Source organism: Bradyrhizobium sp. 139, from assembly GCF_023074175.1.
Lineage (GTDB): Bacteria > Pseudomonadota > Alphaproteobacteria > Rhizobiales > Xanthobacteraceae > Bradyrhizobium.
In genome coordinates this window covers 1-57,671 of record NZ_JADPKS010000036.1, presented here as the reverse complement: position 1 = coordinate 57,671, position 57,671 = coordinate 1, and the positions used below count along the sequence as shown (strand labels likewise).

Genomic DNA, 57,671 nt, shown 5'->3' with positions numbered 1-57,671 from the left:
GCTGAGCGACACCTGCAGCCGTAGTCAGATCCAAACACGGCCCTAGATCGATGGCCGCCCCTACGACCGCGGGTTTCCGATGCGACCAGCACCAACATCGCGGAGGCGCTGGCGAGACGAATGCCGACAAAGATGTTCGGAAGCGCCGCCGGAGGGATGACCTTGCGGAATAACTATTGCGGCGTCGCACCCATCGTCCGAGCCGACTTGATCAGGAGCGGGTCGACTTGTTTGACCGCCCTGATGGTGTCGGAGCGGATGCAGGGGTCGGATCGTTGTCTGCTGGGTGGGACAAAAATGGAAAGTGTGGGCAGCCGCAACCCCGATCATAGGTTCTTCGGAACAAATGGTGTGCGCTGGTCACAAGGAGATTCGTACCAACCGGGCAAGCAGTCTCGATCCGTTACGCCCCTGCTCCAGGCACCTGATAAGGCCGCACAACGAGATCAGCAGCGGCTGCCAGGTCCTTTCAGATTTTGTGATGCGGGGATTGGTCCGCACTATCCTGACAACGAATTTCGATTCGTCTCTGTCTGACGCTCTGAAGGCGCGGCAGCCTCACATCGGTGATGGTTCACGAAGTCAACCGCCCCCCGGCAATTACGACCAGTTCAACGTCTTCAATAAATGTCAGCTCGTCTGGTTGCACGGATGCGCTGAGCAATATTCCGGACAAGAACGCCGCCGGCGAAGTCGGCGTTCCCGATACCTCGTATCACTGCTCAGGCCAGTGCTCGACGGCGCGCCGATTATTCTCATCGGCTCCCGCGGAGCCGAGCCATCGATCATGGAAGGCATCTTTGCACAGAACAAAGAAGGGTGGCTCGATTTCCTCACGGCATACATATAGGGGTACATACGTGATGGCGAAACGCTGCGTCCTTATGCCGAGTCGCTCGCACGGAGGCTCGGCACAAATTTCCGCCTGTTGAAGATAGATGGCTTCGACGAACTATTTGCCGACCTCGGCAAAGAACTGGTAGGGCACGACCGCTACACAGCCGTTAGCGATGCGTCTGCGCAAGTTTCGCGGGTGCAGGCGTTTGACGAACGCGTGGTTCGCAGGCGCTTCGCTTGACGATCTCGATCCGGATCTAGCGCCATCCGTCCTGCGGGATTACTGCGAAAAACTCGGGCGCGCGCCGGTTACGCGCGACACCTGCGCGCGCTTATTCCTGAGCAAGGTCTTTTGGTAAGCGGACCCGCGCTCATCCTGTTCGGCAAGCGGCTGAAGGATTTTTCTCGCACGCCGTCATGTCAGTGGCAGAGGCGGGCAAGAAACGCGAAATCTACGAGGCAGTCTGATCAGCTAGTACCGGAAGCTTCTGGAAAAGATCGAAAATCCCGAGGTCAATCCGACCTTGAAGGTGAAAAAGCGCCGCCAACATGACGAGCGGAAGGCTGGACGTGGGATACCGCTCTTTGGATGGAGAAGTGGAGGCGTCAAGCCCCCACGATGTGCCGCCCTTCCGATTTTCTCCATCACCAACTTTCGGCGAGGGCGCCGGTCCGGTGGATCGCGGCCGTCCAAAGAGTGCCTTGGCACGAGGCGTTATCCGTCAGTTGCCCTGCGAACGCTCGTCAGCTGCAAGATCAATCGACAACCCCGGGTCGAATTTTCCTCCGTGTTGGTACGCGCCATCTGCACGTACCACAATTTCCAGCGTGGCTCGCCAACCTCGCCAATCAGGCGCTCAGCAAGGAATCACAAGTGATTCCTTCAACTAGAGCTAAAGATTTCGCCAATCAGCCCGGGTGATCGAGCTTATGGGAAATTGAAAGAGACCGCACAGGCCATCTTCGCGCTGGCAATGCTTGATCACTTTCTTTCCAATACAAGTCCGCGCGACCCAAGCTTTTCCCATAAGGAATCAACGGTGTACTGAGGCAGTCGGAGCCCGAAGACATTGGCCAAGATCTGCTGCAGTTCGATCTTCGTTTCGAGTGTTTGTGTTTCCTTAAATTGGCTGCGAGTCAATCTGAGCTTCTTGTTAAGCAAGGTTGCATGCCCCTCCGATGTCAGCACACTCATCATGAGGACGGATGGAAAGGGCATACGGTCCCAGCGTGCGCAGATGAAGTTGGCGCCCTCGAAATCTGGTGGCAGGGCGACGGCTCGGTCGATACCGAAAAGAGCGAACCATTCATCTTCGTTCTTGCGTTCAAGCACGAGCTCTCCACTGGCCGGGTCGGCCCGCAGACGATACACGTCATGGCCAACTATTTGCTGCTCCTTCGTATCGATTCGTAGCGGTGCAATCGGTGCCGGACCGGGAAAGCCTGCATCGGCAAGCCAGTCGCAGCCCTCTATGGTCACGATCAATGCATGATGTGTGCGTGGGCCACCTTCCGGAGCCCCCATGCGCACCCTGCAAAGAATGGGCCGGACCGTGAAATTGAGTGCTTCGAGAGCCAAGCCAAACAACTTGTTCAATTCGAAGCAATAGCCGCCTCGCCGGGCATCGATCAGTTTGGCCCAGATGGAATTTTCAGTCAGATCGGGAATATCGCCCAGCAGAACTTCAATGTTCTCATAGGGGATCGCACGCATTTGCGCTTGCTGTAGCGCAAGAAGGCCATCAACCGTTGTCGGGACTTGAGCAAGGCCGATCCGATCGAGATAGGTCGCAATTTTAAATGCCATGGCACGTCCTTGATATCTGGATTCGTTTGATTAAGGGGCCCGAAGCGCAATGACTTCGCAGGCCAACGTGTAGCAGCGTAAAAGTGTTCATCTCTCCTATAGAAATGAAACAGCCCGAGCACTCCGGCGACAGCCTCAGTGCCGGTATCGAGCCAACGGGCCATTTGTGCACGGCCGGAACAGCCCGTAGGACTTCCGGTCGGCGGCGGTTTGCAACGGCGATCTTCCAGCCTTGCGAATTATTTCGTCTCGCCTCGCCGCGAACGCTCCGCGTTTCCAGGTTCACCGTCGCCGGCGATCCGCCATCGCTGAGTAGAGAACGGCAACAGCTTCCAGCTGAGGAATCGCTCTCAGCTACACCAGCAGTTTCCGCCGCGTTCAACATGACATCGCCTTGATCAATCGTACTTACGAAATTGCAGCTCTTGCGCTACTAACGAGCGGCTGTCGCTCTTTTGGATTGCTCAGCCGCGCCCGCGATAAGGCGCCACGCCTGTATCGGGCGCAGGTCGTGCAGCCCAAGCTCGCCTCCCGTATTAAACACTTGCCGAGCCTTGAATACCCGTACGGCGAGCAGAAGTTTCTTTGGCGACAGCTTGGCCAAACAGCCGACAGTGTGACGACGCGCGCCACTGGCGAAACGCAGCAGATCGGCCGACTTCATGGCGGTATGTCTTGGTTGATACATAGGTCACGGTTTAGTCCTTGATGAGCGCCAGAAATTTGCTACGCAGCATCTTGCTGTCGCGGAAGCCACCGCGCATGATGCTGGTCACCATAGTGGTTTCCGTCTCGCGAACGCCGCGCCAGATCACCCACTGGTGCCGCACCTTAATGATGAGGGCCAATCCCTTCGGATCAATGCGGCGCTCCAGCTTGTCTGCCAAAATAGCATCAACTTCCTCTTGGAGTGCGGGCGCGCCACGATCCAGTTGGCCACACGCACAACTTTGCTGATACCGATCACCGACTTACCAGGCAGCACGCCGACCCACATGCGCCCAATAACGGGAACAAAGTGGTGCGAGCACGTCGATCTCACGGTGATGGGGCCAACTTGCGTTGAGCTCATCAAATATCCTAACCGGGCGCTTTGCCTCGTTCTTGCGCGAACAAGTTGATCTGCGGGCGCTTCTGCATTTCGGTAGTCCACATGATGCCCCTGGCCGTCGGAACGGCCGCTTGTCGCCACCCCTGCGATTACCTGCCCTTGAGATCCTGGATGATTTCGAGATTTCCACCGTGTCGGCACCATGGCCGGTCGCGCGATGCCATCCATTGTGCTGCGTAGCGCCGCCAACGTTCGAACAATGACGGAGCTGCTTGATAGAATAGATAGCTTTCATCTGAACTCTTGAGTGGTGACGGCGAGAGACCGCTGTTCTTGAAATGCGTCCTTCACCGTCGCTGCAATCAACATGCCGAAAACCGCTATGCTAGTCTTGCTGGAAGACAACAACACCATGTGCTTTGCCAGCGCGCGCGGAAACATTTTACGCCCTGATGTCAGGGGGCCGGACATGAACGTCTTCAAGACGACACGGCTGAAAACAAACATAGGGGCGTCAAAACATGATCCGGTCCCCTTGCCGATCTCGTGCGTCTGCGCCATGTGGCTGAAACCACATTCAGTGAAGTCTAGCCTAATCGCGCGAGCTTCGTTCACAAACGCCTCCTCATTTATGTGACGCTTCAATAGCTTTCACTTTGCGCATCGATGCCGTCACGGAGCGTCTACCCCTTCAAAGCCGCGACAACGGCGGACAGCGCTGTTCGCTCCGTGACATCAAGGAGGTCGGAGCGCGCACGAATTCAATCAGCAAACAGGGCCCGATGGTCCCTCGGTGGGGCATCCAGTTCACTGAACGTCTTCGTTCTTCAGCGCACGGTTGGGATGGCCGCTTGAGGATTGGACAAAGACATTCCAGCCGCGGCAACAGTCGCGTAACGCTCTTTGCTGCGGCTTCTAGGCGGAGCTCCGCGGGATAGCCCCCATCAGGCACCGTGCGCACCAAAGCTGACTTTTGGCGGCCGCGCTCTCGGAAGTCCGGCAGCCGGATCAGGGCGGCTGTTTCGAATCACACACTTCGTTTGCCAATCCCGGCGAAAGGCTCATGCGCGCGAAAGAGGACTTGGTACGAGCCTTGCTTGCTGAGGCGCAAAACCATGTGCTTCGCGCGAGCCGACGGATTACCTCCGCTCGGTGTCGGTTCCAGACATTGGATGTCTGCAACCGGACAGGGTGGAAAACAACAACACGCAACGGGCGACATCCATAATCGTCGGTCAAGGAGACATAGCATGTCCGGTATTGCAGGCGCATTTCTGTTGCCTTCAAGCCGCTCACAAAGGACGGTTTACGATCAGCTCAAGCACATGGTGCCGAAGCTCGAAAACCGTGGACAAGAGGGGTTCGGCGTTGCCGCGTTTATGCATGAAGAACGGTTTCAACATACAAAGTCATGCCGGCCAGCAGGCAAACTAGCAGGTGTTGATTTCACTGAGCAGGACGCGCATTTCAGACCGCATGTAGCTATAGCACACGTTCGCACTCCCTCTCACAGCGAGAAGAGTGATGCCGACTTCCAGCCCTTTGACAATCATAAAGCCTCCTGCCGCCGTTTGACGGTTTGTTTGAACGGGGCTCTGGTCAACGCTGATGAACTTAGGAAAGAACTGCACGCTGAAGGTCATTCCATCAGCGGCAAAACCGATGCGGAGCTCTTGCTCAGGCTGATCGAGAGCGTTTGTGAAAGAGACTATTGGCAGCACGGTCTGCCGGTTAACTACGAGAAAGTCTTCCAAGACATTGACAAGGGTGTTGACGGAGCCGTCAGTGCACTCTTGTTGGATGGCCTAGGAAATCTGACCGCCTTCCGCAATCGCAGGGGTTTGCGGCCTTTGGAATTCATGCAAACCGAAGATGGTTTTCTACTTTTTGCCTCAGAAAACAGTGCTTTCTCTGGGCTACAAGGCCGAGTCGACGAAATCCGGCCAAGTCACATCAAGCATGTGAACGGCAGAACGGGAGACTGCCTTGATCACTTTGTGGGCCAGGCTCGACACAGCCCCAAGCTTTGCGCCTATGAAACGCTCTATCTGGGAAATGCAAGAACGTTGGTGCAAGGGCAATCTCACCTGGCAACTCGTCATGATATAGGCATGACCTTGGGCCGAATTGTCTGGCCGCGATTAGCAGTCGAAACAAGCTCCGCTCCCATAATCGTTTCTTCCATGCCGCGCACCGGGACAACGTATGCCGACGGTCTATTTGCATCGCTGGCCAAGCAGCAAAGTGCGCTCGTCCATCGGCAGGAGGTGATCGCAGTAAACCGCTCTCAGCGCACACTTATCGGGTCTCTTGGCGAGCGCAAATCGCTCATCTGGCAAAAGTACCGCGTCGCAACGAACGACGTCACGGATAGAATCATCGTCGTAGCCGATGAAGCTCTTATTCGTGGCGATACAAGTCGCGCAGTGACGGAGATGCTTCTTGCCGCTGGGGCAAAGGCTGTGCATTGGGCAATCGGTTCGCCGCCTATCGTTGCACCAAATTACTACGGCATCGGTATCGAGACCATAGATGAGCTAGCGTTCTGGAAAATATGGAAAAGCCTGGCACCCGAAACGCGGCACGATAGCCTGCGCTTTCATAGGGTCGCGCCGCAAACGCTCCGGGTGATCGAACGCAAAATTGCTCTATCGATCAACGCTACTAGCATCACGTATTTGCCCTTTGAAGATCTGCTTTCCTTGCTGCCGCGGGGACATGAGGGAATTGATCTTTCTGCGTTTACGTTCGAGATGCCGACCCCTGGCGGGCAAAAACGCGCAGACGAGAATTTGAATAGATTGATCGCCGATCTCACCTCAACGAAAACGTCTGCAGCATGAGGCCATGATGAAACCTGCTCTTGTATTCGACTGGAACGGCACTCTCCTCGACGACGCCGACGCCTTGCTACAAACGACGAACACCATTTTGGGCCGCTTCGGCCGGGCTGCCATCGACATGCAAACTTTTCGGGATCATTTCGATGTTCCACTTTCCGTTTTTTTCCGCAATCTAGGAATATCGGAGAGCGAAATCGAAACGGTCGATAGCCATGACAGCGCTATTTTTCACGACACTTACGAACCGCTGGCGAGCAAAGCCGATCTGCGCGAAGGCGCGCGTTGCATTTTGGAAACGGCACGTCAACAAGAGGTCTCCAGCATTATTGTCAGTAACCATATAGTCGATCCCCTTATTACCCAATTACGAAGACATGGAATCGAAGATTGTGTCGCGGAGGTTCTGGCTTTTGAAAGCCGCGCTACTCAATATAAAGGCATAAGCAAAGGAGAGCGGCTTCGTCTGTATATGCGAGCATACAATCTGAACCCCAGCTCAACGTTCATCGTCGGGGACATGCCGGTCGAAACGGATATTGCACGCGAACTTGGCTTGATCAGCGTAGCCATTACGGGCGGATTTGTTTCCGAGACGCGTCTGCGAGCGGCGCAGCCGGATTATCTCATCGAGGACCATCATAAGCTGCTGCCCATTCTGCAGGAGCGTGGCCTTTTTCAGAACTCATAAAGACGCAGAGCATGACTGAAACTCCGTCAACTGCAACGCCTGGGAAAGTCGGACAACGAATCGGCCTAATCGGCGCAGGGCGCATGGGAACAGGCATAGGAATCAGTCTTTTGCGTCATGGCACTGAATTGCATATCAAAGTCAACAGAACCCGTGTTGGCGCGGAACGCTTGACTGGCATGGGTGCTCATGAGCACACCGCAATTTCTGAATTGGCCCGGCATGTAAGTGCCGTCGTTTTATCACTGCCCTCAAGTTGCGAGGTCGAGGAAGTCTGCCTTGGGCAACATGGGCTATTTGCACATTTGCCCCGACAGAGTTTGATACTTGACTGCACCACGTCCTATCCTGCTTCAACCCTCACTTTAGCCGAACAGGCCAAAAGGCATGCATTGCACTTCATAGATGCCCCCGTAACACGAAGCCCTGAACAAGCTGAGCAAGGGCGCCTCAACGCCATCGTTGGATCGGATCAGAACACGTTTCCTATCGCGGCTCGCGTTCTTACCGCATTTTGCGAGAACATCGTCCATGTGGGTGATATTGGACAGGGCCATAAGCTCAAACTTGTCTATAATAGCATGACGATGGGCATGGCGGCGGTGGTAGCCGAAGCTTGCCAGCTTGCCGATGCCGTTGACGTCGACCTTGCAACCTTACGCTCCTTGGTCAGTCGCGGCGCGACCAACAGCGGGATATTCCAAAACTTTGCAGCCTTTTTGTTGGACGAAAAGCCGGATGCTTTGGCAATATCGATCAGAAACGCCAAAAAGGATATTCACTGCGGCGTGCGATTAGCGAACGAAAACGCGTTGAAGGTGCCAGTTCTGACTGCCGCCGCGCAAAAGTTCCAAACCTGTCTCGCCGAAGGCAAAGGTGAATTGACCTTACCTCATCTTGCGCTTTCCTCAAGGGGATGACGAATCACGACAGAATTAGCGGCGATGCGCCCAAAACAAACCTCTACGGTCCATGTCTTCCTGTTCTCCAGCATCGCCTTCACACTGATGCCCAAAGCATCGGCTAGATGCTTTTGTGCTCAGCGGACTTGAAAGCGATGCTCGAGCCCGGGCTGCTGTTTTGAGCACGCAGGCTCGGCCGTCGTTCCCGCTTTGCTCTTTGAAGAATACCAGGCGATCACGAGAGAGGAGACCGCGATTTGGCGCAACAGCCACGTACGGACGGTGAAAGAGCTCGAGGACGTCACCGGCCACAAAGCGGTTGCATAGCTTCTGACGACGCCGGTCTAGCTATGCGGAATGGCACCGCGAACGTGTCCTGGCTGATGAGGTTGAGGCGGGCATAGCGAACATGTTTAGCCGGATGCTCAAGGAGCTGAGCAACAGACATCTCCTCAACATACCGCAAACCTTTTAGGAGCGAGGTGAATAGTAACGTGTGAAGCCTATTCGACCATGTTCTTCATTCAGAACTAGCTCTGGAGGGATGGGGCCTAAACGAGGGTGCGCGCTTAATCTTCCTAGTATTGGCCGATACGGGACTTCAGCCGTCTGAGTTTGTCAATCTGCAACCTCACGCAGTCCGACTCAACACCCGCCCTACGTCGAGATCCTTCCAGACGGGCCGCGGTCTTGAAGACGTAAGACCCGCGCCGAGAAATTCCTCTTGTCGGAACCGCGCTTGGCGCGGCCCTGCCGTCGAGTTTTCATCCAGGAGCGGTTAGAGCCTCGGAGTTGTGCAGCGACGCGCATGCCTGAAAGCGCCCGCAAAGCTGCCCAGATTACTCGCGGACCAGTGCGGCAAGTTCCGCTTCAAGGTAGGCGTCGTTCCGCTCCCACCTTCTCGCGGCACATGGGATAGGCGAGTTTCACGATCTCTTTGAAGGGATCGGCTTGTGTCTATGCTTGACCATACGCTTAAATCGGACGTGACGGCGCGCCGGCTGGAAGTGATCACGGAGACGGGACGCCGTCGTTGGTTCTCCAAGGACGACAAGGCCCGGATCGTCGAGGAGACGCTGGTCCCGGGCGCCGTCGTTTCCGAGATTGCCCGGCGACACGGGCTGACCCCACAACAAGTGTTCACCTGGCGCCGGCAAGCACGCCGGTTGCCGACGCCGATGGCTGACGATCCGCCGTTTGTACCGGCGGTGGTAGACGCCTTGGTACCGGCCGTGGCTGTTGGCCATGAGCGCAAGACAGCGCGACGCAAGGCCAAGCCGGATATCGGGGGCATCGAGATCGAAGCCGAGGGCGTCACTATCCGGGTCGGCCGAGGCGCGGATGTGGCGATGATTGCGGCCATCGTCCATGCGCTGAAGGCAAGCCGGTGATCGGCCCGTCCGGAACTGTCCGGGTGATGGTGGCAACCAAGCCGGTCGACTTCCGCAAGGGAATGGAGGGGCTTGCCATGTTGGTACGCGAGCACATGCAGGCTGACCCGTTCTCGGGTGCTGTTTATGTGTTCCGTGCCAAGCGCGCAGACCGGATCAAGCTGATCTTCTGGGATGGCACGGGTTTGTGCCTGTTCGCCAAGCGGCTCGAAGACGGCGTCTTCCGCTGGCCGAAGATCGAGGATGGCGTGATGCGTTTGTCGGCGGCGGAATTGTCGGCGCTGCTCGAAGGGCTCGATTGGCGGCGTGTCCACGCGGCACGGGAGACGGTCGTGCCGACGCAAGTCGGATAATTGTGGGCCGTGCTGCGGCGAAGTGAATCAGGGGCATCGAGCACGTCGTCAAGCGGGCGCGAATATGCTCTGATTTACCTGTGAGCGATAACCTTCCTGATGATCCCGAGACGCTCAAGGCGATGCTGCTGGCAGCGCTTCACGAGAGCGAGCGGCTGCGTCAGATTATCAAGGAGCTGCAACGCCACCGCTTTGGCCGGAAGGCAGAGTCGCTTCCCGAGGAGCAGATGCTGCTGGGCCTCGAGGACGTCCAACAGGTCGCAGCCTTTGCCGAGGCCGGTCAGGACGAGACAACCCCGGAAGGCCGAGCGGAGCGCGCACGCAAGCGCCGCGTCAATCGCGGAGCACTGCCGGCCCACCTGCCGCGGATCGAGGTCGTCGTCGACCTCGACGACAAGACCTGCCCCTGCTGCCAGGGCGAACTGCATCGGATCGGTGAAGACAGGAGCGAGCGGCTGGACATGGTGCCGGCGCAGTTCCGCGTTGTCGTCACCCGGCGTCCTAAATACGCCTGCCGAGCCTGCGAAGATGGCGTCACGCAGGCCGAGGCTCCGGCCCGGCTGATCGAGGGCGGCCTGCCGACGGAGGCAACCGTCGCCCAGGTTCTGGTGTTCAAATATGCCGATCATCTGCCGCTCTACCGGCAGACCCAGATCTATGCCCGCCAAGGCATCGCTCTCGATCGATCGACGCTGGCGGACTGGGTTGGGCATGCCGCCTTCCATCTGCGCCCGCTGCATGAGCGCCTTCTCGCTCTGCTTCGCGCGAGATCCAAGCTGTTCGCCGACGAGACGACGGTGCCGGTGCTCGATCCCGGTCGAGGGCGCACCAAGACCGGCCAGCTCTGGGCCTATGCAGCCGACGACAGGCCCTGGGGCGGCCTCGATCCGCCCGGCATTGCCTATGTCTATGCACCCGACCGCAAAGCCGAGCGGCTGTTCAGCCATCTTGCCGGCTTCAAGGGCGTCCTGCAGGTCGATGGCTACAACGCCTATCCAAAGCTTGCCGAACGCGGCGGAGTCGAGCTCGCCTTCTGCTGGGTGCACATGCGGCGCAACTTCTACGAACTCGCGACAGCCGGCCCCGCTCCAATCGCGAGCGAGGCGCTCAAGCACATCGCCGCATTCTATGCGATCGAGAAGGAGATCCGCGGCCGCAGCGCGGAGGAGCGTCGCCTCGTGCGGCAGCAGAAGAGCCGACCACTGGCCGATGCCTTTGAGGTATGGCTGCGCGCCAAGCTGGCTCTCATCAGCCAGAAGATCAAGCTCGCCGAGGCCATCCGCTATGCTCTCTCGCGCTGGCAAGGACTAACGCGCTTCATTGACGATGGCCGGATCGAACTCGATAACAACACCGTCGAGCGATCGATCCGCGGTATCAAACTTTGCCGCAAGAATGCACTATTTGCAGGATCCGACGGCGGCGCCGAGCATTGGGCGGTCATCGCTTCCTTGGTCGAGACCTGCAAGATCAACGACGTCGATCCGCTCGCCTACCTCACCGACGTCCTGACCAGGATCGTCATCGGACATCCAAACCGCGACATCGACCTGCTACTGCCCTGGGCCTACCGCGCTCAAGCCCTCAAAGCCGTGGCCTGAGAACGACGCTTACGAGCTTGCCAAGGAGGCGCTCATGCAACGGAGTAGATGGAAGGCTGCTTGCCCCACCCAGTCCGCCAGCGTCGAACGATCGAGCTCAATGCCCTGGCGGGCGCAAATCTGCGCCTGCCGATACAACGGCAGGTGATCGGCATATTTGGACACCAGAACCTGGGCGACAGTGGCTTCGGTCTTCGCAAGCAGCATCGCTTTCAGCGTCTCAGGATCGTCAGGCAGGCTTCGGACACCCAGTTCAAATATTCGCTGCAATCTGGCGACGCGTCCGACGCTCCTGATTCACTTCGCCGCAGCGCCGCCAGCAGCTATCCCGCTTGTGCGGGCGCCGGCGTCGCCCGTGCTTCATGCACAAGCCGTCAGTCGAGCCCCTCCAGCAGCGCCGACAATTGCGCCGCCAACAGACGCATCACACCGTCCTCGATCTTCGGCCAGCGGAAGATTCCATCCTCTAGCCTCTTGGCGAACAGACACAAACCCGTTCCGTCCCAAAACACCAGCTTGATCCGATCCGCCCGCTTGGCCCTGAACACATAGACAGCTCCCGAGAATGGGTCAGCCCACATGCTCTCGCGCACCAGGGTAGCAAGCCCCTCCATTCCTTTGCGAAAGTCTACCGGTTTGGTCGCCACCATCACCCGGACCGCACCCGACGGACCGTTCACCGGCTCGCCTTCAGCGCCTAGACGATCGACGCAATCGTTATTGGGTCCGCACCACGACCGGCCCGGAACGTGATGCCATCAACTTCGATCTCTTGGTTCCGGAATCCGCCTTAGCCTTGCAGCGCAACGCTTTACGCTCACGGCCGAGAGCGCTCACCGGCACTACGGCATCCACCACCGCTGGCACAAACTGTACTTCTTCTGCTTCGGAATGACCGCCCGATGCTTTGCGCAACTGACGGCGCCAGCCAAAGAACTGCTGCGGCGGCAATCCATCGAGCTACCGAACAGACCGAGTCGCCGCTCGCAACGATCCGCGCCTTATCCTAGTCGCTCCACTTCCGCCGACGGCCGGCTCGGGTGAAGACCTCAAGCCGCCGCACCGTCTCCATGATAGCACTATGCACAGTGTCCATCAAACCGCAGACTCGCAGATCGCCCCGTCTTCCGGTAGGTGGCCGCCGAACAGCGCTTACGCTTCAAGCTAGGCTGGTGCTTGAAGATCGCCTCGATCAAAGCTTGCGCCGGCTGCTCGGAAGGCAGCGCCCGCTTTGTCACCGCGCGCCGAGGGAGCGAAGACCCGCTGGATCACGGTCGGCGAGCCTTTAAGACCACATTTGGAAAGGTCCTCGACGCCCGCGTCCTGTGCGTTCCATTTCACGAATGGCGCGCGGGCGGCTCGTAGCGCATCCGCCATGGCGCCGCGGCAAATCTAGTTGGTGGCCTCGAGAATGGTAATGAGACACAGCAGCCTGGTAGGCAGAACCTGGACACCGCCTTCGGCTCGTCGTTCCGTTTCAATTGTGCGCACGATCGGATCTAGTGCTCTGATCTTGCCGACGTAGGTCAGCCGTAGCATGCCAAGTCGCTTCGCAATGCCGGGTCCCACCTGCGCGGTGTCGCCGTCGATGGTTTGCTTGCCGGTAAAGATGAAGTCGGGCGGTCCATGCTCCTTACCAACTTTTCGGATGGCGGCTGCCAATGCGTAAGTTGTTACCAGAGTATCGGAGCCAGCGAAGCAGCGGTCACTGAGCAGAATGGCTCGATCGGCGCCGAATGTCAGCGCCTTGCGTAAGGAGTCTTCGGACGACATTGGCCCGATTGTAAGCACGGTGATTTCGCCGTCAAACCGATCGCGCAATTCCAGCGCTGCCTCGAGCGCGAAGAGATCGTATGGATTGATGATCGTCGGCACGCCCTGACGCATGATGGTGTTGGTCACGGGGGGCACGCGGATCTGCGCGGAGCCGGGAACCTGCTTGATGCAGACGACGAGCGCCGCCTTCAAAGTCGTATAGGCGCTGCCAGCAAACGGGTGCACCCGCGAGCCTGCGATTGAGGTCACGTTGACAATCGATCCTGCCGCGGCTTTTAGCTCGCCAAAAAAAGCCCTGCGCAAGCAGGATCGCAGCCACCAGAGTGAGATGGAACACACTCATCCACGTTTCGATCAACGTCGTCAACGATGTCTGCGGCGCGCCATTTTGCGCTTTCGGCGAAACGCCGGCATTGTTGATCAATGCGTACAAGGACGCACCTGCGAGCGTTGTTTGACCTCAGAGATTGTGCGCGGCAGCATTCGATGATCACTGAGATCGACTTGGATATCCGTCCGCTGGCCCATCATCGATGCGTCAAGACCATGATTGCGCAGCTCGGGGGTCGTTCCGACAGGCAACCTTCGGAAGCGTCTGATGCCTTCGACGCGATTCCGAGGTTAGTCGAGGATGCCCAAGATCGCAACCCGCTGCTCACGGACCGTGGACGCGCATTTCGTTCTCGGGTGCTTTGCCGAGATCTGCACTAGCCGCTCTCTGATGCGAGCAGCCTTCCAAGTTGGACAGCTAACTCCCACGTGCTTGAACCAATACGCGCATCAACGCTAACATTCTGGATGGCGGGATTTCTAGCTCCAGTACCTAACGCAACGTGAGATTAGAGCGATTTCTTCCTGAGGAATGTTGTGCTGAAGTTACAGCAATTCACGATGATGTTGCCAAGACGCGCAGAGCCGGGGTTCAAGTGAGGAATAACACTCCAATGAAGAATTTGCCGCTTCTGACTGCAAGCATCGTCGCAATCAACGCGGCGGTCCCGCATTTGGCGCGGATCTCGCTCCACAGCCTGTCCAATCCAACGCGCCGCAGCTCTCGGTCGCTCCCGCGATCTGTGACTGGACCGGTTACTATATGGCATTAACGGCGGCTGGGGCTCGAGCCATAACTGCTGGGATTTCGCAGGCGTTACTCCCGAAGGCTGCCATGGTATGACCGCCGGCACTATCGGTGGCCAGATTGGCTATCGCTGGCAGATGTTCAATGTGGTCTACGGCGTTGAAGGCCTGGACGACTGGGCAGAGTTCAGCGGCTCCAATATCAGCACCGCTTTCCCGTCGAACATCAATCGAACCAAGACGGATGCGTTCGGCTTGCTCACCGGCCAGATCGGCTACGCTTTCAAAACCCTGCTGCTTTGGGCCAAGCGCGGTGCTGTGGTGACCAGCAACACAGACCAGACCAACTCGACGGTCACTGGGGCGGAGCTTGCTAAAAGCGATATTGTCCATTGGGGCGCGCCGTAGGCGCTGGCCTGGAAGTTAACTTCGCCCCCAGCTGGTCAGTTGGCGTCGAGTATGATCACCTGTTCATCCCGGAGAGCAACGTGACCTTCCCCGCTGCCGGGTCGGATCGCATTCACCAGGATGTCGATATGGTAACCCTTCGGCTTAACTACAAGCTGTTTCCGGTGGTTAGAAATCGCGATCTCAACGCGTTTGCGGCGGATTGAGGAGCCCCGACCTTCGGTCGGGGCTTTTTCTTCGGAGTGCTCTTCCGCGCAGCGCTGACTGGACGCCTTTGCAGAAGCGCCGCCTTTGCAAGTTACGCAAGGGACATGATCTTCTGCACTGGGCCCTGCGATATGCGCCTCGTCGGCAGCGGCACACTGGGTGCACGCGCCAGATCCCAGCCTTCCGCCTCTGAAATGCGCGTGGTGTGTACGGTCAAGGATAACGACACGATTGTCAGGTTCGAGATATCGTTGTTTCCAATCTGACGCGCCCGCGCAACATGAGGCGACTAGAGAACCTTCAGTTTTCAAGCGGCACGCTGCTTGCTTCATTTCGTACCGCCGTCACCGATGCCGGCTTCACGGCGCTTGGCTAAAAACCGGATGCGCGCAATGGAGTGTTTGATGTGATCTGGAGTTCGTTTCTTCAGGAGCCGCGATGATTGCGCCCATCGCTAGCTGCGAGGTCAATTCGGCAGGCCTTGGCCCAGCAATAAAGCTGACGCCCGTTCTGTGGAGCTGGTCAGAGGATAAGTTGGCGCGCAGGCCGGCGACGGTTGCGGCCGGTCGTCTTTCATTAATCCTTCGCCGATGTATAGCGACGTCGCCCCCTGTTTCTAGCCGGTCGGTCTGCTCGACAAGATGAAGGTCAGGCGCAGTGTGCGAACTGATTCGAAGTAGCAACTGCCACCCGGATCTCTCACCCCGTACAGCCAACGCTCGGATCATAGTCCGGTTTGAGTCGCTGCTGCGCTGGAACGATCCACTGCTTGTCCAAACCGCGCTCTCGAAGCACATGCGAAACTGCTCTTTAAAAGGAAGAGGCTTGATGGCAAGTCGCTACATGCCACATATCGGGATGGTTGCGTTGGCCAGTCAGCAGTATCTGGCGATCGCGTTGATCTATTCGGCCATTCCGGTGATCCTTCGGGGCAACGGCGCCAGCCTGGAACTGGTCGGCTTGTATGGCACGGTCTTCTTTGCCTTCACCGTTAACTTTCTTTGGGCCCCCGTCGTGGATCGATGGAGCCTCAATCGTCTCGGGCTGAGGCGGTCATGGATCCTGTTGACCCAAATCGCCACTACCACTGCGCTGGCAGCGATGGCATTTTTGAACCCAAAGACCGATTTCGTGCCGGTTTTTCTTGTTTCTCTCGCCCTTGCGACCGTCGCCGCCACACAGCGGATCGCAACATTGGGCTACATAGCGGAAGCCCTCGGTTCCGGCGAGCGTCCGCTCGGTGCTGCGCTGCTGGGCTGGGGACGGGTCGTCGGCCACGTGATCGGTGGCGCGGTCTGCCTCCAGCTGATCGAGATTGTCGGTTGGCGTCCGGCCTTGCTGGGCTTAGCGCTGCTGCTAGCCGTTTTCGCTGGATGGGTGTTCGCGATTCCTGAACCGCTCCATTGCATGAACCGAGTGCGCTCACCGCAGCGCCTGTCTATCTTCCCGATCCTTCTCAACAACGGCATGTGGACAACGGCTGCATTGATCGCGCCCGGCGTTATCGGGATCGCGCTGGCGTTTGCAATGGTGCAGTTGCGGCTCGTCGATCTCGGCTTTGCCGCGGCAGATATCGGATGGATCGGAGCGCTCTCGAACGTAGTCACGTATACTATCATCGCGCCAGTGACCAGCGCGATCCTGACCCGAATGGCGCCGAACCGGGGCGTGATCTGGGGCTGTGCAGTCCTGGCCATCGGTTTTGGAGCGCTTGCGATTATCGATCGCTATGTCGGCGTTCGCGTGAGCGCCGTCGCGAGCGTTGGGATCGTGTTCGCGGCCCTCGCAGTCCAGCATGTTACATTCACAAACTGGTTTCTCGCGCTCGCCCGGCCAGGCAAGGCGGGGACAGATGTCACGTTCCTGACTTCGGTGATGTCGGCGTTCGCATTGATAGGCTTCGCGGCGAGCGGGTTTATCGCGGCAAGATTTGGCTACAGGGTCACGCTGATATTGCCGGGTCTCGGCTATGCTCTCTCAGCCTTGCTCGCTGCGGCATTCATCCGCGCCGCCAATCTGACACCGCAGCGCGTGGCGAGAGACTGATGATCGGACTCACGCACTAACCAGTCTTCCTGAGTCAGAGCGTCGCGGTCGACAGCAATCATACATTTGAGGAAACTAGAGGCGGCCCAGCGATTGAGCACCTGGATTGCCCTCGAGATCATCCAACCTGCGCGGATTCGGATCGCTGGCGCTCTGACAGCCTTCCTGATTGCCTTGCAGAAACAAGAACTCGGTCTGTTTGATCGATGATTGCCTCATGGCCAGCATGAGATCCACATCCGAGTCGTCTTGTCTTGATGTTCACATTCATTTCGACCGCAATACTGCTCATGATCCGTTCGGGCGTCCAGATGGCCCTTTAGGAACCGTACAGGCATGCATAGTCGAGGGACAGCGGCAGCTTTTTAACCCATTGCGGCGCGCTTTTGGACCATAGAGATGCACGTGCGTCGTTGATTGCGGAAGGTGTGCGCATAGCTTTGCAGTTCGAACGCCGTCCGCCCACCATGACAAGCGGTGAATAGTGGACGATTGTCTGGAGGGATACCTGTTGCCAGCTTAGGCGCCGCGCGGCCGCCGGAAGACGCTACGCTTGGGCTGTTCGTGCCAGCCTGATTTTACTTAGAACTTTGAAAGCTGGGCAGAGTAGCCGTGGCGCATCGGCCGCGTCGAATCCACCAGCCCCCTCCAGAAGGAGCTTGTCGACCGGGTTTACAAGCTGGTCTTTTGATCGATTCATACCTGTAAGATAGCATATATTCGAACCAGTAGCATTTTTAAACTCACGAGAAAAAATCTACTGAAGCAAACCGATCAGCTTGAATCAAACAACCGATCTTCATTGCCGCCTTCAGCCACGATCGGCGACTGAAAACCTCACGTCCTACGAACACCTGCAAATGCTGGACCTCCCTAGCCGGACCGATTCTAACTTAACGCTCCAAAGCATGCCCGGGACCAAGCACGTAGTTGCCGTATACAACGTGCGCGCTAGGAGCAAGTGGCTTCGTCACATGGCAGGTCGAGCTTGCTCAATGCCTTGACGAACGATTGCCCATAGGATCGATTTTTGTCTTCACAGCAGTTTTCAGACGCAAACTGGCTTCGATACAATCATCGTCCATCAAGATGCTCACGCAGCATGGACATCAAAAATAAGATTGAGGCGGATCGCCACAATGACGGCTTGGATCCGGCTGGTCGCGCCCAGCTTTCGCATCGCGTTCTTAAGATGAAAGTTCACCGTATTCTCGCTGATTTGTAATATCCTCCCGATTTCCCATGACGATTTGCCCTCTGCCACCCACCGTAGACAATCTAGTTCCCGCTGTGATAGCGCAACTCTCATATTGCAGTTATCTTCCGCCGGGCGTGTGATCTCCACACAAGCGATGTGAAAGTGCCAGGCTAGTGCGTTGAGATGGCCTTTGGAATGTTGAGGATCGGCATCGTCGAACTGAGATGCAAACGACACGACCGATAATCGACCCAATGGCCCAAACAATGGTACACTCATGCCGTGCTTGAGACCGGCCTCTCTGGCCTCATCAAGTACGCGCCTTTCGTCGGGCTGTAGTTGATATTGGTCGGCGAGTTGATCCCACAGAAACGGCCGCGAAAGCGTCGGTGTCCGCCGGACCACCGGATCGATTTTGTGGTACTTTCGCTTAAAATATCGTTCACACCATTCGGGCGGCCACTTAACGGCCACGGCGGGCGGCGGATACTCCGGTAAGCGAAGTGGCTCCGCGAAATTGAGCGCTCCGTAAGAGACTTCGCTGAAGCCTTCGTCGCTGGCACAGCTCACAAGAAGCTCGAAAAGCGATCGGAGGGATTGCGTTCGCGTCGCGCATTCGGTGAAGCTGAAAAGATCCATTTTGGGCGCCTCAGCGGGCTGACCCAAAAGGTCAGTATTGCGCCGCTCGATTGAGCTTGTTTTAAGCGGAGGCAAGTTCCAATCCGTCGCCGAGCCGCTCCGTGATCCCGAGCTCAACGAGCCCGGTGTCACCGCAGATGTTCGGCTTGCCGGCGAGCATGAAAGGACGTGGGCCACGGTCATGCACGATCTACGGATCTGCATCGTCAGGCCGCAACTGATCTTCACCGCGCCGGCGCCGACGAGAGCCCGGTCGATGAGCAGCCCAACAGGCTCCTCGCGCAAGTTTGGCTCCTTGCATGAACAATGCGCGGCGTCTGGGTGCCCTAGTCGGATGCCTCCGACGCGAACAATTCTTTAGGGTTGAGCGCGACCGGCCCTCGTGGTGCAGGACGATGTTCGTCGGGGGGATACCCCGATATGCCGGCAGTCGGAAATTCTGCTTGGTGCAGAGGGCACTTTGCATACGCATCTCCGGAAGGGAGAGAACCTGGGGATGAGAACAGCAAGTGTCGTACCAGTTGCACCGCTCCAAAAAATTGGGTTTAACGACAATGACTTGAGAGAATTGGGATACATGCCGCGGGCGCGTGCGTTGAAGAATTCGCGACATCAGGAGGAAAGCCGACAGCGCCATTTGGCTTAATTGTTCGTGAGGATTGCCTGATTGGCTTTTTCTCTTGACGTGTGATCGGTGCCCCCTTGTGCAAGGCACCGCTGAATCGCTCATTATTGCGTGTCGCTTGCCAAGAACCTGAAAACAAGCGGAAAAGTTCCAGGACAGCGCATGCAGGCTATCTGACTCCTCTGTGAGCCGAATCCGCTCTGACCGACCAACACATGCAATTCTGAGGCACCGACAGGAGATGAGGCGCAGACGCTCGTCTGTCCACTTGCGCGCCGACGCTTCAATCCGTCACTGCGGCTGTTAGCGGCTTAGCGACGTTTCTCAGGACAGCAGCGCGGCAATTGACAAACATCTGCTTCGTGTAATTCCCGCCGAAGTAATCCAGTACGAAGGTGCCGGTATAGTCCGGATCATCGCCCACGCTGCGGATTAGGCTGTCGAGAATCTCGCCGATTTCGGGAATGCGCTCGCAGTAACGGGCACGGAGAACATTAACAGCGTTCATCGAGTGAACTGCCTCGTCGGCAACCACCTCTCTCAGGCAACGAAGGAAGCTGCTGCCAAGTCCGGCATAGAACTCTCTATCCGCAGCATAGGCGCGGCAAGTACACATCTCATCAAATGCGATCATAACGATCAGAGTGAATTCGTCCTTCAAGTATTCATTGATTGCAGAAAAGCTATGCGATCGAGCTTCCAATCTGTCTCGAAGATCTTTTTCGGATTCACCAGCGACAAGCTCCATGATCCGGATGAAACTATCGGTGTGACGCTCTTCATCCGCGGCCCAGGCACTAATGAACGCCTCAGCTTCGTTGGTGGCGATCAGATTTCGGTTGAACAATTCTTGTTTTAAGTGCCTCGCGTCGTATTCAGTATACAACTCTGGCCACAACTTGTCCCGACGTGCGCGCACAGTCGATGGTCCGGCCGTGAACATCGCCGGCGTCAACTCATCGAAAAAGTCTTTTGGATTCCAGTTCCGTCGAATCGGCGCAATCATCCGACTGTCCTTCTCTGTGAGCGGCCTGGCAGACGGACGCTCGCAAAGCATACTTGCTCCACACCAAGTATGCTGTCGCCCCCTTGTTTTGGTAGGCAATTTCGAGACGCAGCTCATCAAACGGTTTGAAACTCGCGATCAGCAACAGAAGCTCATGGGGGACCGTCAACGTTTTGGAGTTCGCGTGTAGTGTAGGCTGCGGTATCCCATCGCTTTCTTTGCAAACCGCTCCCTTTGATTGCGCGGCAGGCGAACTGGGGGGTCGCGGCGGCTTGCCGGCGCGCGTCAAAGCAGAGCCGACTGAAGGAATTCTGGCCGATTTGGTCGCGGGCCGCAGGAGCTTCGCTCGGATGTGAAGGAGCATGAGCCAAGCTGATACCGTCAGCTATGACGGGTAAACCGGACTTGACCTCCCAAAGCCTCCGACCGCCCGTTTTGACGCAATCCAGGCGTTCAGCCCAGACGACATCGTTCGCGGCATGGCGCCCCGCGCGGCTGCCAAGGATTCTCGAAGTCCATTTGGAGCGCGCCTACTCCAGATCTCTACCTAACGATTATCGTCGCAAGTGGCGGCGGCGCGCGATGCTCCACATTGAATGATTGCACTTCCCAGGGAGTTGCGAGACGTCGGCCCGCTTCTGGAGTAGCAAGCCGAGTTCGCGTGCCTTCTTTCTTACTGAGGTGACATGGCGATCAAGCTCACGGGCTACGTCGCCGGCGCAGGTTTTCTGACGCGCGAGAGCTATCAATCGCTGCGCCTCCTGCTTTGACCATTCGCGTGGCCTTGAAGACTTAATGCGCGCTCATTCGTCTGAAGCGATAGAAGGTGCAGCGATCTCCCCATCTGAGATGGGTGATATAAAGTCTCTGTGCAGGCAAGTTGGTCTTCGGGCGCCATCGAACAGCACGGTGAGGCCCGTGGTACGAGGGCTCACGTCAATGACGACGCCACTCCGGTTAGCCAGCTCTGGGCATCGAGCGGCTCCGAACTTATTCATCTTAAAGCGGGTACCGACAACAATTCTGTCGACGTTCTGGTAAATCATTACCGCATCCAGTCAGTGGAAAATGGATAGTCGAAAAAGCAAAAACGCGAAATCAAGCGGGAAACTATATCAGATCAATAATCTAAGCAACCATTGGGCGAAATTGCGCCGCAAACGAACCAGGCGCGAATTGGCAGCAGCCAAAACTCCCGCGCATTAGCTGCTAGTCCCTTTGAGACATGCCGGGCTACTCAGGTAAGCCCCCGGTGAAGGCCGCCTTCCCGGATCGTGCTCAAGCGTGAGATGCTTTGCTCATTAATTTGCAAACAAATGAGCAAACGTGACGACGGTAACGGTTCTATCCGGTCCAGAGCGGCGACGGCGATGGACCAGTGCCGAGAAGCTTCGGATCGTGGAGGAGAGCCTCGCGCCTGGGGCCAGTGTTGTCGAGGTTGCTCGGCGGCATGATATTCACCGCAATCTGGTCACGGCCTGGCGGCGGCAGGCACGCACAGGCGTCCTCGTTTTCGAGTCTGGTCCGATGCAGCGGCAAGCTGACGAAGTCGGTTTTGCGGCGGTCTCCATTGCGTCCGACCGGCAGCCGTTGACGGTGCCCTCCGGGACCTGCGGTGCGATCGAGATCGAGTTCGCGGCCGGGGCTCGGATGCGGATCACGGGCGCGGTTGACGCGGCGACGCTGAGCGCAGTCGTGGCGGCGCTGACTGACGGACGGCCACGATGATCCCGTTGCCTGCCGGCGTGCGGGTATGGCTCGCGACCGGCTAGCCGGGCCACAGGTTGACGGCTCACGCGGTCGAGTACGTGGATCACCTCATCTCTGTCCAGAAGGGCATGCAGGCGCTCCACCGTGTGTGCCGCATCGAAATGAGTTGGAAATCACACACTCTCTGATGATATGCCGAGCATCCTGCACAGCTCGGAATAGCACTTCCAAGTCAGGATTGTTCATCGCCTACTCCAGTAAAAGCAATTGCGTACTGGGGACGCATGTTCCTGCGGCAGATCACGACATTAGTAGAACTGCCAATTCGGGAAAAAATGGAAACCTTCGACATGATCGCGAGTTGCAACCGGAATTTCAGGGCACGGGAGCGACAATGGATGATGAGATGCTTCCGACGGTCGCGGCTAGTAGAGCGTGGACGTTGTACCTAGCGGTGCAATGATGTTGATCCACTGGACGCACGTCGCTGCACGCTCGAACGATATCTATGGCAACGATGGCAAGCTGGGGAATGCAACCCAGAAGAGCTGACATGCCTAGACTTGGCGCATCTCTCTCTCGTTCCGGGCGACACTTGGTAAATACGATGGGGGAGCTGAGAAATTTCGTCAGGCGGGTTGTAACTAGGAGTGCGCGACCTGACTTGGTTCTTGCGGCAATTGCCTGCCTTGTCTCTGGGATGGTCGTTCTGGCTCTGCGGTTTGTTTTCGGAGCGTGTCCCTGACGTGGCGTGATCGGACAACTCCTAGTCGCTTCTCAATCTTCGAACGACGCGAGAAGAAAAGCCCGCGCGGGGACCGGCGGGCTTTGAGGGGCTACCACTTCTGACGACCAAACCAATCGTTGAGTTCTTTTTTGGCTTGATCCTTTTGGTAGCCGTAGCGCTGCTGGAGCTTTCCTTCAAGCTGGTCTTGCTTTCCGTCAATGGCGTCTAAGTCATCGTCCGTCAGCTTGCCCCACTGCTCCTTCACTTTGCCCTTTACCTGCTTCCAGTTTCCTTCGATGCGGTTCCAATCCATAGCTTCCTCCTCCGGTTGGGAGGACAATCCAACGCGCCGGCACGAGCCGAGTTCGAACGTGAAGCCGATTGTGTCGCACCGCATAGGACGACCTTCGTGGAAGCCCCCGAAAAGGAAGATGACTAAGCTCCCGGCGGAACGTCAGGAGCGATCTCGGAATGGCTGTCGCCAAGAGCCCGCTCAACCTCGAACGCGAGCACGGTCAAGTGCTCGGCAGGTTTCGCGAACAGCTCCCGCTTTTTCGGGTCCGTCGCCAGATCACGAATGAGGGCACATTCGGCGGCGTCGGTGCGGAGCTTCTCCAGCCGGACTTGCATGTCCTTCATCGGCGACCTCGCTATTCCTTTGCTGGAACATTACAAATACCCTGCTTCCGACCACAAAGTAACACGGCGATCATCTGATCGGGATTAGCGTGCCGGGGCGTGGCGGACGTCCCGATCCGCCGGCCCATCGGACCGCCGGCCCCGCTGTCCTCTCCAACCGCCGCAAGGGGCCGGCTGCCCCAGGCAGACTTTGCGCAACATCAAAAGCGAGATTGGCTACTCCGGATAAGCTGGACGTGTAGCCGAACAACCTCTTGTCAGGCTGCTGAGGTTATGAGGCCCCGGGCTCCAAGGCACACCGGGCCTCGCCCTAACTGCCGATCCGTCTCGTGCCATGGCGCACTGCGTGCGAGGTCTCCCTCGGGTCGAGGCGACAGGAAGCTGTACATGTCCCCCAAAGGGTACGCCGATGATCTCACCGCGACCGTGCGTTATGCGCGAGAGACAACTCGAGCAATTGCGGTCTGTCCCTTCCATTCTGATGTAACCATCCGCGTCGGTGATGATGCGGCCGAAAGCCATGCCTTCGAACGCGCCAAACGGATCGTTAAAAGCGACGGTACGAATTGGGGTCCAAAGGCGCTCAATGAAGAGATTGGTCGGCAACTCAGCGAAGCGGCAGATGGTGAATGGCCCGCTGCGTGTCGCATTGAAGTGATGCAACCGTGCGATGCGCTAAGGCTTGCGCACGAGATCAGCCGCGCTAGTGCGGCTCGCGACTGTCGGCTATCTCGCGCGCCGCCAGATTTAACTCCAGCTCTCTGAGATGTTCGATCAACTGCTCTAAGGTCGCGCCCACCGGGGCGCGATCTTTCTCGAAGTTCGCCAGAATTCGATCAGAAATTCATTGCTTCTCTTTGATAACGGTCGTGCTGCTGGTGCTACTACCAACGGTACCTTCCTCGCAGACTTTGGTCTGCTTGATGCGGTCTTCAGCTTCGACGCGGCTCTTGAAGGCCATCGGACCGATCTGCGTCACGACTTCCTTGTCCGCCGGGCGCGTGGAGGTAATCGTGCAGTTGTGGCTAGGACCTTGCACGACGTAGAACTCGTCAGCGAGTGTTGGGGCGGCGCATCCGACGATGAGCGCGCCAGTAAGAAGAAGGGATGCTTTCATTGTCACCTCACTGTTCAAATACTGCCCAATAAAGAGGGACGTACGGATAAACAGAAATCCAGATGCTATTGCGCGCACGATTGCATTACCGCTTGCCCAAATCCTCTTCGGTTCTGTAACTCACCCGAGATTTCGAGGTTCCGCGGTTTCTGGTACAAACACAGGCCAGCACCAGGTCGAATTGAAGTTGGAAGTGTAGCGGGTGTCTGATGCGTAATTCCAGAGGGGCGGCCGCATGTCCGCGTTACCCCAACGGAGCCGCGCATCCACACATCGCGCCCTTGTTCGTCGTTAGGATCACCGGCATCGCCTTCGGATGGATCGGCGCGACTACCGCATTCGGCGTAGCCGTCAGAAAACCATAGACAAGATGCGGCCCGGGTATCTGGCTTGGACTCCGCCCGGCGCCGACAGTGCGGTCGCGATGTGTGTCTGTGTCCTAATTCCCACACTTGCGACCAAAAGCGCATCCGTTTGTCGCCTTTCGAACAGACGGGCCAAATCCACTCCGCTCCAACTTCACTATTGGAAGCAGTCATCGGTTGGGAGGCGAAATGGAACGTTCCCTATTAATTGAGATGACGCGCGACAAATATGTCGAGCGGTGCAAGCAGCGGGCTTTCGATCATCTCGACCGAGGCGATCTTAAGAACTCCGTCGCCTCGTTTGTCGGCAATATGAACGCGCGTCCCGATTGCGAATTGCCAAACTACTTGGCAACGCTTGGCGGTTCGCTTCTGACGGCGAACGATGCGCTCGGCTGGAGAAAGCTCATTGAAGGATTGAGGTGATGGTCCGATGATCAAGCCAGCCAGGGTCTGGGCCCGGTCAATTTGAAGGAACAACCCGAGCACATCGACCGGACACTGATGGATGAGCGCGGACCTTGGGGGGTTGGATGGCGCACTACCGAGCTTACCTTTTGGATCAGGACCGCCACGTTATAAGCGTGGCCAATTTGCAGTGTGCCGACGAGCAGGAAGCACGGGAACGTGCTCAGCAGCTAGTTGATGCCAACGACATCGAGCTATGGCAACTCGACCGGCGTATTGCGGTGTTTGAAGCCGTCACAAGCCGAACCTCGCACGCGGCAGGACAGGAAAGACCGCGGCGCCCTACAGACAAATGAAGCGTGCGTGAAAGTTCAGCGCGCGTCCTAGGCTTCGGTTGGTTACGGATCACAGGCGCGGGATAGCTGGGGAAGACGCCCGGCATGGGCTGCAAGTTGCCCACGTAGCGATTGACCACTTGGAAGAGCGCGAGGATGGCGGCTCGGTTGGTGGTGTGATTGAATATAGGTTGCACGTTTCCATAAGAACTTTGTGTGGCCGTCTCTGCGGTTCTCACCACATTGAATTTGCTTCTCTGAATTCGTCTCTTCCACGTTGCATGATGTCACCCTCAGCAAGAGCCAACTTTGCCCATGGGGTGTAGTTGTCTAGCGCTGCAATGCTTTCTTCCAGTGATAGGTTGTCGGGAAGTTCAGCGGTGATCGGCCTGCTGCCAACATCCTCCTGAAAGTTTGGCAGTAGCGCCCAACCGACTTGTATCCAGTTACGCGCCTCATCAGTCTTCGCCCCTAACCCACACAAATTATTTAGGCGACGCGGGCCTCTGCGGATTGAGACACAACTAAGGACACAGCAGGCCCATTTCGTTGACTTAACTTATCTTTTTCAGTCCGCGATCTCCCTGCGTAGGGCAACACCGGGGGCACGTCCCCAGTGATGGTGTAGCTCGGTAGAGCAAGGCCGCCCGGACGCGCGCCACGGCCTGCGCGAAGTTCTTGGCATGGATATCGGTCCCTCCGAAGCCGAGACGTTCTGGACGGCGTTTTTGAGCAAGCTCGCCCGCCGCAGCCTGCGCGCCGCCAAGCTGGTCGTGACCGACGCCCATGAGGGCGTCAAGGCCACCGTCGCCAAGGTGCTCAACGCCACCTGGCAGCGCTGCCGCGCGCACTTCATGCGCAACGCGCTGGCGCACGCCGGCAAGAGCGGGCGGCGCGTCGTCTCCGCCTTCATCGCACCGCCTTCGCCCAGGACGACGCGGCGTCGGCCAGCGCCCAGTGTCGCCGGGCTTCCGCCGAATCTCCGGCTCAACTAAACCGCGCCGTGCTTCGATGCCCCGAAGGAAGCGACTCCTCCATAATACCCTCAGCGCGAACATCATCCCGATCCTCGCATTAAAGCTGGCTGAAGAGCTCGCTTCAAGTTTGGGGAACTGAGTCACCAATTTTCTCAATATGGGAACCGAGGCGTCTCCCGCCCTTAGAAAGCGTCGGTCGCGATGGTATGCCGCCGCTGCGGGGATCAGAATTTGGCGCACTGCGCCCTCCCCAAACCTTGAAGGCGCGCGTCCACAATGAATTCGCGCCCTGACTTGCTTAAGCCCGAACTCTCCAGAATGCCATCGACTTCAGAAGCCTTCGCGCAGATCGCGCAGTCTCAAAACCGCGTCGACAAATGCAAGATCGATGATGCAGTCGTCGGCGCTTAGACCAGAGCACAGCTGTGCTTTCAATTTGTGCCATCACTCAAATGACCGGCGGAGCTTAGCAATGACTCTTGAGCACTCCGACACGGAACAGGTTTGCGGGCCCGGTCAACTACCAACCCTCGTAATTGATCTAGATGACGCAAGCATGTCACCTATCGATTGATCAAATCGGCCGGTCTACACGTTAGGCCGGTCATCACAAGGAATTGGCATGCAAGACCGATTACCATCTGTTCTCGCCAACGGCCCTGATCAATCCGCCGGTTCCTCACGTGCTGACATGCTGCGCGCCGAAATCTGCTGCCGCAGAGAGCTATCGTTCCTCATGGAAGCGCATGATGGTCTCTCCGCCGCAATCGCTGAGCGCGCAGGGTTCAAAGGCCTCTGGGCGTCCGGCCTGTCTATTGCCTGCTCCCTGGGCTACCGCGATGCCAACGAAGCGTCGTGGAGCCAACTCGTAGACGTAGTCGAGCGGATCGTGGACTCGAGCGAACTACCTGTGCTCGTTGACGGAGATGGCGGCTTCGGGAATTTCAACAATGCACGCCTCGTGACACGCAGGCTCCGTCAGCGTGGAGCAGCCGGAGTCGCGCTCGAGGACAGCTGCTTTCCGAAGATGAACTCGTTTGTTGGGCATCGGCACCCCCTCGCCGATATCGACGAATTCTCTGGCCGCCTCCGGGCAGTGAAGGACACAGTCGCGGACGACTTGATCTTGGTTGCAAGGATCGAGGCGTTGATCGCTGGGCATGAGATGGACGAAGCACTTTCGCGCGCTCACGCCTACGCCGACGCGGGAGCCGATGCGATCCTCATTCATTCGCGAAGGAGCACCGCGGACGAAATCCTTTCGTTCGCGCGCGCTTGGCAGAACAGATTGCCGGTCGTGATCGTTCCGACGAAATACTATCGAACACCGATCCCTGTATACCGCAAAGCCAGCATCTCAACGGTGATCTGGGCCAACCAGTCTATGCGAGCGGCAATAGCGGCAATGCGTCAAGTCTGCGGCCGCATCATCGCTGAGGAAAGCACCGCGAGCATTGAGCCGCACATTGCTACTCTCGAGGAAGTCTTCGAACTGTTCAAGTACGACGAACTCGCCCGTGCGGAAACGCGATATTTGCCGCCCGACGCTGAACTGCGCAAATAGGGTTTCGTCGACACAGGAGCACATATTCGTTGTCGAGGACCTACTGTCCTGGACTTCCTAGCTGGCCAGGTTCGACTGCAATCTCAAATGCCTAATCATTGCACTGAGATGTCCTTAGATGGCGTAGCACGCCTCACTCAACCGAAATGCGCACTTTGCCATCTCGGCAGCTCGAGGCAGCGGATCCAGCGCCTCCCTTCTCTCTGGAGAAAGGACCGACGAGGACCATTTGTCTGTCTTCACGCTTGGGCTCCATTTTCAGATGGCTCCGGCAGACCTGATCTCGCTTCAGCACGCCTAAGCTGGCGCCGAAGAAGTCCGTCGGTGTTTGACCTTTGAGGCGCGACGAAAAAGGAACTAAACGGTGACCGATGCTCCCAAGAACGCCGTCATTCTCGCCGCTGGCTGCGGCTCTCGCCTGCGTCCTCTGACAGATCTGCGGCCGAAGCCGCTGGTCGAGGTCAACGGCACTTCGATTCTTCACAATGCTCTGCACAATCTGGAATCTATCGGCGTTGAAGAGGTGACGATCGTGGTGGGTTACCGCAAAGACGCCATTCAATATGCCTGCGGTAGCCACTTTGGCGAACTCAAAATCAAATATGTCGAGTCGACCGTCTTCGACCGCACCGGAAGCGCCTATTCTTTGTGGCTGGCGCGCGACGCTCTCCTCTCCGGAGATTGCTTTCTTCTCGAGGGCGACGTCTTTTTCGAAGAGGATGCGCTGCGACACTTGATGGCCTGCCGGGGGACTGACGTCGCTGCAGTCGTTCCCTTCGATGATTCAATGGAAGGGTCGGCCGTTCTGTTGTCGCAGAACGGCTTCATCTCAGGTTTTCGATTGAAGCAAACCGCGGCAAATCTTGTTGCGGATGGCCCAAAGCTTTTCAAGACGATGAACCTCCTACGGCTTTCGGCGCCGACACTCAAGGCAACGATCGTTCCGACACTGGACGATATCATCGCCGCTGGAGCTCGGCAGACCTACACCGAAGAATTTTTGGGTTATTTGATAGAGAGGCGAGGCCTACAGCTCGCCGCGGCGCGATGCGATGGCCTCAGCTGGTACGAAATTGATAATGCTGACGATTTGGAGATTGCCGAGCGCATTTTCAAGGGCCGAACGAATACCTACGCGGCGAGACCTGATTTGCAAACGAGGTGAGAGTTCAATGCTGAAATACCTTTGGGATCCAGCGAACGCGATAACGATCACAGGTCTTCTCTTTTCCTCCGCCAGCCTGTTTTTAGCTCTCTCTGACCGCCTTGAGCTATCTGTGGCAGCAGCGCTTTGGGCTGTTCTATCGGACCACCTGGACGGGGTTGTGGCAGGGCGCACCAAAGGTCGCGATCCAGATGTCGCAAAAATGGGAGCGAGCCTCGACGGGTTTGCAGATATCGTCTATGGAGCCGTTGTGCCTGCGGTAGTTGTGGTACAAGTCAGCCAAGCTTCACAAGTCGCGCTTGCGATCGCAACCGCTCTACTGGTGACGGGAGCAATAAGGCTTAGCTACTTTGCGAACTTTGGCAGGTCGCGTGACGGACGCTTCTTGGGCGTCCCCTTGTCATACGACGTGCCGCTCCTGGCGCTTCTATTTCTTTTTAAGTCTCTTATTCCTGCTGAAGCATTTCCTGACGTCGTGAACATTGCCTTCTTGCTGCTCGCTACAGCGCATGTCGCGCCTGTTCGCGTGCCACCACTCAGCGCAACAATGTATACGGCAATAAGCATCTTCGCCGTCGCGTCATCGGTGGTTTTAGCCAGTCGCTCCTTTTGATTGCGGATGGAAGTATGATCCAGCGACTGGCCTTCTCGGGCTTGCAGGCTTCACTCCATGCAGGTCGCATGATGACGTGTAGTCTCGCCAACCGCGGCTTGCACCAGACTTGTTGCCGAGAACATTTCCGCACGGATCGGCACTGCTCGATGCTTGTTCGCCGGCAGCTGGTCGACAGATCGCGACCATCCTACCATTTTCGTTTGTCCTGAAATGTTGAGCTAGTCGCACTCATGAACAGCGCAGCACAAATCGCCGTATCCCTTAGGTCGGATGAGGTCTCTGACCTGGTCAACCGATTCCCCGGCGGCTATTGGAAATATGACATCAAGGACTTCGTCCTTCTGGTAAATCCTTATTTTCCGCCGCAGGCGTTCCTTGACGAACTTAAGAACGCTCTACCGCGGCTTATTACTTGCTATCCCTCTCCTAATGCGCAGATGGTCCAGCTTCTTGCCGATGCGGTCAAGACGCCAGCGAATAATCTTGTCATTTGCAATGGCGTGGCTGAACTGATTCCCATCCTCCTTGGCCGACTGGGTATGAGGATTGCTGTCCCGGTCCCAACCTTCAATCCCTATGAAACCACCGCCTTGCCCGGGCGGTTGTCACGCTTTTTCCTGTCACCGCCAGATTTTGAACTCGATGTGCACCGCTATGCAGCATTTGCGCGTACAAATGGTGTCGACGGCGCAGTCGTGATATCGCCGAATAATCCCACTTCGCGGATGGTTCCCTATGCCGATTTACTATATCTCGCTTCCGCACTTCGAGCTCAACAGCAACTCCTACTGGTCGATGAGTCATTTATCGAATTTAGTGAGCTTGGACGAAGTGCGAGCCTGGAAAATCACTTGCTCGAATTTCCCAATGTGATCGTTCTCAAGAGCCTCGGAAAGATTTACGGGACATGCGGTTTGCGGATGGGGTATGCGGCATCGGCAAATGTACAGACGATGGACGAGATTAGAGCCGCCCTCCCCACGTGGAATGTCAATACGTTTGCTGAGTTTTTTCTAAGCAAGCTTCCTCACCTGGCGCACGCGGCAAAGCAGAGTTGGGTGAGGGTGGGCAGCGACAGGGACAAACTATACGCAGACCTGCGCAGCATCGACGGAATGAGAGTTCTGAAGCCAGACGCAAATTTCGTGTTCTGCGAACTCCCGCCCCATTGGCCGGATGGCGACGTGATCGCCTCAAAACTCTTAAAGGATAGACGGATATTGATTAGGCACAATGGCGGCAAGACGCTTCAGGATGGCAAACGATTCTTGCGCATCGCAAGCCGCACTGAAGACGATAATAAGCTTTTGGTGGAAGCATTGAAAGACATCGCTGATTAGCGACCCGGTATCGAGCCTTCAAATTCGCCGAGGCGGCCCCAACACATCCTTCGACACGGAGCGAAAGGCACAGCCTCGGCTCCGCCGGAGCGGGCCATCGTCGCCTTCGGCGTTCACCCCTCAAAAAGGAACCAGCGGGACAGCGCGCTGCGTGGCTATATTTCCAGAGTTTGCCAGCTTCCCCCAAGAGGGCGCGCCTGCGGACTTCATCGATTGCGAGATCGGCGAGAACGCTTCGAGCCGCATCGCGCAGGTTCGGATCGCGAGACGCTCCGGAGCGGCTATCGCTCCGGAGCTTACCCGTGATGCGGTACGGTCATCGGAAGACTACTCGCCGGCTGTTAGTAGGCAATAGGACCCGGATGCACTCAAGGAGATGACCTTGTCCGTAGGCAGGACCGGCGCATCCATCGCGGATCGCCGGCCCTTGGCACGGTGCGATCCGTCAGCGCCGAACCTCCGGCAGGTTCACCTCATATATGCGAAAGTGCCCCGCATCTAGCAGGCTGTTGAAAGAGGCGCTCGCCGCGGACCAGCGACCGTGATTCATTGGCTCCGACGAGATTCGGAGATGGTGCGTGCGCGGCGGGGACAATCGAACGGGCGAGCTGTTCAGCTACGTTGACCTGGAGGCGCGGGTGCGGCGTGATCATCCGCTGCGGGCGATGCTGTTGTAGGTGTATTCGATTCGCTCGGAGCGGCTCCTGATGGAGCGATGGAGCAGCTGGAATACGACGTTCTGTTCCGCTGGTTCGTCGGCATCGGTGTTGACACCGAGCCTGAAACCATTCGGTGTTCTCGAAGAACCGAGACCGGTTGCTGGAAGGCGACGTCGCGGCCAAGTTGCTGGTGGCGGTGCTGGCGCAGCCCAAGGTGAAGAAGCTCCTATCGAGCGATCACTTCTCAGTCCACGGCATGCTGATAGAGGCCTGGGCCTCGATGAAGAGCGTCAAGAAGGATGGCGCCCGGCGAGCCGCCGGCCCAAGGCGGCGGGCGCAATGCCAATGCGGACTTCCATGGCCAGAAGCGCTCCAACGAAACCCAGCGATCACCGATCCGGACGCCAGGCTGTACCGCAAGGGCAAAGGCAAGGAGACGAATCTGTGCTTCATCGGACACGGGCTGATGGAAAACCGCCGCGGCCTGCTGGTCGACGCTTGCCTGACACAAGCCGACGGGCATGCCGAGCGGGTGGCCGCGCTGCACATGATCGAGCCTCGTGCCGACCAGCCGACAGCGATCACGCTTGGCGCCGACAAAGCCTACGATGCAGAAGACTTCGTCAACGAGTTGCGAGCAAGCTGTTGAAGAACTCAGCCGCGTTCGCAAGCGAAGGCTGAATCATCGCCGTGGTGGATGTAGAAGTGGCCGACGAGCCTGCCCGCAGTGCCGATCATAGCCCACCCACGACCATAGGACGGATCATTCTCGTCGTGCCCATCTCATGAGAACTCGGCGCAGGCCGATCCGTCGCGGGTGCCGTAGCGCACGTCCAGGAAGCCCTTGAGAGTCAGGCGATTTCCCCATCGGACTTGCCCTGGAAGGCGAGATGCGCCTCTTTGACAAGATCGAGGAAGTCGCTATTCCAGACGTCCATCTCGACGATGCGGCAGCGGCCGGCAAAGGCCTTGGCGAAGCCGGGCACCCTGAAAGGTAAAGGCCCATCCAACCCGATCACGGCCATGGAAGCGGGTCTTCTCTTGCCCGGCGACCGTCTTGATCTAGCCGAATGCCTCCTCGATCCGCATGCGGATGCGCTGGCTGACGGCATAGCCCTCGTGCCGGGTCGTTCGTCCGTCAATTCCAGAGCTATGGCCGGTGGTGTTCTGTGCAACATGCGGCGTCACGTTCATCGAGCGAGGCGGATATGACGCCCCTCGCGTGCTCGTGGTACATACCTGCATATGAATTACTGCGCCCTTGGTCGACAGACGGCGATTGGCGGCTGTGAACCGACTCCCTGCGCACAACGCGCCACAAATCGCTTACCGCGACTACAAGGACCATCCAATACCGTCAGCTTAGAAATGTGACACCCAGCCGGCAAAAAGGAACCGACTTGAAAGCGCTGCCTCGAGCCTATTGATCGACCATCGGAAAAACTCCACCTTAGGACATAGCGTCAGAAAGCACACCATGGTGGCCGAGCCGACGCAAACGAAGCAAAGATCTCCTCAAGGTTGAGATCGCTTGCTGTGCCCAAGGGCCGTGGCGGGGCTAACTAACTTCACCCACCACGGGCAGCTGTGAACTAGTCTAAGCTGCGACAACGGTGGCACCGCGGCCGCCCTCCGGTGCCGGAGACGCGATTTTCCGGTTCGATATTGTTGCCCTCGGTACACTTGTCATTGTCGTGATAGACGTCCGTATTTGGCTTCTTCGAATGAAATGCTGGAACTTTGGGCATAGATCAAACTCTCCAAGAAAGCGCGCGTCGAAATCATCACGCTTAAATTTGTTCGTGCATAGTAGCGGACATGGAGTTTGAATTGCTTCTGCGCTCAAATTTCGCGCTCGATCGCAGTTTTCGACGGATTCCGCCGTCGAAATTGTTGCAGCTTACGACGCGGATCACGTTCGCGATGCTGGCGCCCGCAAGGGCGCCGAGGTTCTGAAAACTCTTTGTCTCTTCTCATTCCCGCTCGACAGGCCGCTAGCTGCAGCGCTACCATCTCATCGAGTGCTGCTTCAGCAAGCTCAAGCAATTCCGTGAGCTGGTACCCCGAAAAGACGAACTCGCTCGCGCAGCTACCGCGCTATCGCTTCGATAGCCGTCGACTCCACCTAGAGCGTATCAGCCGCGATCAGACTGAAGTCGCCACGCCATTCAAGCGATTGCGCTTCGCCGACGTGCCGATCCACATGTTGACCGAGGCGAGATCAGTGAGGTCACATTATCTTGTGTGCTCCGGTCGCGGATCCGGGAGGGTCTGATAGATGCATTCGGACGTGGCCCACAGGGTATGACACAGCCGATACGCAGACCGGCTTTGTTGGGCTTGTGGCTCAACGCTCAACTTATGTCAGGCGCGGACGGCTCCGACATCGCCGGAATCCAGATAGACCGCGGCCCCGACCTTCACGCGACGTAGGTGCTGCCGGTATGCACCGGTGCTTGTCTCGTAGACCTCCTCAACCGTTCGAGGCACATCCTCTCCACCCTGTATAAAGAGCTCCGCGAGCGCACGACCGGTCATCGCTGCCGGCCGAGAGATGCCAAGGAGATCCAGCACTGTCGGCGCAATATCGCAAATGCCTGAGGGAACTTGCGAGACGAAGCCGTTTTTGATCAGCGGTCCCGCCAAAATGCCGACCGACGACATCTCCTTGGCATGCAACCCGCCGTGCACTCCGAAGCCGACCGACCCATCCGCACTCCAGGTGCGGCCGATAAGGCCAAACGGATCGAGACTGTCATCCGACCGGAACGAGAACAGGATGTCCGCCGATCGGGCATGGTCGGCGAACACCAAATGGCGGGCAAAGCTGCCCGGTGCAATGCCATCGACCGCGCCACCCGCGGTAAACACCGGACCACACCAGGGCCGCTCGATCATCGATCCTACTGTGCGGCGGATAACAGCGTCCGATGGGTCGGCGAGGTAAATTGCTCCGACTTGGCCAGGTATGACGATGGCATCGATCCCAGCCGCCGGTGCCGGGCCGCAGCGCAGCCCGGCAGCCTCGAGCGTCTCAAATAGATCGGCCCGCGCATGCACCGTCACATGTCCATGATCGGAGGCGGCGATCAGGTGCACGCCAAGGGAGACGCCCTCAGCCTCCCACCAATCGAGCACGCGGCCCAACTGCCGATCGACAAAGCTGATCGCTTCCAGCGTCTTTGGCGCGCCAGTCCCACAATCGTGCGAGGAAATATCGGGCTCGCCGAAGGAGAGGATTGCGACGTCGGGCCGAATTTGAGGCAAGATTACGTCGAGGAACGCTGAAGTCAGAAAGGCTTGAGAGGCAAGATCTGGGTTGCCGGGGGGCGGCGGCGCAGGCGTCGGCCCCAGCAGGGTCTCCACCTGTCTGAGCATCTCGGCGGAGGTCGCGATGCAAGGGAAGTGGCCGGAGAGCGTCAGTTGTCTGAACTTTCGAGCCTTATGGTTCAGCAGGCGCGTTGCCCCCGCCGAGTTGGAAGCGAGGACTGAGAAGGTCCTACCGTTCGCCGCGAGGATCTCACCAAGTGACGGCACACCGAGTAGATGGCCGTCGCTCGCGGCATCAAGGTGCTCGATCAGGCGCGCGTCGCTCGTGTCGATAGAGCGCGGTATCGGCGACTGCCTGTCGAGATATTGATTCCCAACGATGCCGTGGCGATCCGGGGTCGCGCCCGTGACGAGGCTCGTGAGCGCTATTCGTGTTTCACTGGGATAGACGGTGCGCTGCCGGGCCAGCACCGCACCGCGGCGCTGAAGCCTGACCAGATTCGGTGTCAATGACGGTTTGACGAGATCGGGTCGAAGTCCATCGAACAGCACGATGAGAACCCGATTCCGGTTCGGTCGGTCGAACATGCGTAAAGCTTTCGCCTAGCTGGAACGTAGCGGACCGGGAGCGACCAGGACTTGGCTGGGCGCAGCCCAGCGCCATCGACTTGGAGCCGAGGCTGATCGCTAGCGCGAGCGCAATGCGGGTATGGCGCTCCCAGCCACGCTGACCAAAGCCCGGCCAGCGCGACGGCCGGTCCCGAGCCGGGATTAGCGGCGTGCGAGCGCCAGCAGCTCTCCTCAGCCGTAGATCGGCCCGGCTTGTCTTGGACGGAGGCTGCGGCGTCAGTAGTTTGGTCTGATCATGATCGCCTGATGCACCTCTGCGGGCGCAGCGCGAAGCCACGGAATTCATCACAGGCCCCGAGGACCGCCCAACTCCGGCGAGGACGTCAGGTAGGATGTCCAGCAAGCCATCGATAGCATGGCCTCGCAAGGAAGGGTGGCAAATACCGCGTCCAAGAGAACTGCTCGGCGCCCTAGCCGATCCTGATCTGGTCCACGTCGCGATTGAGCCAGGAACCGTGGCTGATGCTGCCCGCGGATCGTTTTCGCGTGGCTTGATTCCGGCGAATGCGATGCATCTCGTGGGCTTGGCAGGAATCTCACAGCTGTGGCGGTCGCAGACACCGGTCGGCGTGTCGAAAGATATGCCCTGACTAAGCGTGATCGCATCGGCGCCCGGTGCGCGCCGCTGGGCCGCTCGGGCCGGCGTTGCTCTCGAAGGGAGGGACCCGTTGAGCCATTCTGCCAAGAGTGACAAGTTGGAAAGCCTGCAAATCGCCGGGGACGCCTTGAGGATTCCTACTCGCAATGAAACGAGCTAACCACTTTGGCCATCGTTTTTTGAAATGAAATGATCGAAAAATACGATGCTATTCGAGTTACTATCTCTTGTTATGTTATCCCTGCAGTCGCGCCGTGACACGGAACCTTCAATTTTCAGTCCGTCTTGCGTTCGGCCCGGTCACAACCGCACGGGCGAGCATCCCGGCGTATCGTCGCCGCTTGCCATCAGTGATGCGCGCGCATCAGAGAGGACGACTTGCTAAGTGGCGGAACCGCAGGACGAGGATCGCCGCATAGATTGTGTCTCCGGTCGACAAGCCAATCCATATACCGACGGCGCCCAAACCGATCTTCAGACTGAGCCAATAGCTGAGGGAAAAGCCGATCAGCCACCAAGCAATAGCCGAAAACAGCAGCGGCACCCGCGTGTCCTTCAGCCCGCGCAGGCCGCCTGCCGCAATGCACTGGGCGGCGTCAGTCATAAAGAGGGTTGCGCCGACCATGAGGAGCTTTGCAGCGAGGCTGATCGTTGCCTCGGAATCGCGGGCCGCTCTGCCCAGAAACAGCTCCACCACCTCAAAACGCACGGTGATCAACGTAAGCGTTAGCGTTGTAGCTATGACCATACCGAGCAACATCGCCGCCAGATTGGCCCGCTTGACGCCTGCACGGTCGTCGCGGCCGGCGGCATGGCCAACGCGCACGGCAGCGGCCGTCCCAATGCCGAGATAAATCATAAACAGGGTCAAGGAAATCTGAACAACAATCTGGTGAGCGGCCAGTGCGCTGTTGCTGATCAAGCCCGCAAGGAGCGACGTGGCTCCAAATAGTCCCGACTCGATCGATGAAGAGATGGAGATCGGCGTCCCAATTGCGATGAGCTGCCGCATTGCGCGCCAATCGAAACGCCAGAGATCCGCAAGCACATGGTACTCACGGAACGGCCGGCGCAGTGCAGCGAACCACAAGCCCGCCAAAAACATGCCGCAGTTGACCAGCGTGGTCGCAAGACCTGCCCCGAACAGCTCCAACCGGGGCAGCCCAAGCTTCCCATAGGCCAGAATATAGACCAACAACGCATTGAGGGGGATGGCTGATAGCGTAATCCAGAAGACTGGCTGTGGCCGATTGACCCCACCCATGAAACTGCGGATAGCCAAAAACGCTAGTGCCGGAGCCGTGCCGAAGGCTAATCCGAAGAGGTATTGCTGGGCAAGCTGCGCCACATCTGCGGTCTGGCCCAAGGCAAGCAGTATTTGCTTTGCGCGCAGCGCCACAGCAGTGATCGGGAATGACAGGATCAGGGCCACCCATAGGCCCATGCGCAGCGAGCGCTGTACCGCGCCTAGATTATTTTCCCCGAACGCCCGCGCCGCCAAAGGCGCGATGGCACTTAGTAGTCCCGCGCCGAATGTGACGCTAATGAGATAGAGCCGGCCTGCCAGCGCTGCCGCGGCGAGCGCCTCAGCGCTGATACGCCCGATGAAGGCAAGATCAGTCGTCATCATCGCAACCTGCGCAACCTGCGTCAGCACCATTGGCAACGCGAGCTTCGCGGTTTCATTGAGCTCGATAGAGAAGCGACGGATAGCCGCCCGTTTCGTCCCTTCTGGTCGCGAGATTAATGCCGGCTTTCTCTTGGCTATCTTGTCCATATCATCATGCCGCCGTTTGCGTCGGCGAACGAAATACCGCTTCTTTCACGGGAGTATTACGTTCTGACGTGAATTCGCGGTCAGCCCCCGATGCTGCTCGCGGGCAGCCTCGTGCGACGGCACGTTTAGACGCAAAAACGGACCACGGCTTGGACGCTGGGCTTCGACCAGCGCAGCCCGCTTTTCGCATGCGATAAGCGCGAAGGAGAGGTTGCAAATGCCGCGCCAGAATTGGCCAATCATCCGCGCAGTCGGGACGGCGCGCATCGCGATCGAGCGAGCTTGATCGCGGAGGCGATTCATGCGCAAGCCATTGGGTTGATGCCAAAGATTGGAGGGCCCGAACTTGGACCCGATCCACGCCATGAACTGAAGACTTGTCATCCCCTAAGCCATCCCTGCACGTCTGAGCAATCGGGATCTCACTCTTCAAAGCTCATGCCAACTGCGACAGCTTTAGTAATGCTTGCTCTCATCCAAGCCGATCTGTCGCAGGATCGACAGCACGTCGCAAATAAGACAACGGCATCGCACGCTCACGCCCGAGAGGGCGGCGATGCGACCACATGGCGACTCGCGATTTCATCGGTTAGGAAGATCTAGCGGGATTGACTCGTTTGCTCGACTGGATCACAGATATCGATATGCAATCACATTGATGAGCTGCGTGGCCTCGATCCCAGTCTTGGCACTTAGAAAAATAAAGTGCTCTCGGCATTAAGGGCACAAGTCAGGAAGCCATAGACGTCGATGCTGACTTCCCCTTCTTTGGCCTTGCGCAGGCTTGTCCAGTTCGTTCACAGGGGACACATTCCGCTGGACGGGTGCAGCCCTTTTTTCCATCTGTTTGGGTGACGGCATGCGCCAGCTTGGGGGTCGACCGCTCATGACGTCATGAGAGTCTAACAAGACCACAGAGTCGTGTCCCGATCCGCAGTCTTGTGTGCGGCGAGCGGCTCGGCCCAGACAAGCAGCACGATCCGAGCTGCGCGGGCACATGAAGTGGCGGGTCCGAAGGCTGCATATAATGCGGTACTCTGCTCCCTCGTTAGCCTTGTTCGGCAAGGGTTCCGTTTGAAAGCGCTGATGTGCGCTACCCAGGCCGTGGCTAGCGCCGGTATCGTCGGGATTTCAATGAACCTTTGCGTGCGCATGTGAGCTTTCAGCTGTCCATATTGAAAATCCTTGCCGGGCAGCCGGGCGGCCGAGCCAGCCTTGAAATCGTCAAACAGCACTTGGCCATCTTTTACACCAGCGGGCCCGAGTGGCCGGCGCGCATGAAGCGCATCGCAAGGCGCGAGCCGAACCTCGATGTCTTCGGACAAAAGCTCATCGACCGGAAGGTGGGATACTGGACCATCACTGAGGAGGGACGGAAGGTCCTTGAGGCCCTTGAGAAGCTCGATAGATGTGTGGCGCAAGGCCAGCCCGAGGCACAGGCCGATGAGCCAGCTGGCGATCAGCGACCGGTGGGCACACTGCATCTGCAGCTAAAATCTCAGCCGCCTCTGTCGGGTTAGCGCGTCTGCAGCGCCCAGATGGCTTGCTCAGAGCTAAGGCTGCGTTGGCCGATACTTATTGTGAGTACTATGGGATCCGCACGAGCTTTACTATTGCCGGTCGCACTGAATGCCAAAGGAACGACTTTGAAGTTGAGTCCATTGCCGATCAGGTGAGGCATAGTGTCCGTCGCAGGTGGCGGACACCGGGAATCGGCGGCCGAAAGTGAACCTCGGCTCTTTCTGACAGCCCGACTTCCGGCCTGTATGAGCTTGAGACAGGCAGTGCTCGATCAGATCGCCAAACGCGACCTTTTGGTCATTGAGTAGCCAGGTCTTAAGATGGCCTAGACTCAGTGCAAACTTCACGCGCGAGACTCGATACAAAATCCACGCCCCACGAGCACCGATCGTATGTCGCGCCACAAGCCTGGTCTCCCGGGCTCGGTCGACTTCCCGATCCCGCGAACAGCGCGATCCGTATCCTCTCTCGTTTTCCGCCCAGAGAGATGCCTCTGCCATTGTCCGGCCAGCCGCAGATTCAAGGTCAAGAATCCAAAGATGATGTTCGCGCGCAGCGCCGTCGTCAGCTGCCGACATTTTATCCCGAGCTCATCATCAAAGCCGCATGCAGCAAGACAGAAGATTATGGCCTGCTCTGAAGTATCGCCTTCACGGCCAAGATGATGGTGCGCGTGTACGTCACCGCATGATTAGCTCATGCAGCCGATTGGTGATATCGCCACGCTCGCGAAGCCCGGCACACAGCTTGATCTTGCCGGCATAGCTCACATGCCCAGCGGTCCATTAAGCCCAACCGATCGGGCCCAGCCTGGGGTCGTGCCTCCGGTCAACGAAGCGCCCTTCCCTATTCGAACGCGGCCGCCGCGAGATCGCTGCAGCTGGTCGAAAGGCAGGATGTTGCGGGGTAGAGGGATCGAAAGCAGGGTTCTGGAGGGCTCATGATAATGTCTTATCGATCCGATCGCGCAGCCAATCGCCGACGAGCGAAATCGACAAAGTGGTGAGTGAGATGACCAGCGAAGGGAGCACAAGGATCCAGGGAGCACGGGTCAGATAGTCACGACCGTAGCCGACCATGTTGCCAAGCGACGTAAGCGGAGGCTGCACCCCAAGTCCAAGAAAGCTAAGGCCGCTCTCGAGCAAGATGACGTCCGGAAACGCGAGCGTCATGGTGACGATCAAGGTCGACGCGATGTTCGGCATGACGTGGCGCAGGTAGACGCGCCATGGCCTTGCGCCAAGCTGGCGTACGGCGATCACATAGGCTTGCTCGTTGGAACTCATGGCAAGCGCGCGAGTGACACGCGCGTAGCGTTCCCATCCGTGCAGACCAATGAGCCCCACGAAGAGGAGCAGAGAGTTGCCGAAGAAAGCAAGCACCGCGAGTGCCAAAACGAGAAACGGCATGCTCGCCTGGAAATCAACACAACCGAGGATGACCTGCTCTACCCAGCCTCGGAAGTGAGCGGCCAAAACTCCAAGCGTAATGCCAAGGACGGCGCCGATCAACGTCGCTCCGAAAGCAATAAGTAAGCTGATGCGGATGGATATGATCAGGCGCGCCAGCACGTCCCGGCCGAGTTCGTCCGAACCGAAGGAATGCGCGATGGTTCCGCCGAGGCCAAGAGGTGCAGCGAGGCGATGATGAAGGTCGAGAGCTGCATAGTCATAAGGGGCGAGGCTATCAGCGAAGATTGCGACAAGAAGCATGAGGCCTAGCCACGCAACCGCTATTGCGACACCGCGGTCGCGCCACCACCACACTTTGCGCATCCTCGAAGTCGGCAGAACTCGATCTGCGGAAATGCTCGACAATTATCGCCTCCCAGAGCGCAACGCGCGCATACGTGGATCGAGCACGCCATAGAGCAGATCGATCGTGACATTGGTGGTGATCATGGCGGCGGCCACAACGAGTAGGATGCACTGGACGACAGCCAAATCACGACTCGCAACTGAGACGACCAGCAGGCTGCCAATGCCTGGCCACGAAAACACACTTTCGACGAGCACCGTTCCCGCGATGAGATTGCCAACCATGAAGCCGACGATGGTCAGCACCGCTATCGCGGCGTTGGGCAGAGCGTGGCCGGTCACGACGCTCGCCCAAGGCAGACCCTTGGCGCTGGCGGCACGGATATAGGGCTGCCCAAGTACCTCGAGCATGGCGCTGCGGCTGAAGCGGGCCAAAACGGCTGCGCCGCCCAGACCGAGGGTGACGACAGGCAGCACCAAATGCTGCCAAGTGCCGGCGCCGCCCGAGGGGAACCAAGGCAGCTCGACTGCGAACGCCAGTACGAACACGAGGCCAAGCACGAAGGACGGCACGGTGAAGCCCACGACCGCTACCATCATCACCAATCGATCCGCGATGCTATCTCGTTTGAGAGCCGCGTAGATGCCAGCCGGAATGCCGATCAACAGATTGAGGATCAGTGCCGGCGCAGTCAACATCAGCGTGACGGGAATGCGCTCGGCCACGACGGTGATCGCGGAACGCCCATCACGCATCGATTGGCCGAGATCACCATGACCGACCGCAAAGAGGTATCTGAGGTATTGCACCCAGAGTGGCGCATCGAGCCCCCAGGCCTTTCGGAAGGCCTCGACCGCTTCCGCCGGGGTTTCCGGCGACAGTAACGCACGGGCGGGATCGCCAGCGGCGCGCAGCACCACGAATGCGAATGTGACCACAACTGCGATGGTCAGCAACGCGCGCGCCAAGCGGACCACGATGAGGCGAGCCATCATGCCTCCTTCTCGAATACGGCACCATGGTCGCCGATCAGATGGCAGGCGACGCGGCGCCCGTCGGGAGCGGATGTGAGCTCTGGGGCGAACCGCGCGCAAAGGGGAAGCGCTACCGGACAGCGAGGATGGAATGCGCAGCCGCCCGGTCGCGCAGCCGGATCGGGCGGATCTCCTTGCAGGATCGTGCGAGACCGATGTCTCCCCGGCCTGGGCACCGCGGAAACGAGCGCCCGCGAATAGGGATGCAAAGGATCCAGAAGAACCGCCTCAGAGGCGCCTTCCTCGACGATAGCGCCGAGATACATCACAGCAATCCGATCGCTGATCAGCCGGACTACTCGCAAATCATGGCTGATGAAGATCATCGCCATGCGCCGCCGCGCCTGCAGATCCTGCAGAAGATTGATCACTTGCGCCTGGATCGAGACGTCGAGCGCCGATACTGGCTCGTCGCAGACAATGAGATCTGGATCGGTCGCAAGCGCTCGGGCCAAGACAGCACGCTGGCGCTGACCGCCTGAAAGCTCGTGCGGAAAGCGCCTGAGGTGATCGGCCCTAAGCCCCACATCTGCGAGAAGCGCATTGACCCGCCCCTTTCGTTCCGACTTGCTGCCAAGCCGATGAATTTCGAGCGGCTCGGCTATTTGCGCGCCGATCGTCAGGCGGGGATCGAGCGCACCTAGCGGATCCTGAAATACCATTTGGATTCGCATCCTGAGCCGGCGCCATCGAATATCGCCGATAGCAGGCAAAGCTTCTCCGCCGAAAGTCACAGAGCCGGCATCTGGTCGGTCCAGGCCGATCAGGAGCCGGCCCGTCGTGGACTTACCACAGCCGGATTCGCCAACCAGTCCGAGCGTTTCGCCGCGAGCCAGCTGCAGCGAGAGCGCATTGACCGCGTGGACCATCGCTGGACGCTGGAAAAGGCCCTGTGGCAGGCGATATCGACGGACAAGCCCATCGGCTTGGAGGATCGGCGGAGCAGTTGTGGTCATGCAGCCACGACTTCGCCCTGGTGCGGTTCGCTCGTGACATGCAAGCAGGCAGCCCTGTGTCTGATGTCGCCACCCAACGAGGCGAGCTCAATCGCCCATTCACTGCAGCGTCCGATCCGCCGATCGCAACGAGGAGCGAAAGGACAGCCTGGCGGAAACTCGGCTGCATTTGGCACGCCTCCCGGAATGGGAAAGAGGCGTTGCCGCGGCGCATCCAGACTTGGAAGAGCGGCAAGAAGACCTCTCGTATATGGATGAGCAGGTTGGTCGAAGAGACGGTCGGTGGGCAATTCTTCGACGATGTGCCCCCCGTAAAGGACCAGTACGCGTTCACAGATCTCACTGACGATGCCGAGATCATGCGAGATCAGGACCAGCGCCATGCCTGTCTCGCGTTGGATCTGCCGCAGAAGCTCAAGGATCTGCGCTTGAATAGTGACATCCAGGGCGGTGGTAGGCTCATCAGCGATCAAGATGTCGGGCTGTCCTGCAAGCGCCATGGCGATCATGACGCGCTGGTTCTGCCCACCGGAGAATTCGTGCGGATAGGCGCCAAGCCGGCGCGCTGCATCGGGGATGCCGACCTGGTCGAGCAGACGTCGCGCTTCGGCCTGGGCCGTGCGGTGATCCATACCACGATGGAGCCGCAAGGATTCTATGATCTGATCGCCCACCCTGTGCACAGGATTAAGCGCGCTCACCGGGTCCTGGAAGATCATGGCGATCTGCCCACCCCGCATCTTGTCGAGGCGGGAGGCTGGTGCATGGAGCAGCTCCTCTCCGGCCAGCCGTACGCTGCCCGTTACTTTAGCGCACCGCGTCAACAGTCCAAGCGCAGCAAGCCATGTCACCGATTTGCCGCAACCGCTTTCACCGACCATGCCCAGCGACTCGCCGCGCGCGAGCGTGAGATTGATTCCGCGCAGCGTCGGCACACCGTCGAACGCCACACGTAAACCTGCGATATGAAGAAGCGCCTCCACGCAAGGCCCCTGCTCGTCCCTCATCATAGAGGCCGCATCGGGTTTAAGCCGATTCAACGTATGCCTCATCAGATCAGGTCCGGACCAGAGCTCTGTTGAAGGGGCCGAAATTGAGGTCGAGCGTCAATCCCGGCAGCCATGGGACATCGCGGCGCTTGCCATAGAACTGGCCTGAGACGTGCAGGATCACGCAAGGGGGATCGACCTCATGGATGATCTCGAGCATGCGACGGATGATCGGCCGGCGTTGTTCGCTTTGCACGGTGTCCAGGAGCTTGGCGCCGAGCGCAACATATTCCTCGTTCCTCCAGACTCCGATCGACTTTGGCAAAGTGCCGCTGGGCCCGAATTCACGCCAGGGATGGCCTAGATGATCAAGGAACAGCGCCGTATTCGACGTATCGAAGATGGCACGCACCGGCTGGCGCTGAACTTGCGCGAAGTTTTCCATCATCTGGATTTTGACGTTCAGGCCAACCGCGCGCCACATCTCGATCATCGTTTGCGCGCCAGAGACCTGATTGGGGTAGTAATTGTTGAGCAGACGATAGGTGATCTGCTCTCCCTTGTAGCCAGCATCAGCCAGCAACTCCTTGGCCTTGCCGGGATCGTAGGCAAGCGAGGGGAATTCGTGGATGTAGCCTTCCCCGTAGCTCGGCAGCTGGTAGCCGTTCGGAATCGGGACCCGGTTCTCCCACAAGCTTTGCACGATCAGCTTGCGATCGAGCGCAAGGCTCATCGCACGGCGAACACGCGCATCCTTCAGAATGTGATCAGTCTGATCGAGGGCGAGCGAGCGGATATTCTGCACGGCACCACCCACGATCTCGAGATCAGCACGCTTCTGGATGCCCGCGAACTGGTCGGGCGGAATGTCAGTGGCAATGTCGAGCTCGCTGGCGAGCAGGCCGTTCACGCGCGCGGAAAGCTCGGGAATGATACGGTATTCGATGCCATCGAATGGCGGCCGCCCGCCCCAATACGCATCGTGGGCGCTCAATGAGACACGAATATCAAGCTTGTGATCGACGAGCTTATAGGGACCGCTTCCGACAGGGGCAGTGGTCCAGCGCTCCCACGAGCCCGCCGCCAAAAAGGCGCGCTGGCTCACGATTTCAGATCCCCAAGCAGCCAGACGCTGCTCGAGGAGGGCGTCGCTACCCTTTGCATGCACAATGACGGTGTAAGGATCGACGATTTCAACCTTCTCGAGCCGATCAAGCGACTGAAGCGCCTCGGACATGCCGCTGCGTCCAGGTCCCAGCAGATGGTCAGGACCAAGGCTAAAGGCAACATCTTCAGCCGTCAAAGGCGCCCCATCGTGGAAAACGACTTCCTTGCGCAAGAACAGCCGCAACGACTGCGCGTTGATCCGCTCCCAACGCTCGGCCAAGCCCGGCCGTAGCGTCATGTCGTGAGCATGGTCTACTCTGATCAGCGTATCAAAAAGCTGCGGCACGACCCGACGAATGGCAGTATCGGTCGCGATAACCGGGTCGAACGATCGCGGAAATCCGGACATCCCGACTTTGAGGCGGCGACGCGGCAATGTCTTAGGCTCACTCTCCACAGCGCCGGCGCCTGTGCTGGCTACCACGCTTGCGGCAAGGCTACCTGCGATGGCTTGCCGTCGCGTCAGATCGATACGGGTCATCACCGCCTCCGCTTCCACGTTCATTGATGCGAATGCCAGCCCGCGATTTGTTCGACCGGCACAGACTCTCGATTCCCGAAATCGAGCGCTTGTGTTGCTCCAATTTCGCGATTGTGCGCGACTTAAAAGCCTGAACTGCTACGCCAGAATGACACACATCGAATAAGGCGATGTGTGCTTGCAACTATGCGATGATCGGCAGGCCGAGGATGAGGAAGAGCTGAGACGCAAACGATTCATGCGAGCGCCCAACAGAGCCGCACGAAGACGCGATACGGTTATCGTAATCTTCGATGATTTTATCCAAAGCCGCGATCACCTGGCTCGTTTGGTCGTTCGAGTTCGGATAGATCCCCATGCAACCGCTCATTCGAACGCGTAGCATATTGTGTCTTGTCTCTCGTTTCAGAACGGCTCAAGGTCGTCCGTCCCTCTCAAACCAAGGTCATGACGGCTCGCGCCGCCGAGCTGGAGATCAAGGAACCGATGTGATCACGCTCAGCCAAGGCGAGCCGGATTTCGATACGCCGTCCGTTATCTGTGAAGCTGTCATCCGGGCCATCCGTGCCGGGCAGACGAAGTACACGGCGGTCGCCGGGATCAAGCAACTGCGGGTAGCAATTGGCGAGAGCCTCCGTCGCGATCATGGCCTCAACTACGTATCGACCAGATCACGGTGGGCTGCGGCGCCAAGCAGGTTGTGTTCAACGCACTATTTGCCAGCCTCGATCCGGGCGATGAGGTTTTGATTCCGACGCCGTGCTGGGTCTCCTATCCCGACATGGTGGCGCTTGCAGGCGGCAAGCCGGTGCTTGTCACCTGCAGTGAACGCGATGGCTTCAAGCTGCTCCCCGAGGCACTGGACCAGGCGATCACGCCGCGCACAAAATGGTTGATGTTGAATTCGCCATGCAATCCGACCGGTGCGGTCTACAGTCGAAGTGATTTGCTCGCGCTCGCCGCGGTATTGCGCCGGCATGGCCATGTGCATGTGCTATCCGACACATCTATGAAAAGCTCACCTATGACGCCGACTTTGCAACGATGGCCGCAGTCGCGCCGGACCTGTGCGAGCGTGCCTTAACAGTCAACGGGGTGTCCAAGGCAGACGCGATGACCGGCTGGCGCGTCGGCTACGGTGCCGGGCCTTTGGCGCTGATCAAAGCCATGAACCTCATCCAGGGCCAGACCTCTTCGCACACCAGCTCAGTTTCTCAATATGCCGCGCTCGAGGCGCTGTCAGGGAGACGGGACCATATTAAGGAGTTCGCGCGCGCATTTTTAGAGCGCCGCGATCTTGTTATCGCCAAGCTGAACCAGGCCAAGGGGCTTGCTTACCGTGTGCCGGACGGTGCCTTTTATGTTTTCCCCTCCTCCGCGGGGGTCATTGGCAAGCGCACGCGCGACGGCAAGATAATCGAGACCGACAGTGATTTTGCCATGTATCTGCTTGACGCCTTCGCCGTGGCTGTCGTGCCTGGCAGCGGCTTCATGGCTTCGCCCTATATCCGCATCTCCTATGCTTCCTCGCTCCAGGACCTCACGCGCGCCTGCGACCGGATCATCGCCGCCTGCGCGAGCCTGTCCTAAAAGGATTTTCCGATGTCCTCTGCCAAACGCCTTCGTGCCCGAATGGCCGAGACTGGCCTTGTCCACGTCATGGCCGCCCACAGCCCATTCTCAGCGATGCTCGCTGAAGAAGCCGGATTCGACGGAGTGTGGGCGTCCGGCTTCGAGCTGTCTGCGCTTTATGGGCTGCCGGATATGAGCCTGATCTCAATGACACAGCATCTCGACATGCTGCGGGCGATCGCCGGACGCACGAGACTTCCGATCATCGCGGACATCGATACAGGCTATGGCAATGCGATTAACGTCATTCACGCTATCACGGAATATGAGCGGGCCGGCGCCAGTGCCGTTGTCATCGAGGACAAGACTTTTCCAAAAGTAACGAGCCTTGCTGCCGAGGGTCGCCAGGACCTGTTGCGCATTGAAGAATTCCAGGGGAAGATCGAGGCTGCCATCTCGGCAAGATCAGATCCGGATTTCCTCGTCATCGCCCGCACGGAAGCCTTGATCGCCGGCCTCGGCGAAGTGGAGGCCCTGCATCGCGCACACGCTTATCTAGAGGCTGGCGCGGACATGATCCTGATCCATTCGAAAAGCAAGACTCCTTGCGAGATCGAAAGCTTTGCGCGCGCTTGGACCGGAACGCTGCCGCTGGTCATCGTGCCGAACGCCTACCCTGACCTCGATGCCAAACGGGTCAAAATGCTCGGCAACATCCGCATGATGATTTATGGCAATTACGGCATTCGTGCTGCTGCAACCCCCATGCAGGAGACCTTCCGCCGGATCATCGCGGATGGTGGCGTCCAGAATGTTCACAAGGACATTCTGCCGGTGGATGAGATCTTCAGAATCCAGAAGATGGAAGAGGCCAAGGCGGCTGAAGCTCGCTTCCTTCGCTGAACGCTGAACCGATACCTGCCAGCGAGATTTTGAGACGGCACTCAGCAGCGAGCTCTGATTCGCACGCAATCCTGAACGCACCTAAGAAGTCTCGGGCCTGTCATCTCGACGGCCCTCGATGTCGATCGCGATATCAGCAGTCATCCCCCTTGCCGGCACCTGGAGATCACCTCTTAGAAAGCCGTCGACAGCAATGGAAGTCGCCGAGCCAGATCGCCCGAATCCTTGAGAAGGCAGATTTTGTGCGCGAGATATCACTTATAAGCGGCAATCCGGCTATAGACATCGAATAATGTGATGGAGCTTCTGGCAATGACCCGCCGTGACAATCAGCGGAGAGCCCAGAAGCTACCGGAGCAGAAAATGGCTGCCGAACACAATGAAGTGCCCCTCAATGCTATCCGGGTCTTTGTGACCATTGCGCGCGAGGGAAGCGTCACGCGTGCGGCGAGCACATTGGGAACGACACAGAGCTCGGTCAGCCGCTATTTGGCTGTGTTGCAAGACTACTTTGGCACGGATCTCGTTCAACGGCGGGGCCGACGCAGTGAATTGACAGAATTTGGAAGGCTCTTTGCGAACGCCGTGGCTGAACCGCTTGATACAGTGTGTTTCACCGCGAAGAGAATGCGGCGGAGGAACCGAACGGACGCCAATCGAATCGTAGTCCACACCTCTCTTTCCACCTTCGCCTACTCCTTCCTGATACCCAATCTCCAGGCGTTCTCTGCCGAGATGGGCGGCGTCGTCGTCGACGTGATCAGCTCATTGTCTCCACCGAGATCCTCCGACAATTTCGACATCCTGCTTACCCGCGATCTTTGTGTCGCTGAACCGGCCGACGATTGGGCGATCTACAATGAGATGCTCGTATGCGTAGGCTCTCCAAATCACGTCATGGGAAAAACGCTCTCCACTGCCCGCTCAATGCCGATTCTGAATATCACATCGAGGCCCGACATACTGCCCACCTGGCTCAGAGCCATGAACTTGACCGCGAAGGACATCAAGTCGGGGGCGCGATACGATCATAATTACCTTGCTTTGCCCGCCGTCATAACCGGGAAATGCCTGCTGGTGGCGCCGGAAATCATTGTGAGCGATCTCGTGCGTACAGGGGCGCTCCATGTGATACCGGGATCGCGTACTTCAAGCGGCATGCAGTATCGGGCCTATGCGGTGGACCGAAGTGATAATCTCGAAGTCGCTCGCGCCTTTTGCCGATGGGTGGCGCGGCTCTGTAAGAAGGCCGCAATTTCGGAAGCCGCCTAATCGCGTATTTGCGTGATGGCAGACGTTTGATCAATCTTTGGAATCTTAGCGTGTCCATTTGCACATGCTGTCAAACGCCATCCGGAACTGCCCCCTTTGCGTCATGAAGAACTGCCCCCACCATCGCGATTATGATCTCGGTTGAAGGTTGTTTCCGCCGGTGGCGGGCCGGAGGGAGGCGGAGCCAACCGGAGGGCCGTCAGCGGCGGTCAGCGTCTTGATGAGGCCGCTCTTGCGCTTGGCGCGGAGCCGATAGCTGTCGCCTCGGATCGTCAGCACGTGGCTGTGGTGCAGGAGCCGGTCGAGGATCGCGGTGGCGACGCTCGGCCATTCGCCGAAGGCGAGATTGGTGGTCACGATGACGGAAGCGCGCTCATAGAGCCGGCTGACGAGGTGGAAGAGAAGCTGGCCACCGGACTGGGCAAAGGGCAAATAGCCGAGTTCATCCAGCACGATGAAGTCCATTCGGGTCAGATGCTCGGCGAGCCGTCCTTGCCGTCCGTTGCGGGTCTCGGCCTCGAGGCGATTGACGAGATCGACCACGTTGAAGAAGCGGCCGCGGGCACCAGATCGGATGCAGCTTCTGGCGATGGCAATGGCCAAGTGGGTTTTGCCGGTACCGGTGCCGCCGACCAGCACGACGTTGCGTTGTTGGGCGACGAAGCCGCCGCCAGCGAGATCATTGACGAGAGTCTGATTGATTGGCGTGCCGTCGAACTGGAACTCGGCGATGTCCTTGGCAAGCGGCAGCTTGGCAATGGTGAGCTGGTATTTGATCGACCTGGCTTGCTTCTCGTTGATCTCGGCGGAAAGCAGATCGCCGACGATACGCTGGGGTTCGTGCTGACGTTTGACAGCGGTCGCCATGATCTCATCGAAGGCGGCCTTCATGCCATAGAGCTTGAGTTCGCCCATGAGGTCGAAGATTTGGGTTCGTTCCATCAGTTGGTCCTCCGAAGGTTGTCGTAACGGGCACAATCGGCGATCGGCGCATGACGAAGCGTCAGTGCGGCCGGCGTCATGATGTTGGCCGGGGGAGCGGGTTCGCGTTGCCGGGCCAGGATGTTGAGCACCACATCGGCGGAATGAACGCCGTGACCGAGCGCTTCGGCGCAGGCGGCTTCCACTGCAGGAAGGCCGTCGGTCAGCACCGCGTTGAGGATATCGACCATCTGCCGGTTGCCGTCGTCGGTGCTGGCAAGCTTGCGCCGGATCCGCTCGATCGCGGCCGGCAGCACCCAATCCTTGAAGGGAGCACCGTTGCGCAAGGCGCCGGGTTTGCGGGCGAGCACCGGCACATAATGCCAGGGGTCGTAGACGGTATCGCCGCGGCCAAAGGATCGCGGGTGCTCGGCAACGATGCGTCCATCCTGACGGATCACGATGCGATCGGCATAGGCTTGAACCTCGACCGGTCGTCCGACTGCGCTGGCTGCGACCGAGTACTTGTTGTTGTCGAAGCGCACCAGGCAGGTCTTCGAGACCGATGCCGTCACCGCATGGAAGCCGTCGAAGCGGCCGGCATAGGGAACGAGTTTGGGGCGTTCGGCTTCGAACACGTCCCAGATCGTCTGATCGACCAGTTCCGGATGGCGATGAGCCTTGGCGTAGGCGATGCATTTGTCGAGCAGCCAGGCGTTTAACTCCTCGAGGTTTTTGAACCGCAGCCGCGGCGTGAAGAAGCGTTCCCTGACCAGCCCGACCTGGTTCTCGACTTGCCCCTTCTCCCAGCACGACGCTGGCGTGCAGGCGACCGGATCGACCAGATAGTGGCTGCACATCTGCAGGAAGCGGCGATTGTAGAGACGCCCTTTACCGACGAAGATCGTCTCTACGGCGGTCTTCATGTTGTCGTAGATGCCGCGGGTGCAGGTGCCTTTGAACAGGGCGAACGCCCGGTCGTGGGCGTCGAACACCATCTCCTGCGTCTCTCGCGGATACGCCCGGGCAAACAGCATACGGCTGTGGCAGAGCCGAACGTGAGCGACCTTCACCATCACCGTGGTGCCGCTCAACAGCACCACCTCATGGCTCCAGTCGAACTGGTAGGCTTCGCCTGGGGCAAAACTCAGCGGAACATAGGCGGCCGCGGTCGATTGCCCGCGTTCCTTGCTCCACCGCCTGGCGTAACGTCGCACCGCATCGTAACCGCCGTCGTAGCCCCGCCCGCGCAGCTCCTCGAAGATCCGGATCAACGTCAGCTGTTCACGAGCCGATTTAGCCGCGTTCGCCGCCAGCAATCCGTCAAGCTCGGCTGCCCATCGTCCGAGCTTGGGCCGCGGCTGCACTTGCCGCTCATACTCGAACGAGGTCTCTCCCGACCTCAGAACCTTCCGGACCGTGTTCCGTGACACCTTCAGGTCACGTGCGATCTCCTTGATCGTCTTGCCCTTGATGAAGTGCTCGCGCCGAATCCGCGCAATCGTCTCCACGACCAGCATCCTCCACCACCTGCTTTGTTACAAAGCAGGCAGCGCAACAGACCAACCTGTAGGGGGTCAATTTTGGACGCCGATCCCCCGGCTTAGGGGGTCAATATTGCAGGCCGAATGACAAGCCAGGCTCGGAAAGCCACACCGCATGTCGGTATGGCCCGTCGCCAGCCACACTCGCACGCCCGTCGGGATCGGGATCAACGTAGTGTCTCCAGCCCTCGCATGATACGTAGCAAAACTGCGACATCGACGTTTTGGTCCACGATCACGCGCCGGCCATTCGCGGTTACGATCTCCAAAGTGCCCGTCATCGCCGGCGCGGTCGCAGCCGTCGTCGCGTGGATCTCCGGCACAATCTGGGCTGGCACAAATCCATCGGCCCGACAGTCGCCAAGCTGTGCTTCGCGACAGGCGTTGCGCCACGAAAACAGAAGCTGCTTCGAAAGCCCATGACGCCGCGCGGTCGCCGACACCAGCCGCGGCGCCGAAAAACTTTCCTCGACAATTCGAAGCTTCTCGGCATCCGACCAGCGTCGACGCCGGCCAGTCTCCACAACTTCAAGGCGGTTCACTTGGCGACTATCAGTAAGGATATCCATACCGACAGTCAGCTACAGACCGGATAACCCCGCAAGGCGGCCGTCCTCGGACGAATACGATGGTGTTGAGAAGTCCTCACCTTCAGTTCTAGCAACTTTTTTTGGTTTGTCCTTCCAGGCAGCCACCATGCGTTCGTAGGCCTGCTCGACGCGGGTGACGTAACCAGCTTCCCGTTCGCGGATTTCCTTGATCCAATAGTCCCGGCCCGGGCCAGCCTTGCCGTAGGCACGGGGAGCCCCAGCCTTCAGAGCCACCTTCCGGAGTTTCATCGCCGTGAACGCTGGCCGCGCGTAAGCGTAGTCCTTCCCGGTCGTCAGGACGTGCCAGATCATGAGTGCGAGCTTGCGCGCCGTCGCGACGGCTGCGTTCCCGGCCCCCTGCTTTTCTGCTTGCGGTTGAAGAACGCTCGCAACGGACCCGGCGCCTTCTCGGCTGACCACGCCGCCTCAACCAGCATCTTGCGGACGTCACGGTTGCCCTGCTTCGAGATCCGGCCATGCCGTGCCGGGTGCTCGCCTGACTGCCGAACCCGCGCAGTCAACCCGAAATAGCTGCTGAGCTTATCCGGCGACGGGAAGCGTGCGATGTCGCCGATGGAGCCGTTACACTCGATGGGACAACCGAACTCACGCCGGGGATCGTGATCAGCTTGAGAGCCCGTGGATCGTCCAGAGCCTGCTGGCCACGACTTTTTCGATCTCCGACAATTGCTTCGTCACGCGTTCGAGTTCCGCGATCAGACGCCTGGTGCATTGCACGCTCCTGCGTGGGAGAGGCAGACTGTCCAGCCAATGCCATCCGCGCTTGCCCAAGAGATAGTCTTTGTAGGGCGGGATGAGGTTGGCATGCAAGGATAGCCTTCATGCGTCCTTTAATCCGGAGGATCTGCGCCAAGACGCCAGCGCGCTCGGCCATCTGGCGCCGGCGGCTGTAGGTGTCCTCGTCAGCAACCCAGACCTCCGGCAAGAAGCCGGCATGCAACTTTGCCAGCGTCCCAGCATCGACCTTGTCCGTTTTGACTCGCGCATAGGCGATCGCCCGAACGAGCCTCGGATTGGCGACCGCGACGCGCTTAACGTGCGGGCGCAGAATACGTTCGACGCCGCGCTGTTGCCCGTCACCTCGATGACCACCTCATCCTCGAGGCTGAGTGTCTTGGCAAAGGCGATAAGCCGATTGTGGACGAGATCTACGCGGAGCTGTCGGATTATTGTTCCGTCCTCCAGGATCGCCACCTGGGCGAACGATCGGTGGATGTCCATGCCGACGATTTGCATGCTTGGTTCTCCTTTGTCTCAGGAGCCAGTGGCTTGCACGACATCTACGGATCCGCGCTCGCAGCGCAGCCGGGCAAGTCGTAGGGGGCGGCCAAGTAACAAAGCGAGCTCACAGCTCATGGTCATGGCGGCCTGCCACCGTTTCGTGCTCCAGCGCCCCTATCCCGGCTTCGACAGACTAATCCGGACGACCAGTCCTCTCCACCGGGTTTGACGCTGAAAACATCATGCCCTTTAACAATGTCGCGGAGCCGCCCTGCGCGGTTTTGCTCTTGGAACAAAGGCATGGTTGTTCGCCGGTTCCGATCGGGTTGCCGAGCGAGCCGCCGTGATGGCGACACTCATCATAACGGCGCGTCTCGACGACATCGACCCGAAAGCGTGGCTCGCCGACGTCTTCCCGGGCACCGCAGACATGCCGCAGAACTGCCTGCACGAGTTTCTGCCGTGGAATTGGACGTCTTCCACGTCGACGTCCTCCGCTCAGGCTGCGTGGCTATGCACGTCAAAAACGTTCATTCCGTCTTCAGCATCGGTCGCGTCGCAAAGGACCTCGGCGAGGACGAGGACTGGCCCTGGGATGTGGCCAACGGAATGGACCTGGAGGATGGCGTCATCTGGGTCTACGGCATAGGTGACGACGGGGTCATGGCGTTCACCGATCTCGGCATCGAAAACCTGATCGAGCTCATCAGGATACAGAAGCAAAACCCCGAACTCCTCAAGCGGGGGAATCGGTCATCCATTGTTCGCAGCTCGGATCGATACATTGCAGTAGAACGTTACACTTATTCTCGCGTGACTGGCGACAATGGGAAGCAGACTGTCCACTGGCATGGCGTCTTCCCAGCTTTCTCCCAACTAGGGTGGAGCAGGATCTACGCCAGCGCGACACGGCGAAACGCCGACGATTTTTTGAAGTCTCAATGTCGCGCTCGGAACATCTTCGCGGGTCTTAGAGGCTGACCGGAAATTAAAGTTGGGTGATTTCAGCAGGTTGTGATTCTTCGAGGTATTCGAAGCCATCGGAGAAGCAGATGACCTGGACCGAAATCACCCGCTGTCAGCATGACAGACGAGCGCTGCGCTATGCAAGCGATTGTACGGATGCGGAATGGGCCTTGATCGAGCTGTTGATACCAGGGCCTAGCAAGGTCGGGCGCCCGCGCAAGACCTGCATGCGATCGGTATGGGATGCGATCCAGTACATTGCGACGACGGGATGCCAATGGGCGCTTTTGCCAAAGGATTTTCCTCCCTTCACGACGGTCCAGTACTATTTTTACCGTCTGCGCGACGGCGGCGTGTTGGATCTGATCAATGAAGCCTTGGTTGAAGTCGCGCGCAGGCTTGCTGGACGGGAGCCGCAACCAACGGCGGCGATAATCGACAGTCAATCGGTCAAGACGACCGAGAGCGGAGGGCCACGCGGCTTTGACGCGGGCAAGAAGATCAAAGGTCGCAAGCGCCACATCGTCACCGATACACAAGGAAATTTGCTGAGCGCCATCGTGCACCCGGCCAATGTTCAGGATCGGGACGGTGCGCCGGCCGTCGTCATCTTGGCCTGTGCGAGCTACCCGACTATTGCACACTTGTTTGCTGACGGCGGCTACGCCGGCGAAAAGCTTGAAAACGCGCTCCGGAAAATCGACGGGCCCACGATTGAAGTTGTCAAACGCCCGGATGACGCAAAAGGCTTCGTTATTGTTGCCCGACGCTGGGTCGTCGAACGCACGTTGGCCTGGCTCAACCGCTGCCGACGTCTCGCCAAGGATTGGGAGGCCTCCGTCACCTCGGCTGAAGCATGGCTCCTTATTGCCTCAACCCGACAACTGCTGCGCCGCATCGCCAGATCGGCCAACGTCAAGTCATGAATTTTGAGTCAGACTCTTAGCCGCGGACAGTGGATCACCGATTTCATCGCTTGAGGAGTTCGGAGTTTTGCTTCTGTATCCTGATGAGCTCGATCAGGTTTTCGATGCCGAAGTCGGTGAACGCCATGACGCCGGCGTCACCTATGCCGTAAATTCAGACGACGCCGTCCCCCGACTCCATTCCGTTGGCCACATCCCAGAGCCAGTCCTTGTCCTCGCAGGGTCCTTCGCGACCGATGGTGAAGACGGAATGAACTTTGTTGACGTGCATGGCTACGCCACCTGAGCGGAGGACGTGGAAGGCGTCCAGCTCCACGGCGGCAACTCGTACAGTCAGCTCTGTGGCATGTCGGCGATGCGCGCGAAGAGGTCGGCGAGCCAGACTTTCGGGTCGATGTTGTTGAGACGCGCCGTCATGATGAGTGTCGCCATCACAGGGGCACGATCGGCGGAGCCGGCTGACAGCCCTGCATTCCTTGCTAGCGCAAAGCCGCGTAGCGCTCGCTCGGCCGCATTGTTGTCAGACAGATCCTTCCGTCATGGACAAAGCGGGCAAAGCCGTCCCACCGGTTGAGCAGATGGTTAATTGGCTTGATGACATCGGACGAACGCGAGAGCCGGGCACATTCCGCCCGCAGCCAAGCCTCAAAATCGGTCAGCAGCGGTGTGCTTCTCTCCTGGCGGATCCGCAGCCGCTCCTCGGCGCTCAACCCGTAGATCTCGTGCTCGATCTCGAACAGCTGGTCAATCCGACGGACCGCTTCCAGCGCAATGGGCGAAATCGCGGTCGCCTACCGTCCGCGCGCATTCTGGCGAAATCGCCGGTTCGAAGAATGCTCTGCGGCCGTGCGCCCAGCAGAAGGCCGCCGTGGCAGGCGACGCCTTGCGTCTGGGATCGAAGAGCGCGTTGAATCCGCTACTATGTGTTACTCAACACGCCGTTTGGCATACACCGCGTCGTCGTACACTACGCCGCGTTGGCCAGCACATCGGTCCCGTCCTTGGTCGGCAAGCGTGTGAGCCCACATACCATCCGGCACACGACTGCGGTCCACTTGCTGCGTGCCGGCGTTGATATCAACACCATTCGCGCCTGGCTGGGATACGTCTCCTTGGACACGACGCATGTCTACGCAGAGATCGACATGGAGATGAAGGCCAAGGTGCTGGCCAGCGTCGACATCTCCGGACTGCCGGCGCACCCGCGCCGTGCTAGTGCGTCGCACTCCTTGATGACCTTCCTGAAGGCCCTGCGGCGGCCATCGCACAACTGATTATGTGCTGCAGACCACCGAAAGCGGCGGCAGGGTCCTCGCACCACCGAGGCTGCGCAACACAATCTACGACGCAACATAACCGCTATAGGCGTGGCCTGAAGGGTAAGCGCTAAGCGGGAACCCTTGCTTCGGGACTGGGATGGCTGTGCGAAGCCTCCGCTTAGGACGGAGGCTTCGGATGGGATTGGACAGCAAAAAGG

The 57,671-nt window shown here is 58.5% G+C and carries 44 protein-coding genes and 17 pseudogenes; 29 read left to right on the top strand and 32 right to left on the bottom strand.

Annotated elements, in window-relative coordinates; translation table 11 throughout:
- Window positions 1-1,819: 1,819 nt before the first annotated feature.
- The 4 genes and pseudogenes from IVA80_RS09510 to IVA80_RS09495 all read right to left on the bottom strand — a co-directional run bounded on the left by IVA80_RS09510 (window position 1,820) and on the right by IVA80_RS09495 (window position 4,310).
- Window positions 1,820-2,644 (bottom strand): arylamine N-acetyltransferase, encoded by an 825-nt coding sequence (locus IVA80_RS09510; protein WP_247428397.1) that lies wholly within the window; start codon window positions 2,642-2,644, stop codon window positions 1,820-1,822.
- A 433-nt stretch (window positions 2,645-3,077) separates the two neighbouring features.
- Window positions 3,078-3,308, bottom strand: a complete 231-nt coding sequence (locus IVA80_RS09505) for a hypothetical protein (protein WP_247428394.1) — start codon at window positions 3,306-3,308, stop codon at window positions 3,078-3,080.
- Between the two features lie 34 nt (window positions 3,309-3,342).
- A pseudogene (locus IVA80_RS09500) lies at window positions 3,343-3,641 on the bottom strand (GTP cyclohydrolase I).
- Window positions 3,642-3,986: 345 nt separating this feature from the next.
- Window positions 3,987-4,310, bottom strand: a complete 324-nt coding sequence (locus tag IVA80_RS09495) for a hypothetical protein (protein WP_247428391.1) — start codon at window positions 4,308-4,310, stop codon at window positions 3,987-3,989.
- Between the two features lie 635 nt (window positions 4,311-4,945).
- Here IVA80_RS09495 and IVA80_RS09490 point away from each other — a divergent pair.
- The 6 genes from IVA80_RS09490 to IVA80_RS09465 all read left to right on the top strand — a co-directional run bounded on the left by IVA80_RS09490 (window position 4,946) and on the right by IVA80_RS09465 (window position 11,473).
- The gene (locus IVA80_RS09490; protein WP_247428387.1) at window positions 4,946-6,538 is read left to right on the top strand and encodes a class II glutamine amidotransferase; all 1,593 of its coding nucleotides are present in this window, start codon (window positions 4,946-4,948) and stop codon (window positions 6,536-6,538) included.
- Window positions 6,539-6,542: 4 nt separating this feature from the next.
- Window positions 6,543-7,226 carry an HAD hydrolase-like protein gene (locus IVA80_RS09485; RefSeq protein WP_247428384.1) on the top strand — a complete coding sequence of 228 codons (684 nt, stop codon included), beginning with the start codon at window positions 6,543-6,545 and terminating at the stop codon, window positions 7,224-7,226.
- Window positions 7,227-7,237: 11 nt separating this feature from the next.
- A complete protein-coding gene (locus IVA80_RS09480; RefSeq protein ID WP_247428381.1) occupies window positions 7,238-8,146 on the top strand; it encodes an NAD(P)-dependent oxidoreductase in 909 nt (302 codons plus the stop codon).
- 941 nt (window positions 8,147-9,087) lie between these two features.
- On the top strand, window positions 9,088-9,519 hold the full coding sequence (locus IVA80_RS09475; protein WP_247428379.1) for a transposase: 432 nt from the start codon (window positions 9,088-9,090) through the stop codon (window positions 9,517-9,519).
- Window positions 9,516-9,872, top strand: coding sequence for an IS66 family insertion sequence element accessory protein TnpB (gene tnpB, locus IVA80_RS09470; RefSeq protein WP_247428376.1), 357 nt, complete (start codon window positions 9,516-9,518; stop codon window positions 9,870-9,872). The genes IVA80_RS09475 and tnpB (IVA80_RS09470) overlap by 4 nt, the downstream gene beginning before the upstream one ends.
- A gap of 122 nt (window positions 9,873-9,994) precedes the next feature.
- Entirely contained in the window at window positions 9,995-11,473 is a 1,479-nt protein-coding gene (locus IVA80_RS09465; protein WP_247428444.1) for an IS66 family transposase, read from the top strand.
- A gap of 22 nt (window positions 11,474-11,495) precedes the next feature.
- Here IVA80_RS09465 and IVA80_RS09460 read toward each other — a convergent pair.
- The 4 genes and pseudogenes from IVA80_RS09460 to IVA80_RS09445 all read right to left on the bottom strand — a co-directional run.
- Window positions 11,496-11,665: pseudogene (locus tag IVA80_RS09460) on the bottom strand (transposase); the annotation flags it as partial.
- A 182-nt stretch (window positions 11,666-11,847) separates the two neighbouring features.
- Window positions 11,848-12,123 (bottom strand): IS66 family insertion sequence element accessory protein TnpB, encoded by a 276-nt coding sequence (gene tnpB / locus IVA80_RS09455; protein WP_247428442.1) that lies wholly within the window; start codon window positions 12,121-12,123, stop codon window positions 11,848-11,850.
- A 429-nt stretch (window positions 12,124-12,552) separates the two neighbouring features.
- Window positions 12,553-13,375 (bottom strand): annotated as a pseudogene (locus tag IVA80_RS09450) (electron transfer flavoprotein subunit beta/FixA family protein).
- Window positions 13,376-13,426: 51 nt separating this feature from the next.
- Window positions 13,427-13,759: pseudogene (locus IVA80_RS09445) on the bottom strand (SDR family NAD(P)-dependent oxidoreductase); the annotation flags it as partial.
- A gap of 434 nt (window positions 13,760-14,193) precedes the next feature.
- Here IVA80_RS09445 and IVA80_RS09440 point away from each other — a divergent pair.
- Both IVA80_RS09440 and IVA80_RS09435 read left to right on the top strand, forming a co-directional pair.
- Window positions 14,194-14,940: pseudogene (locus tag IVA80_RS09440) on the top strand (outer membrane beta-barrel protein).
- A gap of 829 nt (window positions 14,941-15,769) precedes the next feature.
- Complete coding sequence (locus IVA80_RS09435) at window positions 15,770-16,987, top strand: MFS transporter (protein WP_247428373.1); 1,218 nt, start codon at window positions 15,770-15,772, stop codon at window positions 16,985-16,987.
- A gap of 75 nt (window positions 16,988-17,062) precedes the next feature.
- Here the strand turns inward: IVA80_RS09435 and IVA80_RS09430 are convergent, their stop codons facing one another.
- The 3 genes from IVA80_RS09430 to IVA80_RS09420 all read right to left on the bottom strand — a co-directional run bounded on the left by IVA80_RS09430 (window position 17,063) and on the right by IVA80_RS09420 (window position 20,455).
- A complete protein-coding gene (locus IVA80_RS09430) occupies window positions 17,063-17,224 on the bottom strand; it encodes a hypothetical protein (RefSeq protein WP_247428370.1) in 162 nt (53 codons plus the stop codon).
- Between the two features lie 856 nt (window positions 17,225-18,080).
- Window positions 18,081-18,824, bottom strand: a complete 744-nt coding sequence (locus tag IVA80_RS09425) for a LuxR family transcriptional regulator (RefSeq protein ID WP_247428440.1) — start codon at window positions 18,822-18,824, stop codon at window positions 18,081-18,083.
- Window positions 18,825-19,732: 908 nt separating this feature from the next.
- Entirely contained in the window at window positions 19,733-20,455 is a 723-nt protein-coding gene (locus tag IVA80_RS09420) for a hypothetical protein (RefSeq protein WP_247428367.1), read from the bottom strand.
- Window positions 20,456-21,781: 1,326 nt separating this feature from the next.
- Between IVA80_RS09420 and IVA80_RS38325 the strand changes: the two are divergent.
- Window positions 21,782-21,967 (top strand): annotated as a pseudogene (locus IVA80_RS38325) (transposase); the annotation flags it as partial.
- Between the two features lie 15 nt (window positions 21,968-21,982).
- Complete coding sequence (locus IVA80_RS09410; RefSeq protein ID WP_247428448.1) at window positions 21,983-22,183, top strand: hypothetical protein; 201 nt, start codon at window positions 21,983-21,985, stop codon at window positions 22,181-22,183.
- A gap of 818 nt (window positions 22,184-23,001) precedes the next feature.
- On the opposite strand, the gene IVA80_RS09405 is transcribed toward IVA80_RS09410, so the two are convergent.
- On the bottom strand, window positions 23,002-23,205 hold the full coding sequence (locus IVA80_RS09405; RefSeq protein ID WP_247382607.1) for a CsbD family protein: 204 nt from the start codon (window positions 23,203-23,205) through the stop codon (window positions 23,002-23,004).
- Window positions 23,206-23,327: 122 nt separating this feature from the next.
- Window positions 23,328-23,531, bottom strand: a complete 204-nt coding sequence (locus tag IVA80_RS09400) for a hypothetical protein (RefSeq protein WP_247428363.1) — start codon at window positions 23,529-23,531, stop codon at window positions 23,328-23,330.
- Between the two features lie 387 nt (window positions 23,532-23,918).
- Here IVA80_RS09400 and IVA80_RS09395 point away from each other — a divergent pair, with 387 nt between their 5' ends.
- Window positions 23,919-24,296, top strand: coding sequence for a hypothetical protein (locus tag IVA80_RS09395; RefSeq protein WP_247428360.1), 378 nt, complete (start codon window positions 23,919-23,921; stop codon window positions 24,294-24,296).
- A 79-nt stretch (window positions 24,297-24,375) separates the two neighbouring features.
- Here the strand turns inward: IVA80_RS09395 and IVA80_RS09390 are convergent, their stop codons facing one another.
- Window positions 24,376-24,648 carry a hypothetical protein gene (locus IVA80_RS09390; RefSeq protein WP_247428357.1) on the bottom strand — a complete coding sequence of 91 codons (273 nt, stop codon included), beginning with the start codon at window positions 24,646-24,648 and terminating at the stop codon, window positions 24,376-24,378.
- Between the two features lie 260 nt (window positions 24,649-24,908).
- Window positions 24,909-25,033: pseudogene (locus tag IVA80_RS09385) on the bottom strand (SOS response-associated peptidase); the annotation flags it as partial.
- 169 nt (window positions 25,034-25,202) lie between these two features.
- On the opposite strand from IVA80_RS09385, the gene IVA80_RS09380 reads away from it, so the two are divergent.
- Window positions 25,203-25,439, top strand: coding sequence for a hypothetical protein (locus tag IVA80_RS09380; protein ID WP_247428353.1), 237 nt, complete (start codon window positions 25,203-25,205; stop codon window positions 25,437-25,439).
- 379 nt (window positions 25,440-25,818) lie between these two features.
- Here the strand turns inward: IVA80_RS09380 and IVA80_RS09375 are convergent.
- Window positions 25,819-25,961 (bottom strand): annotated as a pseudogene (locus IVA80_RS09375) (SOS response-associated peptidase); the annotation flags it as partial.
- Between the two features lie 457 nt (window positions 25,962-26,418).
- Here IVA80_RS09375 and IVA80_RS09370 point away from each other — a divergent pair.
- The 6 genes and pseudogenes from IVA80_RS09370 to IVA80_RS09345 form a co-directional block, all read left to right on the top strand.
- Window positions 26,419-26,705 (top strand): annotated as a pseudogene (locus tag IVA80_RS09370) (transposase); the annotation flags it as partial.
- Window positions 26,706-27,424: 719 nt separating this feature from the next.
- Window positions 27,425-28,297: a phosphoenolpyruvate mutase gene (gene aepX, locus IVA80_RS09365; protein ID WP_247428438.1), complete on the top strand. Its 873-nt coding sequence runs from the start codon at window positions 27,425-27,427 to the stop codon at window positions 28,295-28,297.
- A 364-nt stretch (window positions 28,298-28,661) separates the two neighbouring features.
- Window positions 28,662-29,462 (top strand): phosphocholine cytidylyltransferase family protein, encoded by an 801-nt coding sequence (locus IVA80_RS09360; protein WP_247428350.1) that lies wholly within the window; start codon window positions 28,662-28,664, stop codon window positions 29,460-29,462.
- A gap of 7 nt (window positions 29,463-29,469) precedes the next feature.
- Window positions 29,470-30,075 (top strand): CDP-alcohol phosphatidyltransferase family protein, encoded by a 606-nt coding sequence (locus IVA80_RS09355; protein ID WP_247428347.1) that lies wholly within the window; start codon window positions 29,470-29,472, stop codon window positions 30,073-30,075.
- Between the two features lie 233 nt (window positions 30,076-30,308).
- Complete coding sequence (locus IVA80_RS09350) at window positions 30,309-31,418, top strand: histidinol-phosphate transaminase (RefSeq protein ID WP_247428345.1); 1,110 nt, start codon at window positions 30,309-30,311, stop codon at window positions 31,416-31,418.
- Between the two features lie 578 nt (window positions 31,419-31,996).
- Window positions 31,997-32,714 (top strand): annotated as a pseudogene (locus tag IVA80_RS09345) (transposase); the annotation flags it as partial.
- A 17-nt stretch (window positions 32,715-32,731) separates the two neighbouring features.
- On the opposite strand, the pseudogene IVA80_RS09340 reads toward IVA80_RS09345, so the two are convergent.
- From IVA80_RS09340 to IVA80_RS09320, 5 genes and pseudogenes are all read right to left on the bottom strand, one after another.
- Window positions 32,732-33,102: pseudogene (locus IVA80_RS09340) on the bottom strand (hypothetical protein).
- Window positions 32,999-33,277, bottom strand: a pseudogene (locus IVA80_RS09335) (hypothetical protein); the annotation flags it as partial. The pseudogenes IVA80_RS09340 and IVA80_RS09335, both read right to left, overlap by 104 nt.
- A gap of 1,164 nt (window positions 33,278-34,441) precedes the next feature.
- Complete coding sequence (locus IVA80_RS09330) at window positions 34,442-35,935, bottom strand: alkaline phosphatase family protein (protein ID WP_247428343.1); 1,494 nt, start codon at window positions 35,933-35,935, stop codon at window positions 34,442-34,444.
- Window positions 35,936-36,939: 1,004 nt separating this feature from the next.
- Window positions 36,940-38,352 (bottom strand): MATE family efflux transporter, encoded by a 1,413-nt coding sequence (locus IVA80_RS09325; protein WP_247428341.1) that lies wholly within the window; start codon window positions 38,350-38,352, stop codon window positions 36,940-36,942.
- A gap of 710 nt (window positions 38,353-39,062) precedes the next feature.
- Window positions 39,063-39,155 (bottom strand): annotated as a pseudogene (locus IVA80_RS09320) (SOS response-associated peptidase); the annotation flags it as partial.
- Window positions 39,156-39,506: 351 nt separating this feature from the next.
- Between IVA80_RS09320 and IVA80_RS09315 the strand changes: the two are divergent.
- Both IVA80_RS09315 and IVA80_RS09310 read left to right on the top strand, forming a co-directional pair.
- Complete coding sequence (locus IVA80_RS09315; RefSeq protein WP_247428339.1) at window positions 39,507-39,872, top strand: hypothetical protein; 366 nt, start codon at window positions 39,507-39,509, stop codon at window positions 39,870-39,872.
- Between the two features lie 500 nt (window positions 39,873-40,372).
- On the top strand, window positions 40,373-40,513 hold the full coding sequence (locus IVA80_RS09310) for a hypothetical protein (protein ID WP_247428337.1): 141 nt from the start codon (window positions 40,373-40,375) through the stop codon (window positions 40,511-40,513).
- A 298-nt stretch (window positions 40,514-40,811) separates the two neighbouring features.
- Here the strand turns inward: IVA80_RS09310 and IVA80_RS09305 are convergent, their stop codons facing one another.
- From IVA80_RS09305 to IVA80_RS09280, 6 genes are all read right to left on the bottom strand, one after another.
- A complete protein-coding gene (locus tag IVA80_RS09305; protein ID WP_247428435.1) occupies window positions 40,812-41,648 on the bottom strand; it encodes an ABC transporter permease in 837 nt (278 codons plus the stop codon).
- Between the two features lie 42 nt (window positions 41,649-41,690).
- Window positions 41,691-42,623: an ABC transporter permease gene (locus IVA80_RS09300; RefSeq protein ID WP_247428335.1), complete on the bottom strand. Its 933-nt coding sequence runs from the start codon at window positions 42,621-42,623 to the stop codon at window positions 41,691-41,693.
- Entirely contained in the window at window positions 42,623-43,621 is a 999-nt protein-coding gene (locus tag IVA80_RS09295) for an oligopeptide/dipeptide ABC transporter ATP-binding protein (RefSeq protein WP_247428333.1), read from the bottom strand. The genes IVA80_RS09300 and IVA80_RS09295 overlap by 1 nt, the downstream gene beginning before the upstream one ends.
- On the bottom strand, window positions 43,618-44,628 hold the full coding sequence (locus IVA80_RS09290) for an ABC transporter ATP-binding protein (RefSeq protein ID WP_247428431.1): 1,011 nt from the start codon (window positions 44,626-44,628) through the stop codon (window positions 43,618-43,620). The genes IVA80_RS09295 and IVA80_RS09290 overlap by 4 nt, the downstream gene beginning before the upstream one ends.
- A gap of 49 nt (window positions 44,629-44,677) precedes the next feature.
- Window positions 44,678-46,258 (bottom strand): ABC transporter substrate-binding protein, encoded by a 1,581-nt coding sequence (locus tag IVA80_RS09285; RefSeq protein ID WP_247428331.1) that lies wholly within the window; start codon window positions 46,256-46,258, stop codon window positions 44,678-44,680.
- Between the two features lie 184 nt (window positions 46,259-46,442).
- On the bottom strand, window positions 46,443-46,616 hold the full coding sequence (locus tag IVA80_RS09280; RefSeq protein ID WP_247428329.1) for a hypothetical protein: 174 nt from the start codon (window positions 46,614-46,616) through the stop codon (window positions 46,443-46,445).
- 35 nt (window positions 46,617-46,651) lie between these two features.
- On the opposite strand from IVA80_RS09280, the pseudogene IVA80_RS09275 reads away from it, so the two are divergent.
- From IVA80_RS09275 to IVA80_RS09265, 3 genes and pseudogenes are all read left to right on the top strand, one after another.
- Window positions 46,652-47,848: pseudogene (locus IVA80_RS09275) on the top strand (pyridoxal phosphate-dependent aminotransferase).
- 12 nt (window positions 47,849-47,860) lie between these two features.
- Window positions 47,861-48,733, top strand: coding sequence for an isocitrate lyase/phosphoenolpyruvate mutase family protein (locus tag IVA80_RS09270; protein WP_247428326.1), 873 nt, complete (start codon window positions 47,861-47,863; stop codon window positions 48,731-48,733).
- Between the two features lie 363 nt (window positions 48,734-49,096).
- Entirely contained in the window at window positions 49,097-50,005 is a 909-nt protein-coding gene (locus IVA80_RS09265) for a LysR family transcriptional regulator (RefSeq protein WP_247428427.1), read from the top strand.
- Window positions 50,006-50,134: 129 nt separating this feature from the next.
- Here IVA80_RS09265 and istB read toward each other — a convergent pair whose 3' ends face one another.
- From istB to IVA80_RS09245, 4 genes and pseudogenes are all read right to left on the bottom strand, one after another.
- Complete coding sequence (gene istB, locus IVA80_RS09260; protein WP_276007035.1) at window positions 50,135-50,947, bottom strand: IS21-like element helper ATPase IstB; 813 nt, start codon at window positions 50,945-50,947, stop codon at window positions 50,135-50,137.
- Entirely contained in the window at window positions 50,947-52,446 is a 1,500-nt protein-coding gene (istA, locus tag IVA80_RS09255; RefSeq protein WP_247428323.1) for an IS21 family transposase, read from the bottom strand. Before istA ends, istB begins: the two co-directional genes overlap by 1 nt.
- A gap of 191 nt (window positions 52,447-52,637) precedes the next feature.
- A complete protein-coding gene (locus tag IVA80_RS38320; RefSeq protein WP_256467353.1) occupies window positions 52,638-53,039 on the bottom strand; it encodes a transposase in 402 nt (133 codons plus the stop codon).
- Window positions 53,040-53,135: 96 nt separating this feature from the next.
- A pseudogene (locus IVA80_RS09245) lies at window positions 53,136-54,302 on the bottom strand (IS110 family transposase); the annotation flags it as partial.
- Here IVA80_RS09245 and IVA80_RS09240 point away from each other — a divergent pair.
- From IVA80_RS09240 to IVA80_RS38570, 5 genes and pseudogenes are all read left to right on the top strand, one after another.
- Window positions 54,219-54,401 carry a hypothetical protein gene (locus IVA80_RS09240; protein WP_247428446.1) on the top strand — a complete coding sequence of 61 codons (183 nt, stop codon included), beginning with the start codon at window positions 54,219-54,221 and terminating at the stop codon, window positions 54,399-54,401. The pseudogene IVA80_RS09245 and the gene IVA80_RS09240 overlap by 84 nt on opposite strands.
- Before the next feature lie 169 nt (window positions 54,402-54,570).
- Window positions 54,571-54,780, top strand: a pseudogene (locus IVA80_RS09235) (transposase domain-containing protein); the annotation flags it as partial.
- Window positions 54,765-55,283: a hypothetical protein gene (locus IVA80_RS38575; protein ID WP_346347983.1), complete on the top strand. Its 519-nt coding sequence runs from the start codon at window positions 54,765-54,767 to the stop codon at window positions 55,281-55,283. The pseudogene IVA80_RS09235 and the gene IVA80_RS38575, both read left to right, overlap by 16 nt.
- 71 nt (window positions 55,284-55,354) lie before the next feature.
- Window positions 55,355-56,194: an IS5 family transposase gene (locus tag IVA80_RS09225; RefSeq protein WP_247428320.1), complete on the top strand. Its 840-nt coding sequence runs from the start codon at window positions 55,355-55,357 to the stop codon at window positions 56,192-56,194.
- Between the two features lie 67 nt (window positions 56,195-56,261).
- Window positions 56,262-56,480 (top strand): hypothetical protein, encoded by a 219-nt coding sequence (locus IVA80_RS38570; RefSeq protein WP_346347982.1) that lies wholly within the window; start codon window positions 56,262-56,264, stop codon window positions 56,478-56,480.
- Window positions 56,481-56,527: 47 nt separating this feature from the next.
- Here IVA80_RS38570 and IVA80_RS09215 read toward each other — a convergent pair.
- A pseudogene (locus IVA80_RS09215) lies at window positions 56,528-57,082 on the bottom strand (transposase); the annotation flags it as partial.
- 35 nt (window positions 57,083-57,117) lie between these two features.
- Between IVA80_RS09215 and IVA80_RS09210 the strand changes: the two are divergent.
- On the top strand, window positions 57,118-57,468 hold the full coding sequence (locus IVA80_RS09210) for a tyrosine-type recombinase/integrase (protein WP_346347981.1): 351 nt from the start codon (window positions 57,118-57,120) through the stop codon (window positions 57,466-57,468).
- Window positions 57,469-57,671: the final 203 nt, after the last annotated feature.

Bases quoted from the DNA above. Each gene is read 5' to 3' on its own strand.
- IVA80_RS09510 (WP_247428397.1), bottom strand. From the start codon at position 2,644: ATGGCATTTAAAATTGCGACCTATCTCGATCGGATCGGCCTTGCTCAA.
- IVA80_RS09505 (WP_247428394.1), bottom strand. From the start codon at position 3,308: ATGAAGTCGGCCGATCTGCTGCGTTTCGCCAGTGGCGCGCGTCGTCAC.
- IVA80_RS09490 (WP_247428387.1), top strand. From the start codon at position 4,946: ATGTCCGGTATTGCAGGCGCATTTCTGTTGCCTTCAAGCCGCTCACAA.
- IVA80_RS09485 (WP_247428384.1), top strand. From the start codon at position 6,543: ATGATGAAACCTGCTCTTGTATTCGACTGGAACGGCACTCTCCTCGAC.
- IVA80_RS09480 (WP_247428381.1), top strand. From the start codon at position 7,238: ATGACTGAAACTCCGTCAACTGCAACGCCTGGGAAAGTCGGACAACGA.
- IVA80_RS09475 (WP_247428379.1), top strand. From the start codon at position 9,088: ATGCTTGACCATACGCTTAAATCGGACGTGACGGCGCGCCGGCTGGAA.
- IVA80_RS09465 (WP_247428444.1), top strand. From the start codon at position 9,995: ATGCTGCTGGCAGCGCTTCACGAGAGCGAGCGGCTGCGTCAGATTATC.
- tnpB (WP_247428442.1), bottom strand. From the start codon at position 12,123: ATGGTGGCGACCAAACCGGTAGACTTTCGCAAAGGAATGGAGGGGCTT.
- IVA80_RS09435 (WP_247428373.1), top strand. From the start codon at position 15,770: ATGGCAAGTCGCTACATGCCACATATCGGGATGGTTGCGTTGGCCAGT.
- IVA80_RS09425 (WP_247428440.1), bottom strand. From the start codon at position 18,824: ATGGATCTTTTCAGCTTCACCGAATGCGCGACGCGAACGCAATCCCTC.
- IVA80_RS09420 (WP_247428367.1), bottom strand. From the start codon at position 20,455: ATGATTGCGCCGATTCGACGGAACTGGAATCCAAAAGACTTTTTCGAT.
- IVA80_RS09410 (WP_247428448.1), top strand. From the start codon at position 21,983: ATGCAGCGGCAAGCTGACGAAGTCGGTTTTGCGGCGGTCTCCATTGCG.
- IVA80_RS09405 (WP_247382607.1), bottom strand. From the start codon at position 23,205: ATGGATTGGAACCGCATCGAAGGAAACTGGAAGCAGGTAAAGGGCAAA.
- IVA80_RS09400 (WP_247428363.1), bottom strand. From the start codon at position 23,531: ATGAAGGACATGCAAGTCCGGCTGGAGAAGCTCCGCACCGACGCCGCC.
- IVA80_RS09395 (WP_247428360.1), top strand. From the start codon at position 23,919: ATGTCCCCCAAAGGGTACGCCGATGATCTCACCGCGACCGTGCGTTAT.
- IVA80_RS09390 (WP_247428357.1), bottom strand. From the start codon at position 24,648: ATGAAAGCATCCCTTCTTCTTACTGGCGCGCTCATCGTCGGATGCGCC.
- IVA80_RS09380 (WP_247428353.1), top strand. From the start codon at position 25,203: ATGGAACGTTCCCTATTAATTGAGATGACGCGCGACAAATATGTCGAG.
- aepX (WP_247428438.1), top strand. From the start codon at position 27,425: ATGCTGCGCGCCGAAATCTGCTGCCGCAGAGAGCTATCGTTCCTCATG.
- IVA80_RS09355 (WP_247428347.1), top strand. From the start codon at position 29,470: ATGCTGAAATACCTTTGGGATCCAGCGAACGCGATAACGATCACAGGT.
- IVA80_RS09350 (WP_247428345.1), top strand. From the start codon at position 30,309: ATGAACAGCGCAGCACAAATCGCCGTATCCCTTAGGTCGGATGAGGTC.
- IVA80_RS09330 (WP_247428343.1), bottom strand. From the start codon at position 35,935: ATGTTCGACCGACCGAACCGGAATCGGGTTCTCATCGTGCTGTTCGAT.
- IVA80_RS09325 (WP_247428341.1), bottom strand. From the start codon at position 38,352: ATGGACAAGATAGCCAAGAGAAAGCCGGCATTAATCTCGCGACCAGAA.
- IVA80_RS09305 (WP_247428435.1), bottom strand. From the start codon at position 41,648: ATGCGCAAAGTGTGGTGGTGGCGCGACCGCGGTGTCGCAATAGCGGTT.
- IVA80_RS09300 (WP_247428335.1), bottom strand. From the start codon at position 42,623: ATGGCTCGCCTCATCGTGGTCCGCTTGGCGCGCGCGTTGCTGACCATC.
- IVA80_RS09295 (WP_247428333.1), bottom strand. From the start codon at position 43,621: ATGACCACAACTGCTCCGCCGATCCTCCAAGCCGATGGGCTTGTCCGT.
- IVA80_RS09290 (WP_247428431.1), bottom strand. From the start codon at position 44,628: ATGAGGGACGAGCAGGGGCCTTGCGTGGAGGCGCTTCTTCATATCGCA.
- IVA80_RS09285 (WP_247428331.1), bottom strand. From the start codon at position 46,258: ATGACCCGTATCGATCTGACGCGACGGCAAGCCATCGCAGGTAGCCTT.
- IVA80_RS09280 (WP_247428329.1), bottom strand. From the start codon at position 46,616: ATGGGGATCTATCCGAACTCGAACGACCAAACGAGCCAGGTGATCGCG.
- IVA80_RS09270 (WP_247428326.1), top strand. From the start codon at position 47,861: ATGTCCTCTGCCAAACGCCTTCGTGCCCGAATGGCCGAGACTGGCCTT.
- IVA80_RS09265 (WP_247428427.1), top strand. From the start codon at position 49,097: ATGGCTGCCGAACACAATGAAGTGCCCCTCAATGCTATCCGGGTCTTT.
- istB (WP_276007035.1), bottom strand. From the start codon at position 50,947: ATGGAACGAACCCAAATCTTCGACCTCATGGGCGAACTCAAGCTCTAT.
- istA (WP_247428323.1), bottom strand. From the start codon at position 52,446: ATGCTGGTCGTGGAGACGATTGCGCGGATTCGGCGCGAGCACTTCATC.
- IVA80_RS38320 (WP_256467353.1), bottom strand. From the start codon at position 53,039: ATGGATATCCTTACTGATAGTCGCCAAGTGAACCGCCTTGAAGTTGTG.
- IVA80_RS09225 (WP_247428320.1), top strand. From the start codon at position 55,355: ATGACCTGGACCGAAATCACCCGCTGTCAGCATGACAGACGAGCGCTG.